The organism is Bradyrhizobium niftali, assembly GCF_004571025.1.
Lineage (GTDB): Bacteria > Pseudomonadota > Alphaproteobacteria > Rhizobiales > Xanthobacteraceae > Bradyrhizobium > Bradyrhizobium niftali.
In genome coordinates this window covers 114,089-170,965 of sequence record NZ_SPQT01000019.1, presented here as the reverse complement: position 1 = coordinate 170,965, position 56,877 = coordinate 114,089, and the positions used below count along the sequence as shown (strand labels likewise).

52 protein-coding genes and 1 pseudogene (2 of these 53 only partly in view) are annotated in these 56,877 nt (G+C 65.4%); 36 read left to right on the top strand and 17 right to left on the bottom strand.

Annotation, left to right across the window (positions count from 1 at the left end; translation table 11 throughout):
- The 9 genes from E4K65_RS29060 to E4K65_RS29020 form a co-directional block, all read left to right on the top strand.
- Positions 1-497: the final stretch of a xanthine dehydrogenase family protein molybdopterin-binding subunit gene (locus E4K65_RS29060; protein ID WP_135177043.1), read on the top strand. Its footprint begins 1,690 nt before the window's first position; the window shows 497 of its 2,187 coding nt (coding positions 1,691-2,187); its start codon lies off the left edge, out of view; its stop codon occupies positions 495-497.
- Positions 498-542: 45 nt separating this feature from the next.
- Positions 543-1,826 (top strand): NAD(P)/FAD-dependent oxidoreductase, encoded by a 1,284-nt coding sequence (locus tag E4K65_RS29055; protein WP_135177042.1) that lies wholly within the window; start codon positions 543-545, stop codon positions 1,824-1,826.
- Entirely contained in the window at positions 1,819-2,268 is a 450-nt protein-coding gene (gene soxX, locus E4K65_RS29050) for a sulfur oxidation c-type cytochrome SoxX (RefSeq protein ID WP_135177041.1), read from the top strand. The genes E4K65_RS29055 and soxX overlap by 8 nt, the downstream gene beginning before the upstream one ends.
- An 8-nt stretch (positions 2,269-2,276) precedes the next feature.
- Positions 2,277-2,744 (top strand): SoxY-related AACIE arm protein, encoded by a 468-nt coding sequence (locus E4K65_RS29045; protein ID WP_135177040.1) that lies wholly within the window; start codon positions 2,277-2,279, stop codon positions 2,742-2,744.
- Positions 2,744-3,061, top strand: a complete 318-nt coding sequence (gene soxZ, locus E4K65_RS29040; protein WP_135177039.1) for a thiosulfate oxidation carrier complex protein SoxZ — start codon at positions 2,744-2,746, stop codon at positions 3,059-3,061. Before E4K65_RS29045 ends, soxZ begins: the two co-directional genes overlap by 1 nt.
- Positions 3,058-3,837 (top strand): sulfur oxidation c-type cytochrome SoxA, encoded by a 780-nt coding sequence (gene soxA / locus E4K65_RS29035; RefSeq protein ID WP_167771244.1) that lies wholly within the window; start codon positions 3,058-3,060, stop codon positions 3,835-3,837. Before soxZ ends, soxA begins: the two co-directional genes overlap by 4 nt.
- A gap of 82 nt (positions 3,838-3,919) precedes the next feature.
- Entirely contained in the window at positions 3,920-5,245 is a 1,326-nt protein-coding gene (locus E4K65_RS29030; RefSeq protein ID WP_135177037.1) for an ABC transporter substrate-binding protein, read from the top strand.
- Complete coding sequence (locus E4K65_RS29025) at positions 5,242-6,180, top strand: carbohydrate ABC transporter permease (protein WP_135177036.1); 939 nt, start codon at positions 5,242-5,244, stop codon at positions 6,178-6,180. Before E4K65_RS29030 ends, E4K65_RS29025 begins: the two co-directional genes overlap by 4 nt.
- A complete protein-coding gene (locus tag E4K65_RS29020; protein ID WP_167771243.1) occupies positions 6,177-7,001 on the top strand; it encodes a carbohydrate ABC transporter permease in 825 nt (274 codons plus the stop codon). Before E4K65_RS29025 ends, E4K65_RS29020 begins: the two co-directional genes overlap by 4 nt.
- On the opposite strand, the gene E4K65_RS29015 is transcribed toward E4K65_RS29020, so the two are convergent.
- Positions 7,002-7,235, bottom strand: a complete 234-nt coding sequence (locus tag E4K65_RS29015; protein WP_235885764.1) for a YadA-like family protein — start codon at positions 7,233-7,235, stop codon at positions 7,002-7,004.
- Between the two features lie 187 nt (positions 7,236-7,422).
- Between E4K65_RS29015 and E4K65_RS29010 the strand changes: the two genes are divergently transcribed.
- A complete protein-coding gene (locus E4K65_RS29010) occupies positions 7,423-9,354 on the top strand; it encodes a S9 family peptidase (RefSeq protein ID WP_135177034.1) in 1,932 nt (643 codons plus the stop codon).
- Between the two features lie 56 nt (positions 9,355-9,410).
- Here E4K65_RS29010 and E4K65_RS29005 read toward each other — a convergent pair whose 3' ends face one another.
- The 3 genes from E4K65_RS29005 to E4K65_RS28995 form a co-directional block, all read right to left on the bottom strand.
- Positions 9,411-11,078 carry a regulator gene (locus E4K65_RS29005; protein WP_135177033.1) on the bottom strand — a complete coding sequence of 556 codons (1,668 nt, stop codon included), beginning with the start codon at positions 11,076-11,078 and terminating at the stop codon, positions 9,411-9,413.
- A gap of 10 nt (positions 11,079-11,088) precedes the next feature.
- Positions 11,089-11,790, bottom strand: a complete 702-nt coding sequence (locus E4K65_RS29000) for a cysteine hydrolase family protein (RefSeq protein WP_027546369.1) — start codon at positions 11,788-11,790, stop codon at positions 11,089-11,091.
- Positions 11,791-12,111: 321 nt separating this feature from the next.
- Positions 12,112-13,065: a hypothetical protein gene (locus E4K65_RS28995; protein WP_135177032.1), complete on the bottom strand. Its 954-nt coding sequence runs from the start codon at positions 13,063-13,065 to the stop codon at positions 12,112-12,114.
- A gap of 43 nt (positions 13,066-13,108) precedes the next feature.
- Here E4K65_RS28995 and E4K65_RS28990 point away from each other — a divergent pair, with 43 nt between their 5' ends.
- Complete coding sequence (locus E4K65_RS28990; RefSeq protein ID WP_283813898.1) at positions 13,109-16,708, top strand: indolepyruvate ferredoxin oxidoreductase family protein; 3,600 nt, start codon at positions 13,109-13,111, stop codon at positions 16,706-16,708.
- A 261-nt stretch (positions 16,709-16,969) separates the two neighbouring features.
- Here the strand turns inward: E4K65_RS28990 and E4K65_RS28985 are convergent, their stop codons facing one another.
- The 4 genes from E4K65_RS28985 to E4K65_RS28970 all read right to left on the bottom strand — a co-directional run bounded on the left by E4K65_RS28985 (position 16,970) and on the right by E4K65_RS28970 (position 21,920).
- Positions 16,970-18,700 carry an FAD-dependent oxidoreductase gene (locus E4K65_RS28985; RefSeq protein WP_135177030.1) on the bottom strand — a complete coding sequence of 577 codons (1,731 nt, stop codon included), beginning with the start codon at positions 18,698-18,700 and terminating at the stop codon, positions 16,970-16,972.
- A 58-nt stretch (positions 18,701-18,758) separates the two neighbouring features.
- Positions 18,759-19,778 carry a S1C family serine protease gene (locus E4K65_RS28980; RefSeq protein ID WP_135177029.1) on the bottom strand — a complete coding sequence of 340 codons (1,020 nt, stop codon included), beginning with the start codon at positions 19,776-19,778 and terminating at the stop codon, positions 18,759-18,761.
- A gap of 91 nt (positions 19,779-19,869) precedes the next feature.
- The gene (locus tag E4K65_RS28975) at positions 19,870-20,313 is read right to left on the bottom strand and encodes a hypothetical protein (RefSeq protein ID WP_135177028.1); all 444 of its coding nucleotides are present in this window, start codon (positions 20,311-20,313) and stop codon (positions 19,870-19,872) included.
- A gap of 8 nt (positions 20,314-20,321) precedes the next feature.
- Complete coding sequence (locus tag E4K65_RS28970; protein ID WP_135177027.1) at positions 20,322-21,920, bottom strand: GMC family oxidoreductase; 1,599 nt, start codon at positions 21,918-21,920, stop codon at positions 20,322-20,324.
- A gap of 201 nt (positions 21,921-22,121) precedes the next feature.
- Between E4K65_RS28970 and E4K65_RS28965 the strand changes: the two genes are divergently transcribed.
- A complete protein-coding gene (locus E4K65_RS28965) occupies positions 22,122-22,910 on the top strand; it encodes a thermonuclease family protein (RefSeq protein WP_027546376.1) in 789 nt (262 codons plus the stop codon).
- A 213-nt stretch (positions 22,911-23,123) separates the two neighbouring features.
- On the opposite strand, the gene cyoD is transcribed toward E4K65_RS28965, so the two are convergent.
- Genes cyoD through E4K65_RS28945 form a run of 4 tightly spaced genes read right to left on the bottom strand, consistent with a single transcriptional unit; the run spans position 23,124 to position 26,974 of the window.
- The gene (gene cyoD, locus E4K65_RS28960) at positions 23,124-23,513 is read right to left on the bottom strand and encodes a cytochrome o ubiquinol oxidase subunit IV (RefSeq protein WP_135177026.1); all 390 of its coding nucleotides are present in this window, start codon (positions 23,511-23,513) and stop codon (positions 23,124-23,126) included.
- The gene (locus tag E4K65_RS28955; RefSeq protein ID WP_135177025.1) at positions 23,510-24,151 is read right to left on the bottom strand and encodes a cytochrome (ubi)quinol oxidase subunit III; all 642 of its coding nucleotides are present in this window, start codon (positions 24,149-24,151) and stop codon (positions 23,510-23,512) included. Before E4K65_RS28955 ends, cyoD begins: the two co-directional genes overlap by 4 nt.
- Positions 24,151-26,151, bottom strand: coding sequence for a cytochrome o ubiquinol oxidase subunit I (cyoB, locus tag E4K65_RS28950; protein ID WP_135177024.1), 2,001 nt, complete (start codon positions 26,149-26,151; stop codon positions 24,151-24,153). Before cyoB ends, E4K65_RS28955 begins: the two co-directional genes overlap by 1 nt.
- Positions 26,141-26,974 carry a cytochrome ubiquinol oxidase subunit II family protein gene (locus E4K65_RS28945; RefSeq protein WP_135177023.1) on the bottom strand — a complete coding sequence of 278 codons (834 nt, stop codon included), beginning with the start codon at positions 26,972-26,974 and terminating at the stop codon, positions 26,141-26,143. The genes cyoB and E4K65_RS28945 overlap by 11 nt, the downstream gene beginning before the upstream one ends.
- 232 nt (positions 26,975-27,206) lie before the next feature.
- Between E4K65_RS28945 and E4K65_RS28935 the strand changes: the two genes are divergently transcribed.
- Both E4K65_RS28935 and E4K65_RS28930 read left to right on the top strand, forming a co-directional pair.
- Positions 27,207-27,386, top strand: a complete 180-nt coding sequence (locus tag E4K65_RS28935) for a hypothetical protein (RefSeq protein WP_235885763.1) — start codon at positions 27,207-27,209, stop codon at positions 27,384-27,386.
- Between the two features lies 1 nt (position 27,387).
- Positions 27,388-28,188, top strand: a complete 801-nt coding sequence (locus tag E4K65_RS28930; protein ID WP_135177022.1) for an SDR family NAD(P)-dependent oxidoreductase — start codon at positions 27,388-27,390, stop codon at positions 28,186-28,188.
- Positions 28,189-28,421: 233 nt separating this feature from the next.
- On the opposite strand, the gene E4K65_RS28925 is transcribed toward E4K65_RS28930, so the two are convergent.
- Complete coding sequence (locus E4K65_RS28925; protein WP_135177021.1) at positions 28,422-29,762, bottom strand: PQQ-dependent sugar dehydrogenase; 1,341 nt, start codon at positions 29,760-29,762, stop codon at positions 28,422-28,424.
- 236 nt (positions 29,763-29,998) lie between these two features.
- On the opposite strand from E4K65_RS28925, the gene E4K65_RS28920 reads away from it, so the two are divergent.
- The 3 genes from E4K65_RS28920 to E4K65_RS28910 all read left to right on the top strand — a co-directional run bounded on the left by E4K65_RS28920 (position 29,999) and on the right by E4K65_RS28910 (position 32,552).
- Positions 29,999-31,189: a urate hydroxylase PuuD gene (locus E4K65_RS28920; RefSeq protein ID WP_167771242.1), complete on the top strand. Its 1,191-nt coding sequence runs from the start codon at positions 29,999-30,001 to the stop codon at positions 31,187-31,189.
- Positions 31,190-31,341: 152 nt separating this feature from the next.
- Positions 31,342-32,217 (top strand): VOC family protein, encoded by an 876-nt coding sequence (locus E4K65_RS28915; RefSeq protein ID WP_135177019.1) that lies wholly within the window; start codon positions 31,342-31,344, stop codon positions 32,215-32,217.
- 59 nt (positions 32,218-32,276) lie between these two features.
- Positions 32,277-32,552: a hypothetical protein gene (locus E4K65_RS28910; protein ID WP_135177018.1), complete on the top strand. Its 276-nt coding sequence runs from the start codon at positions 32,277-32,279 to the stop codon at positions 32,550-32,552.
- Here the strand turns inward: E4K65_RS28910 and E4K65_RS28905 are convergent.
- Positions 32,549-33,601, bottom strand: a complete 1,053-nt coding sequence (locus E4K65_RS28905; RefSeq protein WP_135177017.1) for a L,D-transpeptidase family protein — start codon at positions 33,599-33,601, stop codon at positions 32,549-32,551. The two genes, E4K65_RS28910 and E4K65_RS28905, sit on opposite strands and share 4 nt — an antisense overlap.
- Before the next feature lie 181 nt (positions 33,602-33,782).
- On the opposite strand from E4K65_RS28905, the pseudogene E4K65_RS28900 reads away from it, so the two are divergent.
- A pseudogene (locus E4K65_RS28900) lies at positions 33,783-34,744 on the top strand (lytic transglycosylase domain-containing protein).
- Positions 34,745-34,780: 36 nt separating this feature from the next.
- Here the strand turns inward: E4K65_RS28900 and E4K65_RS28895 are convergent.
- On the bottom strand, positions 34,781-35,764 hold the full coding sequence (locus E4K65_RS28895; protein ID WP_135177016.1) for a Bug family tripartite tricarboxylate transporter substrate binding protein: 984 nt from the start codon (positions 35,762-35,764) through the stop codon (positions 34,781-34,783).
- A 398-nt stretch (positions 35,765-36,162) separates the two neighbouring features.
- Here E4K65_RS28895 and E4K65_RS28890 point away from each other — a divergent pair, with 398 nt between their 5' ends.
- From E4K65_RS28890 to E4K65_RS49810, 3 genes are all read left to right on the top strand, one after another.
- A complete protein-coding gene (locus tag E4K65_RS28890; RefSeq protein ID WP_135177015.1) occupies positions 36,163-36,768 on the top strand; it encodes a hypothetical protein in 606 nt (201 codons plus the stop codon).
- A complete protein-coding gene (locus E4K65_RS49555; RefSeq protein ID WP_135177014.1) occupies positions 36,765-37,034 on the top strand; it encodes an HGGxSTG domain-containing protein in 270 nt (89 codons plus the stop codon). Before E4K65_RS28890 ends, E4K65_RS49555 begins: the two co-directional genes overlap by 4 nt.
- Positions 37,035-37,305: 271 nt before the next feature.
- The gene (locus E4K65_RS49810; protein WP_135177013.1) at positions 37,306-37,563 is read left to right on the top strand and encodes a YjiS-like domain-containing protein; all 258 of its coding nucleotides are present in this window, start codon (positions 37,306-37,308) and stop codon (positions 37,561-37,563) included.
- Between the two features lie 251 nt (positions 37,564-37,814).
- On the opposite strand, the gene E4K65_RS28875 is transcribed toward E4K65_RS49810, so the two are convergent.
- Positions 37,815-39,239, bottom strand: a complete 1,425-nt coding sequence (locus E4K65_RS28875; RefSeq protein WP_167771249.1) for a TAXI family TRAP transporter solute-binding subunit — start codon at positions 39,237-39,239, stop codon at positions 37,815-37,817.
- Between the two features lie 261 nt (positions 39,240-39,500).
- Here E4K65_RS28875 and E4K65_RS28870 point away from each other — a divergent pair, with 261 nt between their 5' ends.
- The 6 genes from E4K65_RS28870 to E4K65_RS28845 all read left to right on the top strand — a co-directional run bounded on the left by E4K65_RS28870 (position 39,501) and on the right by E4K65_RS28845 (position 46,519).
- Positions 39,501-40,745 carry an MFS transporter gene (locus E4K65_RS28870; protein WP_135177012.1) on the top strand — a complete coding sequence of 415 codons (1,245 nt, stop codon included), beginning with the start codon at positions 39,501-39,503 and terminating at the stop codon, positions 40,743-40,745.
- 234 nt (positions 40,746-40,979) lie between these two features.
- Complete coding sequence (locus tag E4K65_RS28865) at positions 40,980-41,744, top strand: outer membrane protein (RefSeq protein ID WP_135177011.1); 765 nt, start codon at positions 40,980-40,982, stop codon at positions 41,742-41,744.
- Positions 41,745-41,907: 163 nt separating this feature from the next.
- Positions 41,908-43,101 (top strand): M20/M25/M40 family metallo-hydrolase, encoded by a 1,194-nt coding sequence (locus E4K65_RS28860; protein ID WP_135177010.1) that lies wholly within the window; start codon positions 41,908-41,910, stop codon positions 43,099-43,101.
- Positions 43,013-43,951, top strand: a complete 939-nt coding sequence (locus E4K65_RS28855; RefSeq protein ID WP_347340976.1) for an alpha/beta fold hydrolase — start codon at positions 43,013-43,015, stop codon at positions 43,949-43,951. The genes E4K65_RS28860 and E4K65_RS28855 overlap by 89 nt, the downstream gene beginning before the upstream one ends.
- A gap of 208 nt (positions 43,952-44,159) precedes the next feature.
- Positions 44,160-45,308, top strand: coding sequence for an amidohydrolase (locus E4K65_RS28850; protein WP_135177008.1), 1,149 nt, complete (start codon positions 44,160-44,162; stop codon positions 45,306-45,308).
- Positions 45,309-45,376: 68 nt separating this feature from the next.
- Positions 45,377-46,519 carry a caspase family protein gene (locus E4K65_RS28845; protein WP_135177007.1) on the top strand — a complete coding sequence of 381 codons (1,143 nt, stop codon included), beginning with the start codon at positions 45,377-45,379 and terminating at the stop codon, positions 46,517-46,519.
- A gap of 63 nt (positions 46,520-46,582) precedes the next feature.
- Here E4K65_RS28845 and E4K65_RS28840 read toward each other — a convergent pair whose 3' ends face one another.
- Positions 46,583-47,506, bottom strand: coding sequence for a LysR family transcriptional regulator (locus E4K65_RS28840; RefSeq protein ID WP_027546397.1), 924 nt, complete (start codon positions 47,504-47,506; stop codon positions 46,583-46,585).
- Positions 47,507-47,614: 108 nt separating this feature from the next.
- Here E4K65_RS28840 and E4K65_RS28835 point away from each other — a divergent pair, with 108 nt between their 5' ends.
- The 9 genes in view from E4K65_RS28835 to E4K65_RS28795 are tightly spaced (at most 60 nt apart) and all read left to right on the top strand, a layout consistent with a single transcriptional unit that may run on beyond the window.
- Positions 47,615-47,938, top strand: coding sequence for a Dabb family protein (locus E4K65_RS28835; RefSeq protein ID WP_027546398.1), 324 nt, complete (start codon positions 47,615-47,617; stop codon positions 47,936-47,938).
- Positions 47,935-49,014: a maleylacetate reductase gene (locus E4K65_RS28830; protein ID WP_135177006.1), complete on the top strand. Its 1,080-nt coding sequence runs from the start codon at positions 47,935-47,937 to the stop codon at positions 49,012-49,014. Before E4K65_RS28835 ends, E4K65_RS28830 begins: the two co-directional genes overlap by 4 nt.
- Before the next feature lie 4 nt (positions 49,015-49,018).
- The gene (locus tag E4K65_RS28825; protein ID WP_135177005.1) at positions 49,019-50,392 is read left to right on the top strand and encodes an amidohydrolase family protein; all 1,374 of its coding nucleotides are present in this window, start codon (positions 49,019-49,021) and stop codon (positions 50,390-50,392) included.
- Between the two features lie 21 nt (positions 50,393-50,413).
- Entirely contained in the window at positions 50,414-51,316 is a 903-nt protein-coding gene (locus E4K65_RS28820) for an NAD(P)-dependent oxidoreductase (protein WP_135177004.1), read from the top strand.
- A gap of 15 nt (positions 51,317-51,331) precedes the next feature.
- Positions 51,332-52,216 (top strand): intradiol ring-cleavage dioxygenase, encoded by an 885-nt coding sequence (locus tag E4K65_RS28815; RefSeq protein WP_135177003.1) that lies wholly within the window; start codon positions 51,332-51,334, stop codon positions 52,214-52,216.
- Between the two features lie 60 nt (positions 52,217-52,276).
- Positions 52,277-53,671, top strand: a complete 1,395-nt coding sequence (locus tag E4K65_RS28810) for an FAD-linked oxidase C-terminal domain-containing protein (RefSeq protein WP_135177002.1) — start codon at positions 52,277-52,279, stop codon at positions 53,669-53,671.
- Entirely contained in the window at positions 53,668-55,191 is a 1,524-nt protein-coding gene (locus tag E4K65_RS28805) for a sugar ABC transporter ATP-binding protein (RefSeq protein ID WP_135177001.1), read from the top strand. The genes E4K65_RS28810 and E4K65_RS28805 overlap by 4 nt, the downstream gene beginning before the upstream one ends.
- Complete coding sequence (locus E4K65_RS28800) at positions 55,184-56,134, top strand: ABC transporter permease (RefSeq protein WP_135177000.1); 951 nt, start codon at positions 55,184-55,186, stop codon at positions 56,132-56,134. Before E4K65_RS28805 ends, E4K65_RS28800 begins: the two co-directional genes overlap by 8 nt.
- Positions 56,131-56,877: the 5' portion of an ABC transporter permease gene (locus tag E4K65_RS28795; protein WP_027546406.1), read on the top strand. 231 nt of this gene lie beyond the right edge of the window; only the first 747 of its 978 coding nucleotides appear in the window; it begins with the start codon at positions 56,131-56,133; its stop codon lies off the right edge, out of view. Before E4K65_RS28800 ends, E4K65_RS28795 begins: the two co-directional genes overlap by 4 nt.

Below are 56,877 nucleotides of genomic sequence, written 5' to 3'. Positions count from 1 at the left end.
CGGTGCTCAATGCCGTGGCCGAGAAGATCGGCTGGAGCAAGCCGGCGCCGCAGGGCGTCTATCGCGGCATCGCGCAGGTCATGGGCTATGGCAGCTACGTCGCCGGCGCCGCCGAGATCTCGGTGACCGACGGCAGCAAGATCAAGGTGCATCGCATCGTCGCCTCCACCGACCCCGGCTACGTCGTCAATCCGGCGCAGGTGGAACGGCAGATCGCGGGCTCCTTCGTCTATGGCCTGTCCGCGCTGTTCTACGGTGGCTGCACCGTCAAGGACGGCAAGATCGAGCAAACCAACTTCGACACTTACAATTCGATGCGCATCAACGAGATGCCGAAGGTGGAATCGGTGATGGTGCCGAGCGGCGGGTTCTGGGGCGGCGTCGGCGAGCCGACCATCGGCGTTGCGGCGCCGGCGGTGCTCAACGCGTACTTCGCCGCGACAGGCAAGCGCATCCGCTCCGTGCCGCTACGCGACCAGAACATCACCTTCGCCTGAGAGAGGCCGCGGCGGCCACGACGGCCGCCGCGTCATTTTGCCTGGATGATCCCAATGAGTACGCGCCCGGTGACACGGCGGAATGCCGTGCTCGGCATCACCGCGGCAGCCGCAACGCTGGCGCGGCCATCGATTTCAAGGGCGCGGTCCGCGGGCCTCGTGGTCGTGGTCGGCGGCGGCTTTGGCGGTGCGGCCTGCGCGAGAGCATTGAAGCGGGCCAATGCGTCACTCGACGTCACGCTGATCGACGCGAACAGGGTGTTCACCGCCTGCCCGTTCAGCAACGAGGTGATCGCGGGTCTACGCGACATCCAACTCCAGCAATTCAGCTATGACAAGCTCGCCGCCGACGGCGTCTTTGTCGTCAGCGAGACCGCGACGAGGATCGACCCGCAGCAACAAAGCGTCACTGTCGAAGACAGCACCTCGTTCTTCTACGACCGCCTCGTGCTCTCGCCCGGCATCGACTTCCACGTCGAAGCCCTGCCCGGCTACGACGACGCGGCGTCGGAAAAGATGCCGCATGCCTGGAAAGCCGGCGCGCAGACGCTGCTGCTGCGCAGGCAGTTGGAGGCGATGGACGACGGTGGCACGGTCGCCATCGCAATCCCCGCCAATCCCTCGCGCTGTCCGCCGGCGCCCTACGAGCGCGCCAGCCTGATCGCGCATTACCTGAAGACGAAGAAGCCGCGCTCGAAGGTGCTGGTCCTCGATGCCAAGGACAATTTCTCGCAGCAGCGGCTGTTCGAGAAGGCCTGGAAGGAGCTTTACGGCGACATGATCGAACGCATCGCGCTGTCGCAAGGCGGCCGCGTGACCTCCGTTGACGCACCGACGAAGACCATCGTCACCGAGTTCGGCAACTACACGCCCGACGTCGCCAACGTCATCCCGCCGCAGCGCGCCGGCCACCTCGCCCAGATCGCGGGCGCGGCGGATGCGACCGGCTGGTGCCCGATCGATCCTGTGACCTTCGAGTCGAAGCTCGCCCCGAACATCCACGTCATCGGCGATGCCTGCCTCGGCGGCGGCATTCCCAAATCGGCGTCGGCCGCGAGCGCGCAAGGCAAGGCCTGCGCCGCCGCGATCGTCAGCCTGCTCGCAGGCCGCGCCCCGGAGGCGCCACGGCTCACCGGTGTCTGCTACACCACGGTCGCGCCCGGTTACGGCTTCTCGCTTGCCGGCAACTACCGGCCCAGAGGCGATATCTTTGCCGAGGTCGAGGGCGGCGCGACCAGCCCGGTCGACGCCCCGCGCGAGCTGCGCGCCCGCGAGGCGACCGAAGCCGAGCGCTGGTTTCAAACCATCACGGCGGACACCTTTGGCTAGATTGACCGTCCATATCGCAGCAATGATCGCTGGTCTCACATTCGCCTGTGGAGCAGGTGCAGAGGAGCTCGCACCTTACACGGTCGTCGGCGACGGCATTCCGGCTTCGCTCACCGGCACGCCCGGCGATGCCGCGCGCGGACGCGCGCTGGTGCTGGCGCGCACGACGACCTGCATCCTCTGCCATTCCGGCCCCTTCCCGGAAACGCGGTTCCAGGGCGACCTCGCGCCCGATCTGACCGGCGCCGGGAACCGGTGGTCGGTGAGCCAGTTGCGGCTTCGTCTGGTCGATGCGTCACGCTTCAACGCGCAGACCATCATGCCGTCCTATTATCGCAATGACGGCCTCGTCCGCGTCGGACGCAGTTTCGCCGGCAAGCCGATATTATCGGCGGCGGAAATCGAGGACATCGTGGCCTATCTTGCAACGCTTCGGGACTAGGACTGCTCATGCCAACCACGCGACGACAATTCCTGAGCCTTGCCGGCGGCATCACCGCCGCCGGGACGATCCCGATCGTCACGCTGCGACCGCTGGAGGCGACGCCCGCGATGCTCAACGCGGCGATCCGCAACGTCGTCGGTGAAGCCCAGATTCGCACCGGCAGGGTGAAGCTCGACATTCCGCCACTGGTCGAGAACGGCAACACCGTGCCGATGACCGTGAGCGTCGCAAGCCCGATGACGCCTGACGACTACGTCAAGAGCATCCACGTCTTCAACGAGAAGAACCCGCAGCCGAACATCGGCAATTTCCATCTCGGCCCCTCCTCCGGCCGCGCCCAGGTCTCGACGAGGATCCGGCTGGCCGACACCCAGAAGGTGGTCGCAATCGCCCGTCTCTCCGACGACACGTTCTGGCAGGTCGCCGCCGACGTCGTCGTGACGCTGGCAGCCTGCACCGAGGAGCTGAACTGATGGCCGCGCTGATCAACGTACCCGCAAAGGCCAGGCGCGGCGACGTCATCGAAATCCGCACGCTGACCTCGCACATCATGGAAACCGGCTTCCGCCACACCGCCGACGGCCGGCTCGTGCCGCGCGACATCATCACAAGCTTCACCTGCCGCTACAACGGCACCGAGATCTTTCGCGCCGATCTGTTTCCGGCGATCGCCGCGAACCCCTACCTTTCGTTCTTCACGGTCGCCAAGGAGAGCGGCAAGTTCGAGTTCGAATGGACCGGCGACAACGGCTATTCGTCCACCGCGTCGGCATCGATCACGGTCGAATGAATTTTTGGCGCGCGATAGCGGTGGCGACGCTGTTGGCGGCGGCCCCTGCCCTGCTCGCCGGCGAGATTGCGCCCGAGGCGCGCCGGTCCGGCTACGCTTTCATGGGGCCGGACACGCGTGCCATGCAGGATGACGACACGTCCAATCCGGGCATGCTGTTCGTGCTCGACGGCGAGACACTGTGGACGAAGAAGACCGGCAGCGCGGAGAAGGCCTGCGCGGATTGCCACGGCGATGCGCGAGGCAGCATGCAGGGCGTCGCGGCGCGCTATCCCGCTTTCGACAAGACACAGGGTCGCCCTGTCACACTCGATCAACGCATCAATCTCTGCCGCGCCAATCATCAGCAGGCAACGCCGCTCCCCTACGAGAGCCGCGACCTGCTGGCGCTGTCCGCCTTCGTCGCCCACCAGGCGCGCGGTGTCGCGATCACGGCTGGCGAGGATCCGCAAGTCAAGCCGTTCGTCGAACAGGGCCGCGACCTCTTCATGCAGCGCGAGGGCCAGCTCAACCTCGCCTGCACCAATTGCCACGACGACAACTTTGACAAGCATCTCGCCGGTGCGCCGATCACGCAGGGACAGCCGACCGGCTATCCGATGTATCGGCTGGAATGGCAGACGCTGGGGTCACTGGAGCGGCGCCTGCGCAGCTGCATGTCCGGCGTCCGCGCCCAGGCCTACGATTACGGCGCACCGGAGCTCGTCGCGCTCGAGCTCTTTTTGATGTCGCGGGCGCGCGGCCTGCCGATGGAAACACCGGCCGTGCGGCCTTGATTCCTTCGAATTAGGACTAGGCAGGCGCGGCACGGTCGCTAGTATCCCTCCCAAAGACGATGAGTCACAGGGAGGACTTGAAGTGGTCGACTACAGAATCTCGCGCCGTACGCTCTTGACGGGCACGGCAGCGGCTGGCGCGCTCAGCCTGACCGGATTGCCGGCGCGCGCCGAGGTCAACTGGAAGAAATATGCCGGGACCAAGCTGGAGGTGATCCTCGCCAAGGGTCCGCGCGGCGACAACCTGCAAAAGAACATCAAGGAGTTCACCGATCTCACCGGCATCCAGGTGGAATCGGAGCAGATCCCCGAGCAGCAGCAGCGCCAGAAGGTCGTGATCGAGCTCACCTCGGGCCGGCCGAGCTTCGACGTGGTGCATCTCAGCTATCACGTGCAGAAGCGGCAATTCGAGAAGGCGGGCTGGCTCGCCGACATGACGCCCTTCATGAAGGATCCGACGCTGACCGCGCCGGATCTCGTGGAGAGCGATTTCTCGGCCGCCGGCCTGCAATATGCCAAGAACGACAAGGGGCAGATGCTGTCGCTGCCGTGGTCGGTCGATTATTTCATCCTCTATTATAACAAGGAGCTGTTCCAGAAGAAGGGCGTCGCTGTCCCGAAAACCTTCGACGAGATGATCGCGGCCGCCGAGAAGCTGACCGATACCAAGGAAGGGACCTACGGTTTCGTCGGACGGGGCTTGCGCAACGCCAACATGACGTTGTGGACGAACTTCTTCCTCAATTGCGGCGGCGAATTCCTCGACGCCAAAGGCAACATCCTGACCGACGGTCCGGAAGCAATCGAGGCGACAAAAATCTACCAGACGCTGCTGACGAAGGTCGCTCCCCCCGGCGTCGTCGGCTTCAACTGGATGGAGTCGATGGCTTCGTTCACGCAAGGACGATCGGCAATGTGGATCGACGGCGTCGGCTGGGCGCCGCCGCTGGAAGATCCTGCCGCCTCGCGCGTGGTCGGCAAGGTCGGCTACACCGTCGTGCCGGCCGGACCGAAGGGGCAATATTCGGCCACCTATGGTGACGGCATCGGCATTGCCGCGGCGAGCAAGAACAAGGAAGCCGCCTATCTGCTCTGCCAGTGGGTGGTCTCGAAGAAGCAAGGCGCGCGGCTTCTGCAGGCCGGCGGCGGCGTGCCGTTCCGCAACTCGATCCTGAATGACGCCGAGGTACAGAGCGGCGTGAAGATGCCCAAGGAGTGGCTGCAATCGGTGATCGATTCCGCCAAGATCAGCAAGCTGGGCCTGCCCGTAATCATCCCGGTCGCCGAATTCCGCGATCTTGTCGGCGCCGCAGTGACCTCGACCATCACAGGTACCGACCCCGCCACGGAGCTGAAAAAGGCCCACGAGCAGTTCCGGCCGATCCTGGAGCGTAGCGAAAAGACGTGAGTGCGTTGACACAAGCTGATCCGGCCGCGGCACGGTCCGATGCCGCGCCGGAGAAAGAGTTGCGGCCTCCGTCCTACTGGCCGTTCGTGGTGCCGGCGCTGGTCGTCGTGCTCGCCATCATCATCTTCCCGTGGGTCTTCACCATCTGGATGAGCCTGAACGAGTGGAAGGTCGGCTCGCCGACCACCTTCGTCGGGATCTCCAACTATCTGCGGCTGACCAGCGATCCGCGCTTCATCGAGGCGGTGGGCCACACCATGGTCTACACCGCGCTGTCGGTGCTGCTGCCGCTGGTGCTCGGCACGTTCGCAGCCGTGGTGTTCCACCAGAAATTCGCCGGCCGCGGCTTCCTGCGCGGCGTCTTCATCATGCCGATGATGGCGACGCCCGTCGCCATCGCGCTGGTCTGGACCATGATGTTCCACCCGCAGCTCGGCGTGCTGAACTACCTCTTGTCGCTGGTCGGGATACCCGCGCAGCTCTGGGTGTTTCATCCCGCGACCGTCATCCCCTCGCTGGTGCTGGTCGAGACCTGGCAATGGACGCCGCTCGTGATGCTGATCGTGCTCGGCGGCCTCGCCGCAATCCCGACCGAGCCCTATGAAAGCGCGCAGATCGACGGCGCCAATCTCTGGCAGGTGTTCCGCTTCATCACACTGCCGCTGATCATGCCGTTCCTGTTCATCGCCGGCATGATCCGCATGATCGACGCGGTGAAGAGTTTCGACATCATCTTCGCGATCACGCAAGGAGGACCCGGCTCGGCGTCGGAGACCATCAACATCTACCTCTACAGCGTCGCCTTCACCTATTACGACCTCGGCTACGGCTCGGCGATCGCGGTGGTGTTCTTCCTGCTGATCATCCTGCTTGCGGCTGTGATGCTGTATGCCCGCCAGCGCATGGTGTGGACAGAAATCGCGAGTGGCGCATGACACCTCGTCAGATCATCGGCAAGATCGGCCTGTGGCTTTCGGTGTTCGTCATCGTGTCGCCGGCAATCCTGTTCTTCCTCTGGATGCTGTCGCTGTCGCTCAAATTCGAGATCGACAACGCCGCCTACCCGCCGGTTTTCTTCCCCGAGCGTATCGCCTGGAAGAACTATGCCGACGTGCTCGCCTCCAACCGCTTCCTGACCTATTTCGTCAACAGCCTGGTCGTCACCGGCAGTGCGACCGCGCTGGCGTTGATCGTCGGCGTCCCCGCCGGCTACGGGATCGCGCGCATGGCTGCGCATAAATCCGCGATCGTGATCCTGATCGCGCGCATCACGCCCGGCCTGTCCTATCTGATCCCGCTGTTCCTGCTGTTTCAGTGGCTCGGATTGCTCGGCACGCTGGTGCCGCAGATCATCATCCATCTCGTGGTGACGGTGCCGATCGTGATCTGGATCATGATCGGCTATTTCGAGACGACGCCGCTCGAGCTGGAGGAAGCCGCGCGGATCGACGGCGCCACGCGCTGGCAGGTGTTTCGCCACGTCGCCCTGCCGATCGCCAAGCCGGGGATCGCGGTCGCCTTCATCCTCGCCATCATCTTCTCCTGGAACAACTTCGTCTTCGGCATCGTGCTGGCCGGACGCGAGACGCGCACCCTGCCCGTCGCCGTCTACAACATGATCTCGTTCGACCAGTTGAGCTGGGGGCCGCTCGCGGCTGCCGCGCTGATCGTCACCCTTCCGGTGCTGCTGCTGACGGTGTTTGCGCAGCGGCAGATCGTGGCCGGGCTCACCGCGGGCGCCGTCAAGGGCGGGTGATCACCCGATGCCTCCAATCGTGGAGATGCGATCCTGGTGGGCTCGCCAGCCCACGCGCAGGCCCACGCGTCCGCCAGCGACCTTCTCGTCCGGCCCGTAGCCGATGCCGCCGTTGAACTGCATGTTCCGATTGAGGCGGAGCGCCGCATTGAAGGCGAGACCGTTGGCTCGCTCGAAGGTCCCGTAGTTCATCGTCATGGCGAAGGTCTCGTCCGGCAGCAGCAGCGTCGGCACGCGAAGCCGGCGGTGGTGTTGTTGGCGACGGCGTTGGCGCCTGCGTCCGGAAAGAAACGGCCGGACGACTCGCCCACATTCCACTTGGAGTTGACGCACGGTTTGCGCGCACATATGCTACGGTTCGTAGCGTTACTCAGTGTGACGAAATTCGCATCCTGCGTACGAAACGCCAGCGAGACGCCAAATGTCAGCTCGTCCCCTGATCCCGCGCCGGAAGCTGTTTGGTAATCCGACCTACGTCGGCGCCAAATTATCGCCGGATGGACAATTGCTGTCCTGGCTCGCCCCGGTCGACGGCGTTCTGAACATCTGGGTATCCCCGGTCGACAGCATTACGGCAGGCCAGCCCGTGACGCGCACCAGGGGCAGACCGATCAACTGGCAGAGTTGGAGTCCGGACGGTCGCTACATCATGTTTCTCAACGATGAGAACGGGGATGAAAATCTGCACCTGTTCGTTGTCGATCCCCGCAGTTCGGAACTCCGGGATCTCACGCCCTTCGCCAATGTCCGTGCGCTGCCGACGCACTGGTCGCACATTGTCCCCGACAAGATCGCGATCAGCCTCAACGATCGCGACGTGCGATGGCACGATACGTTCCTGCTCGACCTCGCAACCGGCGAGCGCACACTGGCTTGGGAGAATCGCCAGGAATTCCATTTCGTGGGACTCGACTGGCGGCTCAAGCCGCGCCACGCCCACAGCAACGCGCCCGACGGAGGCACACGCTTTTGGCGCATCGACGAGCAGAAGGTCACGCATTGGCGCGACGTCCCGTACGAAGCCTACACGAGCACACGGCTCTGGGCGTTCGACGCCGGATGCAACCACCTCCACATGAGCTCGAGCCTGGAGCACGACAAATCGGCGCTTCTGCGGATCAACTGGTCAACCGGTGAGGAGCGCGTCCTGTTCAAAAGCGACCGCGCCGACGTGACGGGCGCCATATTCAATGCACGGACCTTCGAGCCGGAAGCGGTCTGCATCGACCCCGGCCGGCAGGAATGGACGGCTTTGACGCCAGCGGTTGCAAGCGAGCTCGATCTGATCAAGGCGAGACTTCCTGGCCACGCGTTCCATGTCGAAAGCCAAAGCGATGACGATCGCCGGTGGATCGTGACGAGCCACACAGCGGATCAGCCCGCCACATATCACCTTCTCGACCGCGACAGGCAGACCATCACCGAGCTGTTCACGGCGCGGCCCGAACTCAAGCCTTATCGCCTGGCACCAATGCAGGCTGTGCAAGGCAAGTCGCGCGACGGCTTTACCCTCGTCTCCTACCTGACCCTGCCGGCGGAGATCGAGGCCGACCGCCCGCCTCGTCCGCTGCCGATGGTCCTCATCGTCCACGGCGGTCCATGGGGGCGCGACATCTACGGCTATCGCAGGGATCATCAGTGGCTGGCCGATCGCGGCTATGCCGTCCTTTCGGTCAACTATCGGGGATCGACGGGCTTCGGCAAGGCGTTCGTTGCCGCGAGCGAAAAGGAGCATGCGGGAAAGATGCATGACGACCTCATCGACATGGTCGATTGGGCTATTGCCGAAGGCATCGCGCAAAAGGACAAGGTCGCGATCTTCGGCGTGTCGTACGGCGGACTGGCCTCATTCGTCGCCGCGACCTTCACGCCAGAGGTGTTCTGTTGTTCGGTGCCGGTGGTCGGCATCTCCAACCTGCAAACGCTGCTGGAATCGATGCCACCCTATTGGGCCGGTTTCGCGGAGTTCATGTATCGCAGCTACGGTGATCCGCGCACTGAGGAGGGCCGCAAGCTGCTCGCCGAGCGCTCACCGATCAACAAGGTCGACAATATCAAGAAGCCCATGCTGATCTTTCATGGCGCCAACGACGTCCGGTGCAAGATCGCGGAAAGCGACACCATCGTCGCCGCGATGCAGGCCAAGAACATTCCGGTGACCTACATCGTCTACCCCGACGAGGGGCACGGCTTCCAGAAGCCGGCCAATCAGCTGTCCTACATCGCGATTGCCGAGGCGTTTTTTGCACGGCATCTGGGCGGTGCGTGCGAGCCCATTGGCGAGGACTTCGAGGGATCGAGCCACGAGGTTCGCGCGGGGGCCAATATCCTGTCCGACCTGGGCGTGGCTTGAAAATTGGCGGCCGGGCGACCTTGCGCCACCCGGCCGCGATCATTGCTGGCGACGACCTATTCCGCCGGCGCGGCGTGCATCTCCGGATGCGCGGCATAGTGCTCGGTGGTGCCAAGCTTGCTGGCCGCGAACAGGCCGGCGGCCATCACCGCATAGGCGAACGCGACCGCCGGCGTGACGCCGAAGCCGCCGCCGATGCCGACGGCCTCGCCATGCATGAAGCCGAAATAGGTCAGCACCGCGCCGACCAGCGCGAAGGCGGAGGCCTTCTCGAAGTCGCGTTCGATGATGAAGACACCGATCGCGCCGAGGATGAGGCCGCCGAGGATGGAGCCGCCGCCCATGACTTCGAGCCCGTGATAGAACACGCCCTGCTGTGGCAGCGCGGCGATCGCTGCCGCCTTGACCGCGTCGGCCTTGTCGGCGGCGAGCCCGCCGACGCTGGTCGCCGCCATCATGGTCGAGCCCAGCATCGTGTCGATCTGGAGCTTGGCCCAGGCGGCCAGATGCGGCGTCAGCGCCAGCACGATCGCGGGCGCATGCTTGACCGGCGTGGTCTGGAACGCCTGCGCGCCGATGAGCATGCCGATGTAGAGCAGGATCGGCGAGATCGCGACAACAGGCACCAGCGCAAGCAGCACCGAGATGATGCCGAACCAGGCCAGCACGACCACCATGATGCCGGTCGCGGCCGAATAGCCGATGCGGCCGCCCATCGCCTTCCAGCCGGGATGACCGATATAGACGGCGTTGATGAAGGGATTGCCCATCAGGCAGCCGATCAGGCTGACGACGCCGTCGGCGGTGAGCACGCGCGTGGTCGGGTATTCGTCACCGGCGGCTTCCGCGCTCTCGACATTGTCCATGGCCTCGACGAGATCATAGATGCCGAATGGAATGGCCGTGACCAGGATGACGCCGAGGAATTCGAAGCCGGAGAAGACGTAGCCCACCGCCGGGATCGGCACTGAGAAGCCGAAATTGGCGAACGCTGCGCCGACGCCCGCGATGCTCAATCCGCCGAGGCCGAGACCGAACAGGTTCGAACCCCAGGCGATGATCATGCCGGCCGCGATGGCGACGAGACCCGCCGGAATGCCGCGCCAATATTTCACGCCACCGAACCAGCTCACCAGGATGATGGCGAAGCAGACGAGACCAATCTGCGGCGTCATGTACATCTCGAGCGCGGGACGCATCGAGATGAAGGTGACGGAGACGCCGGCGAGCGTGCCGAGCAGCGCCGCGCGCGGCGTGATCTTGCGGATGAACGGCGCGATGAAACCGCCGATCATGAGAATAAAGCTCTGGAAGAACACCCAGACGAGGCCAGCCGACCAGCCCTTGAGCGGATCGCCGGTCTTGATCGTGATCGGCAGCATGATCACGAAGGTGACGATGAACATGTGCGGCACGCTGACGCCCGAGGGCAGCGCGCAGACATCGCTGCGGCCGGTCTTCTGTGCCAGACGATAGGCGAGGTAGGCGTAATAGAAGGTCGACAGGCACATCATCAGCCCGAGCGCGGGCAGGATGCGGCCGAACACGAGGCTGTCAGGCATCTTCAGCACGAAGCGCAACAGGCCCGTGAGCACCAGCATGTTGACGAGGATGTTGGTGCCGAAGCCGAAAAACGCGTTCCAGTCGCCCGATGTCCATAGTGCCGGCTTGAACCCGGACGTGTTCAGATCAGATTTGCCGGCCGTCCCCGTCATTGTGCTCATGGTGATGCCCCTAAGCTGATGTGGAAATCTTCATCGCCTCCAGTACTGCGGCTGAGTCCGCGACCCAGCCGAAGATGCCGCCCTGGGCCTTGATCATCTTCAGGCCCATCTCGTGAAACTCGGGAAAGTAGGATGCGCAGCCGTCCGAGATGACGACGCAGCGATAGCCGCGGTCATTGGCCTCGCGCACGGTGGTGTTGACGCACACTTCGGTGGTGACACCGCAGACCAGCAGATTCTCGATGCCGTATTTCTCCAGCACGTCGGTGAGCTCGGTGGCGTAGAAGGCGCCCTTGCCCGGCTTGTCGATCACGACTTCGCTGTCGAGCGGATAGAGCTCGGGGATGATGTCGTGACCGGCCTCGCCGCGAATGAGAATGCGCCCCATCGGGCCCGGATCGCCGATGCGCAAGGACGGCGCGCCGCGTTCGACCTTCGCCGGCGGCGCATCGGAGAGATCGGGCAGATGACCCTCGCGGGTGTGGATCACCAGCATGCCGGTGTCGCGCGCCGCCTTCAGCACCGCGCCGATCGGCTTCACCGCACGCGCAAGCTGGCTGACGTCGTTGCCGAGCGTCTCGCCGAAGCCACCCGGCTCCATGAAATCGCGCTGCATGTCGATGATGAGAAGCGCGGTGGCGGGCCAGTCGAGCCTGATCGGCTCGGGCTCGGCGCTGATGACGCCCAATGTCGGCTTGGTCGAGTTCAACATGACTCAAGGCCCCCGCGAGAACTCTCTTTGCCAGGAGTTCTGCAAACGCCGTGCCATTGTGTACAATAGCGGTGGGGCACAGCCTGCGAAGGAATTCGTTGTGCCGTCAGAAGGTTACATCAGAGATCGATGATTGCTTATTCCCTGTGCGACGGCTTTGCGACGTGCAGTTGCTTAAAGGATGAGCGGGCGGCGATGGACTCCCGGTCGTCATTCCGGGGCGACGCGACAGCGTCGAGCCCGGAATCCATCGGGCCGCAATGTGTGAGGTGAAATGGATTCCGGGTTCGCGCTTCGCGCGCCCCGAATGACGAGCTGAGACTACCGCCCCGCCCCATACAGCCGCCGATACTCGTCCTCATACGGCGCATAGGAATCCTTCAGCGTCGCCATGTTGAGCAGCATGGTGGCCACCATCGTGCCCGTCTTGTCGAACACGCGCGTCTTGACCCAGGCGCTTTCGGTGCGGCGGCTGCCGGACAGCGCGACCACTTCGCGCTCCACCTCATACGCGTCGTCGACGAAGAGCGGCCCCTTCACCAGCCTGATCTCCTGGTCGGCGAACAGGCCGACTGCCGGGCCCTTGGCCGGCAACGGATCGTCCTTGGAGCGGTACTGGAACAGCACGCTCAGCATCTCCATCGGGATGATCGGCTTGCGCCATGGGTTGTCGGCACTGGAATAATACGGCGAGTTCTCGGTGATGACGGCGAGCTTCTGCCGGAGCGAGAACGGATAGAGGTCGCCCATGGTCTGGTCGAACGCCATGCGCACAGCTTGACGCTTGCTGGTCTGCGCGATCTTCACCTCGCGCAGGATCACGGGATCGGCGAGCGGCTTCAGCTCGGTGAGGCGGGTCTCGAGCGCGGTTGCCGCGTGCGGTTCGCCGATCGAGGCCGTGCCGCGCAGCACTTCGGTGCCGTCGCGCTTGACCATCTGGATCTGGCACTGGCTCGCACCGGCTGGAGGTTTCGACAGGATCGCCTGCACCTCCTCGCCTTCGAAGCAGGCGTTGCGATAATGCGCGGAAAGACAGCCGCTCTCGAACCAGCCCTGTCCCCACAGCCGCGCGCCGAGCGGGGCGAACTGGCTGAAATGCGTCGGGCCTTCGATGGTGCCGCCCTTGAAGCCGAGCTTTTGCGCGGTGGCGTCATCATGGATCGAGGCGTGCGCATCGTAAGTTTGCGCGTGAAGCATCTGACGCGGCTGGCGCCACGGCCCGATCAAGGCCTCGGCCGTCTCGGTGATCTCGGTGTCGAATGCTTTTGCCGTCATGGTGTCCTCCGCAAGCAAGCCATGACTAGCAGGAGCGCCACGGATGCGGCCAGCGATATTGACTTCGCCGGCCCATGCTCTTGACTGCGATCTCCCGCTTCGCACAGCCGCAAGCCTCCCGCGGCGCAAAATCCCTCGCCCGACCAGGACAACAAGGACTTCCGAAATGACGCTGATGCAGGTCGAGCTGGACGATAAATACCGGCTCGAATCGAAGCGGATCTTCCTGTCCGGCACGCAGGCCCTGGTTCGACTGCCCATGTTGCAGCGCGAACGCGACCGGCTTCAGGGGCTCAACACCGGCGGCTTCATCTCGGGCTATCGCGGTTCCCCGCTCGGCATGTACGACCACGCGCTGTGGCGGGCGAAGTCGCACCTCCAGCAGCACGACATCGCCTTCGTCCCCGGCCTGAACGAGGACTTGGCTGCGACCGCGGTCTGGGGCAGCCAGCAGGTCGGCCTGTTTCCCGGCGCCAAGGTCGATGGTGTGTTCGGCATCTGGTACGGCAAGGGCCCCGGCGTCGACCGCTCGGTGGATGCGCTGAAGCACGCCAATGCGGCCGGCACCTCGCTCAATGGCGGCGTGCTGGCGCTCGCAGGCGACGACCATGGCTGCCAGTCTTCGACGCTGGCGCATCAGAGCGAGCAGGTGTTCGCTGCGGCGCTGATTCCCGTGATCAATCCGGCGACGCTGCAGGATTATCTCGACCTCGGCCTCTATGGCTTTGCGCTGTCGCGCTTCTCCGGCTGCTGGGTCGGGTTCAAGGCGATCAGCGAGACCGTGGAAAGCTCGGCGTCGATCGACAGCGATCCTGAACGCATCAAGATCGTGCTGCCAGATGATTTCGAGATGCCGCCCGGCGGCCTCAACATCCGCTGGCCCGATCCGCCGCTGGACGCCGAGAGACGCCTGTTCGGCCCGAAGATGGCTGCCGTGCAGGCCTTTGCCCGCGCCAACCAGCTCGATCGCATCGTGCTCGACTCAAAGCCCGCGCGACTCGGCATTGTCGCAACCGGCAAGGCCTATCTCGATCTGCGCCAGGCGCTCGCCGATTTGGGCATTACCGACAAGGACGCGCAGGATCTGGGCCTGCGCATCTACAAGGTCGCGCTGACCTGGCCGCTGGAGGAAAGCGGAGCCAAGCGCTTCGCCGAGGGGCTTCAGGATGTCCTGGTGGTCGAGGAGAAGCGCGGCTTCATCGAAGACCAGCTGATGCGCATTCTCTACAACATCGACGCGTCCAGGCGCCCGACCGTCACCGGAAAGCGCGACGAGCGCGGCGCGCCGCTGCTGCCGAGCGAGGGCGAGCTGACGCCGACCATCGTGGCGTCGGCGCTGGTCGCGCGGCTGCGCAAGCTCGGTCATCACAGCCCGGTGCTGGAACAGCGCCTCGCGCGGCTCGAGGCGTTCGACAATCCGGTCACCGCCAGCGCGCCGATCAAGCTCGCGCGCACGCCGTTCTTCTGCTCTGGCTGCCCGCACAATTCCTCGACGCGCGTGCCGGAAGGCAGCCGCGCCATGGCCGGCATCGGCTGCCACGGCATGGCCCTGAGCATGCCGACCCGCCGCACCGACCTGATCTCGCACATGGGCGCCGAGGGCGTGAACTGGATCGGCCAGTCGCCCTTCACCACCGAGAAGCACATCTTCCAGAACCTCGGCGACGGCACCTATACACACTCGGGCTTGCTCGCTCTTCGTGCCGCTTCAGTCGCCGGCATCAACATCACCTACAAGATCCTCTACAACGACGCCGTCGCGATGACCGGCGGCCAGCCGGCCGAAGGCGGCTTCAATGTCGCGCAGATCGCGCACCAGGTCTGGGCCGAGGGCGTCAAGCGTCTCGCGATTGTCTCGGACGATCCGAGCAAGTACCCGGAGGGCAATTACTTCCCACAGGGCGCGACGATCCATCACCGCCGCGAGCTCGATGCCGTGCAGCGCGAGCTGCGCGACATCAAGGGCCTCACGGTCGTTATCTACGACCAGACCTGCGCGGCCGAAAAGCGCCGCCGCCGCAAGCGTGGGCTCTATCCCGACCCCGCCAAGCGCGCCTTCATCAACGAGCTGGTCTGCGAAGGCTGCGGCGACTGCTCGCAGGCCTCGAACTGCGTCTCGGTGCAGCCGCTGGAGACCGAATTCGGCCGCAAGCGTCAGATCGACCAGTCGAACTGCAACAAGGACTTTTCCTGCGTCGAGGGCTTTTGCCCGAGCTTTGTCACCGTGCATGGCGGCACGCTGAAGCGGATGAAGACGTCGGCGGTCGATTCCGGACAGTTGTTCGCCGACCTGCCGCTGCCTCCTGCCCGCGAGCTCGAGGCGCCGTACAACATCCTCGTCACCGGCATCGGCGGCACCGGCGTCATCACCATTGGCGCACTGCTCGGCATGGCCGCCCATGTCGACGGCCGCGGTTGCTCGGCGCTGGACTTCACCGGCCTGTCGCAGAAGAACGGCGCGGTGATGAGCCATGTCCGCATCGCACCGAAGCCCGAGGACATTTCGGCGGTCCGCATCACCACCGGCGGCGCCGACGTCATTCTCGGCTGCGACATGATCGTCTCGGCCGGCCCCTCCGCCCTCAGCCGCGCCGAGCGGGGGGTGACGAAGGCCTACATCAATGCCGATCTGCAGCCGACCGCGAGCTTCGTGCAAAACCCCGATCTCGATTTCGAGATGGGCACGATGCAGACCGTGCTGCGCGACGCCGTCGGCGACAAGAACCTCGACATCATCGACGCCACAGGCATCGCCTCAGCCCTGATGGGCGACTCGATCGCGACCAATCCCTTCATGCTCGGCTTCGCCTTCCAGAAGGGCGCGATCCCGCTGTCGCTCGAGGCGCTGCTCCGCGCCATCGAGATCAACGGCGCCGCGATCGAGATGAACAAGCTCGCCTTCACCTGGGGGCGCCTGGCCGCCCACGACATGTCCCGAGTGCGCAGCGTGCTCCAGTTCAAGAGCCGGACCTCCGCCCCACCCAAGTCGCTCGACGATATCATCGCGACCCGCGCGGAATTCCTGACCGGCTATCAGGACAAGGCGTATGCCGACCGCTACCTCGCAGCCGTCGCCAGGGTGCGCAAGGCGGAGAGCGCGGCCTCGCCCGCGTCCACGGAGCTGACCGAGGCCGTGGCCAAGAACCTGTTCAAGCTGATGTCCTACAAGGACGAGTACGAGGTTGCGCGGCTCTATACCGACGGCAGCTTTGCCAAGAAGGTGTCGGAGAAGTTCGACGGGGACTTCACGCTGAAGTTCTACCTCGCCCCGCCGATCTTCGCGCAGCGCGACAAGACGACCGGGCATCTCCAGAAGAAGGAATTCGGCGGCTGGATGATCCACGTCTTCCGCGTGCTGGCCAGGCTCAAGTTCCTGCGCGGTGGCGCGTTCGATCCGTTCGGCCGCACCGAGGAGCGCAGGACCGAGCGGAAGCTGATCGAGGATTATCTGGCGATGATCGACCAGCGGATCACCGGGCTGAACGCGGCGCAGATTCCGCTGCTGGCACGGCTCGCGCGCGTGCCCGAGACGATCCGCGGCTTCGGCCACGTCAAGGAAGGCAATATCAAGCAGGCGATGGTCGAGACAGCGCGGCTGGAAGCGGAGCTGGAGAATAGCCGGTTTGCCGCCGCGGCGGAGTAGAGGTCAGGAAGGCGAAAGCCTGTCCTCGTCATTGCGAGGAGCCCTTGCGACGAAGCAATCCAGAGTCCCTCCGCGGAGGCAGCCTGGATTGCTTCGCTGCGCTCGCAATGACGGAGAATATGGGACGCGCGCGCCACACACGCGGCGTCATCGTCCGGCTTGACCGGGCGATCCAGTACGCCGTGACAGTTGTTATGAACCTCGCTGTCTCTGGAATACTGGATGCCCCGCCTTCGCGGGGCATGACAGCGGTGGAGACGGCTAGACCGAGGTCGTGGCGACGCTTGGTGCCAGCGCCGTCACCCCACCCTCCGCCAGATGCCGCCCCGCGATATACCCGAACGTCAGCGCCGGCCCGAGCGCGATCCCTGCGCTCGGATAGTTGCCATTCATGATCGAGCCCATGTCGTTGCCGCACGCATAGAGCCCCGCAATCGGCGTGCCGTCGCCCCGCAGCACGCGGGCCTGGGCATCGACCTTCAAGCCGATCGCCGTGCCGAGATCGGCCGGATAGATCCTTAGCGCGAAGAACGGCGCTCGAAGGATCGGCGCGACGCAGGGGTTGGGCTTGTGAGCGGCATCGCCGAGGTGACGTTGATAGATCGTGCTCCCCCGGCCGAATTCGGGATCGCGCCCCTCCTTTGCTCCGGTGTTGTAGCTCGCGACCGTCGCGGCGAGCACGGATGGCTTGATGCCGATCTTGGCCGCAAGCTGCGCGATCTCGGGAGCCTCGATCAACTCACCGCTCGCCACATAGCGCCGAACGTTGAGGGTAAACGGCTTGATGCGGCCGAGGCCATAGCGCCACAAAAACTGACGATCGCAGATCAGGTAGAACGGCCGATCGGGCTCGCCATGGCCGTCGCGCAGCATGGCGAGCACGAACTCGTGGTAGGACAGCGCCTCGTTGACGAAGCGCCGGCCCGCGGCGTTGACGGCGATCACGCCGGGCTTGGCGCGATCGGTCACCATGTGCGGAAAGACGCCACGGCTGCCGTCAGCGCGGCAGAACAGCGAGGCCGGCACCCAATAGGCCGGGCTTGTCGCCTCCGTATTGAGCGCAGCCCCGGCCGTCGCCGCGAGCCGAATCCCGTCGCCCGTGCCTGATGGACTGCTCGCCGAGACAAATCCGGCCGCAGGCGGGAAGAACCGCTTACGCAAAGCGGCATCGTGCGAAAAGCCGCCGGCCGCCAGCACCACCCCGCGGCGCGCCGCGATCGCACGGTCGCGGGAGCCGTGACGGATCACCACGCCGCTGACGCGATCGCCCTGCATCGACAAATCCTCGACATCCGCGCTGAAGAGGATCTCGACCTGCCGCGCCAGCAGCGAGGCGTAGAGCCGCGCAGCGAGCGCGTTGCCGAGATGCAGCGTCGTGCCGCGCGGGCTGCGCAGCCGCTGCAACATGTATTCCGAGATCAGCCGCGCCGCGCGCAGGGTCGAACGCAGCGACCTGCCGATCCGGCGCAGATGCGGAATGTCGAGAGGATTGACCATCATCCCGCCGAACAGCGTGAACTCCGGCAGCGGTGGCCGCAATCGCACGAAAGCCCGGCCCAGCCGCGTGCCATCGAAAGCCACGGGCTCGAGCACGCGCCCGCCTGATGTCGCGCCCAGCCGTTCCGGATAATAGTCGGGATAGGCCTTCACCGGCTGGAGGCGCACTTCCGTGTTGGCTTCGAGCCAGGCGACCGCCTCTGGTCCGCGAGCCAGAAAGGCGGCGCGCAAGCCGGCATTGGCGGGCTCGGGGACCGTACTCGACAGATACTGGACGGCGTCAGTGACGCTGTCGGACAGCCCCGCCTGCTTCATCTTCGGGTTGGCAGGGATCCAGACCATGCCGCCGGACCACGCCGTGGTGCCACCGACGAAGGCCGTCTTCTCGATCACAAGCACACTCAGGCCTTCGGCGGCCGCGACGGCCGCCGCCGTCATGCCGCCGGCACCGGCGCCGACGACAATGACGTCGTAATTCTCGTGCGCCGGCATCATGCGGCAAGTTTCCGGAGGCGAGGCATGACATCGTCATACCTCGCCCGCGGGCTCTCAGCTAGCGGGCGGGCTTCCGCTCGATCGGGTCGATGTCGATCGCCCGCAGGCGGCCGAGCCGCAGCACGTCCATGGCGAGCCGCCGGCCGATCCGGTCGCGGTCGAGCACGCGGATCAGATCGTCGACGCCGTTGATCTCTACGCCGTCGAGCCTGATCACGACGTCGCCGGGCAACAGGCCCGCCTTCGCCGCCGGCCCGTCCGCCTCGATCTGCATCAGAAGCGCGCCCATCTTGTTCTCGACGCCGGCCAGCACGGCATGCCGCCGCGGAACCGGCGCGGTCTGTCCGGCGACGCCGATATAGGCGCGCCGGACATAGCCGTGGCGGATGATCTCCGCGAGCACGAATTGCGCGGTGTTGCTGGCAACCGCGAAGCAGATGCCCTGCGCGCCATTGATGATGGCGGTGTTGATGCCGATCACCTCGGCATTCGACGACACAAGCGGCCCGCCGGAATTGCCGGGATTGAGCGCGGCATCGGTCTGGATGACGTCCTCGATGGTGCGGCCGCTGACCGAACGGATCGAGCGTCCCAGCGCCGAGACCACGCCGGCGGTCACGGTCGATTCGAATCCGAGCGGATTGCCGATCGCGATCACGAGTTGGCCGCGGCGCAGGGTCTTGGAGTTGCCGAGCGCGGCATAGGGCAAGTCGCGGACGCCGTTGGCGCGCAGCAGCGCAAGATCGGTGTCGGGATCGACGCCGAGCACGCGGGCGTCGCCGACATGGCCTTCCACATCCCGCAGCCGGATCTCTTTGGAGGCGCCGACCACGTGGCTGTTGGTGAGGACGAGCCCATCCGGCGAGATCACGATGCCCGAGCCGAGCCCGCCGCGCTCGCGGCCGTTCGGCACCTTGGGCCCGGTCTCGACGCGCACGACGGCAGGGCCGACGCGGTCGGTGACGTCGATCACGGCATTGGAATAGGCGTCCAGCAGCGGCCGGTCATCGACCGGCGCAGCCGCTGCCGTTCGCGATGACGAGGCGTCATCGACGATATCTGAAGTGAAATCCAGCATGGCAAGAGTCCTTGAGGCTCACACAGATGGTGGCCTGTTCCTGCCAGCGCAAGGGATCCGCCTGGGGCGCAGGGCTGGACTGCCCAGGTGGCTAGGGCGCCCGCCGCAGCGCGCCCCCTCTTGCCTTGACCGGGTCGAGCAGCGACCAGTCGCCGTCCGGGAGCACATACCCCCTGGGGAACGGCGCGCGCAGCTCCAGCCCGAGCGAGCGCAACACGCGGTCGTCGCGGTAGTAGCATTGCAGCACCACGCGGACGAGAGTTGCCGCGCCGCCGGAGCTGCGGAACTGCTGCACGACGCCATCGCGCGCGGCGGCTTCGAGGTCCGCCAGCGGCATGCCGGCAAGCCGCGCCAGATGATCGAGCGCAGCCACGACCGGCCTCGTGTCGCGGCCGAGGGTTGCAAGAATGTCGGCCTGGATGATCTCGTCATCGGCGCCGGGGACCCGGTATTCCTCGCTCGGTGGAATGATCATCGCGGCGATGGTGCGCAAATCCTGGCGCTGTCGCGGCGTGAGGGTGATCTGTTCGGTCATAAGAATCCTCAGTCGAACAAATTGGCGAGGCGCTGCTTCATCTGGTCGGCGATGTACAGCGCGAGGGCCTGGATGGTGGACGTCGGGTTCACGCCGCCCGAGGTGACGAAGATGCTGCCGTCGACGATGAAGAGGTTCTTCACGTCGTGCGAGCGGCCCCATTCGTTGACGACGGAGCGTTCGGGATCGGTGCCCATCCGCGCGGTGCCGAGCAGGTGCCAGCCGCCCCACGGGATCGGCGAGTTGACGCAGATGTCGGTCGCCCCCGCGGTCTCGAGCACCTCCCGGCCGCGCGCCAGCGCATGCTCCATCATCTTCCGGCTGTTCTCGCTGATCGTGTAGTCGATCTTCGGCGCGGGAATGCCGTGACTGTCCTTCAGGACGGGATCGAGCGTGACGCGATTGTGCTCTTCCGGCAGGTCCTCGCAGATCGCGGAGAAACCTAAGCGATGGCCGTTGAGCTTGCGGAACACGCGGTGATGATCGGCGCCCCAGGGCAGAATGCCCTTCTGCTCGCTGACGACGGCCTCGAACACCGGCCCTGCCCCGCGCACGAACTGGACGCCGTAGCCGCGCACGAAGCCGCGCGACAGGTCGGTGTCATACCATTCCTTGCTCCACAGGCAGGTCGGTGGCGCGCGGTTGCTATCGGTCGGCTCCTTCACATAGCCGTAGATCTGCGCATAGGGATGGAACATCAGGTTCTTGCCGACGAGACCCGACGAATTGGCAAGTCCGTTCGGAAAGCGGCCCGACGCGGAGTTCAGCAGCAGCCGCGGCGTACCGACACCGTTACAGGCGATGATGACGACATGCGCCGGCTGGAACTGCTCGACACCGTCCTTGTCGTAATAGACCACGCCCGAGGCCATGCCGCTCTCGTCGGTGGTGATCTCGCGCACCCGGCAATGGGTGCGCAGCTCGACACCGGCGCGGACCGCGTGCGGCCAATAGGTGATATCGGTCGAGGATTTGGCACCTTGCGCGCAGGCCGGCGTGCAATGGCCAAGATTGATGCAGCGCGCCCGGCCCTCATAATCCATGGTCGCAACCGTCGTGTCCGACGGCCACCAGTGCCAGCCGAGCTTGTTCATGGCCCTGCCGATGATCGCACCGGACAATCCCATCGGCTGTTGCGGCATCGGCGGATGCGTCAGCGGCGAGAGCGGATCGCCCGACAGGCCGGACGTGCCCATCATGCGATCGTTCTCGTCGAAGAACGGGGTCAGCGCGTCGTAGTCGATCGGCCAGTCGTCGGCGACGCCGTCGAGCGTCTTCACCTTGAAATCGGAGGGATGCAGCCGCGGCCAGTGCGCGGTGTACATCACCGTCGAGCCGCCGACCGCATTGTAGTTGACGACCTTGATCGGCGAATTGTCGTCGTTGATCGGATAGTCCTCGGGCCGACCGCGGACGTTCGGGCTCGACGACCACTCGCCGTAGAACTTGGCTTCCCAATCCCGGCCCGTGCTGGGATATTCCGCCGGGTTCATCCAGCCGCCCTGCTCCAGGCAGAGAATGTGCATCTTGGTCTCGGCCAGCGACCACGCCACCGCCGCGCCTGAAGCGCCGGCGCCGATGATCAGGACGTCCACGGGGTCTTTCATCGCGACCTTTTCCTCCCCCTCGCCGCTTCCCGGGCGATTCGGCCTCCGCAGTCCGCAAGGCCGGCGCAAACGATAGGGTCAGAGCGACGGCTGAGTAAAGCCGCGGGGCCGGAATGTCGCACTTCGCAGGGCGCAGACCATTGGTATCGCCACATCCGGATGCTAGGAACGAGACGAGAGAGCAATCGATAGCGAGACCGTATGTCCTTCGAGAATTCATTTGCCGCCGCCCGCGCTTTCGCGCTTGTTTTGTTTCTTGCTCTGCCCGGATTTCTGGCCTCCTCAGCGCCTGGGTTCGCACTGACCGCGACGGCGACCGTCCGGGACGCCAATTCCATCCAGCTTGGCGACGTCACCTATCGGCTCGACGGCGTCGACGCGCCCGAGCTCGACCAGGTCTGCATCGACGATCACGCCGATCCCTGGACCTGCGGCATCGAGGCCCGCGATCAGCTGGCCAAGCTGATCGGCAAACGGGCGGTACGCTGTGACGATGTCGGGCCGGAAAAGAGCTTCGGCAAACGCCACCGTGCGATCTGCACGGCCGAGGGCGACAAGGCCAGCCTGAACGAGCAATTGGTGAAGCTCGGCTTCGCCATCGCCCGCGAGCCGATCAAGGCCAACGTCAAGCCGGCGGCAGCCGAAGCCAAGACCGCCTCGTCCGGAATCTGGAAGGGCTGTTTTGTTGCACCGCAAGAATTCCGGACCGGCAAGAAGGACGGCGCACTCCTGGGCGCCGCCTGCCGGCCGGACCGCGACAAGGAAATCCGCGCCGTGCTGTTTCCGGACGAACTGACCATGCCGCCGAGTTGCGGCATCAAGGGAAAGCTTGCGGTGCGCGCCCGCGTCACCGGCAATATCGGCATCTATCATCTGCGGGGCTGCCCGAGCTATCCGGCGACCACCAAGCCGGACCGCTGGTTCTGCTCGGAGGACGACGCCCAGGCCGCCGGCTTCCGCAAGGCCTATAATTGCCGCCGGCCGAAGTGAACGCGTCGTTCACGCGGCCGTGAGCGGTACCCGGAGACAGTATTGATCCGGAATTGAACTCCATGGCGAGTTGCTGCACTTATCAACGTGCGCACGCGCTTTGCGCGAGCGCTTCCTTGGCAGACGATCCTCATTGGATTGTCTTTGCTCGGGCGTTTCCTCCCTAGACTTGGGCCGCTTGTCACAAACAAGCGGCTCTTCTTTTTTGTGCCCCTACTTCCGCATCGGCATGATCTGGTCCATCGGCGGCATGTTCTGGTTGAGATGTGCCATGATCCACACGGTGCCGCCGACCACGAGGAAGACGACCAGCAGCCCGAAGGCGAGCGCCAGCACGTTGTTGGTGTTGTCGGGGCCGGTCGTGATGTGCAGGAAGAACACCAAGTGCACGCCCATCTGCGCGATCGCGAGCACGATCAGCGCGACGGGAATGGAAGGCTGCCAGACCAGGTCGGTGCCGGCGATGAAGAACGACGTCGCCGTGAGCAGCAGCGCGAGTGCGAGGCCGACGACGTAGCCGAGGATGCGCGCGCCGACGCTATGCTGCTCTTCCTCGCCCGGCGCGAGATCGTGCCCGGCCGGAACATGGGTCTGATCGCTCATGCGCCACCCCCAAGCAAATAGACGACAGAGAACACCCCGACCCAGATGATGTCGAGGGCGTGCCAGAACAGCGCAAAGCACATCATCCGCCGCAACACGTCGGCGCGAAAGCCTTTTGCAAAAACCTGGGCCATCATGGTGAGCAGCCACAGCACGCCGGCGGAGACGTGCAGGCCATGGCAGCCGACCAGCGAGAAGAACGACGTCAGGAACGCGCTGCGCGAGGGGCCGTAGCCGCGCGCGACGAGATCGGCGAATTCGCGGAACTCGATGGCGAGGAAGATGAGCCCGAGCACGCAGGTCACGGCCATGCCGAGATAGAACCAGAACCGGTTGCGCACGTCGGCGGCGATGCTGGCCATGCCGCAGGTGAAGCTCGACAGCAGCAGGCAGACCGTCTCGATCGCGACGTTGCGCTGCTCGAAGATTTCCGAGCCCTTGGGGCCGTCGGCGGTCTGGCCGGACAGCACCGCATAGGCCGCAAAGAAGCAGGAGAACATCACGATGTCGGAGAGCAGGAAGACCCAGAAGCCGTAGGCGGTCACGATCCGCTTCGACGCCGGCCCGGGATGCTCGACGACGAGCCCGATATGATGGGGATCGGCATGCGCACGGCCGACAGTCGCGGTCATCGACATCAGAGCGCCCCCGCCATGCTGACGAGGCTGCGACGTTCCTCGAGATTGATGCGGTCGATGCGGGCGACTTCCTCAGCCGGGATGACGTATTCGTCATGGTCGCGCCAGGCGAACACGACGAAGGTCGCGAACGCGCCGATGCCGCCCAGGATCACCATCCACCAGATGTGCCAGATCAGCGCAAAGCCCATGATGGTGGCGAAGAACGCGCAGACGAAGCCGGTCGGCGAGTTCCGGGGCATTTCGATGTCGTGATACTCGGGCACCTCGTGCTCGAGCGATTGCTGCCGGGCATGGGTCTTCATGTCCCAATAGGCATCCTCGCCGCGCACATCGGGACTGAAAGCGAAGTTGAAGACCGGCGGCGGCGACGAGGTCGCCCATTCCAGCGAGCGCCCGTCCCAGGGATCGCCGGTACGGTCGCGCAGGGCCTCGCGATTCCTGATGCTGACGACGAGCTGCATGATCTGGCAGATCACCCCGATCGTCAGCACCGCCATGCCGGCCGCCGCAACCAGCATCCAGGGCCGCCACGCCGCGACGTCGTAATGCTGCAAGCGCCTGGTCATGCCGAGCATGCCGGCGACATAGAGCGGCATGAAGGTGACGTAGAAACCGAGGAAGGTGAACCAGAACGCGAGCTTGCCCCAGCGCTCGTCGAGGCGGAAGCCGAACGCCTTCGGAAACCAGTATTCGAAACCGGCGAACGCGCCGAACAACACGCCGCCGATGATGACGTTGTGGAAGTGCGCCACCAGGAACATGCTGTTGTGGAGCATGAAGTCGGCCGGCGGCACCGCGACCAGCACGCCCGTCAGGCCGCCGATGATGAAGGTGACCATGAAGCCGACCGCCCACAGCATCGGCGTCGCGAAGCGGATGCGGCCGCCATACATCGTGAACAACCAGTTGTAGATCTTCACCCCGGTCGGCACCGCGATGATCATGCTGGCGATGCCGAAGATGGCGTTGACATCGGGGCCGGCGCCCATCGTGAAGAAATGGTGCAGCCAGACCATGAAGGAGATGACGCAGATCGCCATGGTGGCCAGCACCATGGAGCGATAGCCGAACAGCGCCTTGCCGGAAAAGGTCGAAACCACCTCGGAGAAGATGCCGAAGGCCGGCAGCACCAGGATGTAGACCTCAGGATGGCCCCACGCCCAGATCAGGTTCATGAACATCATGACGTTGCCGCCGGCCTCGTTGGTGAAGAAGTGGAAGCCGAGGTAACGGTCGAGCAGCAGCATCGCGAGCGTGGCGGTGAGGATCGGAAACGCCGCGACGATCAGGAGATTGGAGGCCAGCGTGGTCCAGCAGAACATCGGCATGCGCAGATAGTTCATGCCCCTGGTGCGCAGCTTCAGTACGGTCGTGACGAGATTGATGCCGGCGACCAGCGTGCCGACGCCGGAGATCTGCAGCGACCAGGCGTAGTAGTCGACGCCGACGCCCGGCGAATAGGACAGTCCCGACAGCGGCGGAAAGGCGAGCCAGCCGGTGCGGGCGAACTCGCCGATCACGAGCGAGAGATTGACCAGCAGCGCGCCGGTCGCGGTCAGCCAGAAGCCGACCGAATTGAGCGTCGGAAACGCGACGTCGCGCACGCCGAGCTGGAGCGGAACGACCAGGTTCATCAGACCGATCACGAACGGCATCGCGACGAAGAAGATCATGATGGTGCCGTGGGCCGAAAAGATCTGGTTGTAATGCTCCGGCGGCAGATAGCCCTGCGACTGGTAGGCCACAGCCTGCTGGATCCGCATCATGATCGCGTCGCTGCCGCCGCGCAGCAGCATCACCGAGGCCAGCAGGATGTACATCACGCCGATGCGCTTGTGGTCGACGCTGGTGATCCACTCGTGCCAGAGATAGGGCAGATGCCCTTTCACCACGACCCAGATCAGCACGCCGAGGATCGCGACCAGCACCACGGCGCCGGCGATGAGCGGAATGGGCTGATCAAATGGAATGGCCGACCAATCGAGCTTACCGAGCATCGTGGCCTCCACTGTGCGGCCGGCCGGCATCGGAGAGCAGCTCCGGGCCGGGCCCTGGCGGAATGTGCTGGGTCGCGATCAGGTCGAACAGGCGGGGATCTTCGAGGCGATAGGTCGGCCTGCCCCTCTCGATGCCCTGCTGCATCAGCTTCGTGTAGCTCTCCTCGTTCAGCACGGCATCGGACTTCGCCGTGGTCGCGACCCAATCCGGAAAGGCGAGCGGCGAGATCACGTTGACGTCGAACATCATGTCGGGAAAGCCGTCGCCGGAGAAATGCGCCGACAGACCTTGCAACTTGCCCTCATTGTCGGCACGCAGGTTCAGCTTCGTCACCATGCCGTTCATGGTGTAGATCATGCTGCCGAGCTGCGGGATGAAGAACACGTTCATCACGCTCGACGACGTCAGCTGGAAATTCAGCTCGGCGCCGGCCGGCACCGTCAGCGTGTTGACGGTGGCGATGCGCTGGTCCGGATAGATGAAGAGCCATTTCCAGTCGAGCGAGACCGCCTGGATGCGGACCGGACTGCCGGTGCCCGGCACGGGCGCGGCGGGATCGAGCTGGTGCGAGCCGATCCACGCGACGCCGCCGAGCAGGATCACGGTGAGCGCCGGGATCGCCCACACCACCATCTCGACGCGCCCGGAATAGACGAAGTCGGGCTGGAAGCGCGCTTTCGTGTTGGACGCGCGAAACCAGAACGCGAACGCCAGGATCGCGATGATGGTCGGCACCACGATCGCCAGCATGATGAAGACGGAATCGACCAGGATGGTGCTGTTGGCGGTAGCCACCGGCCCTTGTGGATCGAGCAGATTCATCGGCAAGCCACTGGCGATTGGGAAACCCCAGGCGAGAGCCTAGCGCGGAAAAGCCCCCGCAACAAACGCAAGCTCGGTAGAACGGTTCCGCAACACGCCCGCTCAATCGCGCGCCGTGCCGTCCGGCGGCATGCAATTCCATGTGATGTCAATGACATCTACGCGGGACGGCCGGCCTTCTCACCTCCGCACTCCATTGCTAGTTTGCACGAAATTATCAGGATGAAACGCGATGCAGGGCCCTGAGGACGATGCCGGCCTCGCCGGCAAGGTGGCGCTCATCAGCGGCGCCGCGGGCGACGGCATCGGCAACGGCCGCGCTGCAGCAATTCTGCTGGCCCGCGCAGGTGCCGACAACGAGCCCGCTTACAAAGAGGTACTCCAGCAGTACCCGATCCCCGGAGTGAACTGACATGCGCTTGAAGGACAAGGTTGCAATCGTCGTCGGCGCCGGCCAGAGCCCCGGCGAAGGCATGGGCAACGGCCGCGCCACCGCGCTGACCTTCGCGCGCGAGGGCGCCAAGGTGTTGTGCGTCGATCATCATCTGGAATCGGCACAGGAAACCGTCGCGATGATCGCCGAGACGAACGGCACCGCCGCAGCCTTCAAGGCGGACGTGACCAAGGCCGCGGACATCAAGGCGATGGTCAAGGACGCCCAGACACGCTGGGGCCGGATCGACGTCCTGCACAACAATGTCGGCGTCAGCCTGTCCGGCGGCGATGCCGAATTGCTGGAGATCACCGAAGAGGCGTTCGACCGCGTCGTCGCCATCAATCTGAAGAGCTGCATTCTCGCTGCGAAAGAAGTGATCCCGATCATGCGCGCGCAGCACAGCGGCGCCATCATCAACATCTCCTCGATGGCCGCGATCACCACCTACCCTTATGTCGCCTACAAGGCGACGAAGTCGGCGATGATCGCCTTCACCGAACAGCTCGCCTACCAGAACGCCGAATACGGCATTCGCGCCAACGTCATCCTGCCCGGCCTGATGAACACGCCGATGGCCGTCGATACCCGCGCCCGCGAATGGCACAAGACCCGCGCCGAAGTCGAAGCCGAACGCGACAGCAAGGTGCCGCTGCGCAAGAAGATGGGAACGGGATGGGACGTCGCCAATGCCGCGCTGTTCCTGGCGTCGGACGAGGCGAATTTCATCACCGGCGTGACGCTGCCGGTGGACGGCGGGGCGAGTGTGAGACGGGGGTAGGTCGAGGCAGAGCGCAGTGCCCCTTCCCTTCTCCCCTTGTGGGAGAAGGTGGCATAGGCGGCCTTCGGCCGCCGTTCTTAAGAACGCCGAAGCGAAGCTTCGGCTATGGCGCCGGATGAGGGGTCTCTCTCTGCGAACTCAACTGGCGAAGGGACTCGCGGAGAGAACCCCTCACCCGTCTCGCCGCTACGCGTCGAGCCACCCTCTCCCACAAGGGGAGAGGGAAAGCACTATCACTGCCGCGTGCTTGTCACCCGCCAGATCGTGCCGTTGCCATCCTCCGACACCAGCAAGGATCCGTCCTTCGCCACGGCTACGCCCACCGGCCTCCCCCACACCTCCGTGTCACTCACCACAAACCCCGTGACGAAATCCTCGTACTCGCCGGTCGGCTTGCCGTCCTTCATCCTGATACGGATCACCTTGTAGCCGGTGCGCTTCGAGCGGTTCCAGGAGCCGTGCTCGGCGGCGAAGGCGTCGCCCTGGTATTCGGACGGAAACTGCGCGCCCTGATAGAAGGTCATGCCGAGCGAGGCCGAGTGCGGCTGTATCAGCACGTCGGGAATCGTCACCTTGTCCTTGAGGCCGGGCCGCGCGCCGGCATGGCGCGGGTCTTCGTTGCCGCCGATATAGAACCAAGGCCAGCCGTAGAAGGCGCCCTCCATCACGCTGGTGACGTAGTCGGGCACGAGGTCGTCGCCGAGGCCGTCGCGTTCGTTGGTCGAGCACCACGGCAGGCCGGTCTGCGGCTGGATCGCGAGGCCGACGCAATTGCGGATGCCGGTGGCGTAGATCTTCCGCTCCTTGCCATCGGGATTGAAGGCCAGCACGGTAGCACGCTCGGTTTCGCTGGCCCAGGCCGCACCGAGCGGCTGCGTTTTCGACCACGCATCCATCCCGCCCGGCGGCGTGCCCATGCCCTCGGCGACGTTGCTGAGCGAGCCGACCGAAATCAGCATGCGCTTGTTGTCAGGCGTGAAGACGATGTCGCGGGTGGAATGGCCGCCGTCATGCGGCAGGCTCGCCACGATCGTCTCGGCCTTGCCGCGCGCCTTGAGGTCACCGGCCTGATAGGGAAAGCGGACGACGCTGTCGGTGTTGGCGACATAGACCCATTGCGGATTGTCGCCGTTCGGAAGGAAGGCAATGCCGAACGGCTGCCGCAGGCCGCTGGCAAACACCTCGTTGGTCGCGACCTTGCCGCCCTCGCCGGCGCGCAGCACGCGGATGGTGCCGGCCCGCGTCTCCGCGACGAAGACGTCGCCGTTCGGCGCCACGCGCACGATGCGCGGCGCACGCAGGCCTTCCGCGAACAGCTCGATCTTGAAGCCCGCCGGCACCTGAAGCGCGGCCTCCGGCGGACGCGGCACCACCTTCGAGAAGCTTGCGACCGAGGGCGTGGCATTGGGCCGGGCGAGATCCTGCGGCCGGATCAGCCTGACCGTGCCGGGCTTGTCGGCCTGCCAATTGCCATAGGCGTCCTGGCCTTGCAGCACCGGCTCGGCCCGCGCAAATGTCGCAGAAGCGACCAGCAACCCCGCGGACATCACCGCTGTCGAAATCCGGTTCTTCACGTCGTCTTCCTCCCGGCCTGCACGTCTCGAACGTCAACGCCGATCGATCCGTAAACGTTCTGCGGCGGGTCAAACGCCTGCCGAATCCCACATCAGCTCATGCCCGCACGATGTGCATCACCCGCGCCCCATCGTACTGGAAAATGCCGTTGATCGGTGCGACACATTGTAAGGGCACGACCGCCGGTTGCGGTCATCAAAGCTGCGGCATTTGTGTCGCACCTGATGGGGTGATCATGTGGGGATCCATCATATCGGAATGGGCGAGCCTGCTGCTCCGCTGGCTGCACGTGGTGGCGGCGATCGCCTGGATCGGCAGTTCCTTCTATTTCATCGCTCTCGACCTCAGCCTCAAACCCAGGAGCGATCTGCCTGATGGCGTGCAGGGCGAAGCCTGGCAGGTCCATGGCGGCGGCTTCTACCGGATCATGAAATACCTCGTCGCGCCCACCCGGATGCCGGACGAGCTGACGTGGTTCAAATGGGAGGCCTACACCACCTGGCTGTCCGGCTTCGCGCTGATGGTGGTGGTCTATTATCTCGAGGCCGATCTGTTCCTGGTCGACAAGTCGATCCTCGACCTCACGCCATTCCAGGCCGGGCTGTTCAGCTTCCTCAGCCTGGCTCTGGCATGGGCGCTCTACGAGGTCGCCTGCCGCACCGGGCTTGCGCAGCGCGAGCTGCCGTTCGCCATCGGCGGCTACCTGTTCCTGGTCGCACTGACCTACGCTTTCACCCATGTGCTGAGCGGCCGCGGCGCGTTCAACCAGATCGCAGCGATCATCGGCACCATCATGGTCGCCAACGTCTTCACGCTGATCATCCCGAACCAGAAGAAGATCGTGGCGGCGCTGATCGCGGGACAGGCGCCCGATCCGAAGCTCGGCAAGACCAGCAAGGAGCGTTCGGTCCACAACAACTACCTGACGCTTCCCGTCGTCGTGCTGATGATCAGCAACCACTATCCCCTGCTCTACGCCACCCGCTTCAACTGGATCATTGTCGCGATCATCCTGGCGCTCGGCCCCGTGATCCGCCACTTCTTCAACGAGCGTCACGCCGGGCGGAAATCGCCGTGGTGGGTGTGGGGTGTCGCCGCCGCGGGGGTGATCGCGATCCTTTTCCTCTCCGCAGCCGGCCCGCGCGAGGTGAAGACCGGCGCACTGTCGGTGCAGCCCACGGTCGCCAATGTCGAGGAGATCGTGATGTCCCGGTGCAGCATGTGCCATGCGGCCGAACCGGTCTGGGCCGGGATCGTCACCGCGCCGAAGGGCATATTGCTCGACGCGCCCGAGCACATCCAGCGCAACATCCGCCTGATCGGCCGCGTCGCGGCCTGGTCCACCGCGATGCCGCCCGGCAACATCACCGAAATGACCAGCGAGGAGCGTGCCATCCTCGCCGCCTATATCGAGCAGGCGCGCTGACGCCATCACGCGTCGATATCGCGTTTCGCGGAATGAAATTTCCGCATGTCCCGCCGATTTGAAAATGACTTGATCGTCCATCCGGCGTAGACAGGAACAGCGGCCGCTCGTGCCGTCCAAATCCAATCTGCATCTGCCGCGGGGAAATCACAGTGGCCCTCAAGAACGTCATCGGTATCGACCACGCCGTGGTCATGGTGAAGGACCTCGACAAGGCCGCTGAGAACTACCGGCAGCTCGGCTTCACGGTGTCGCCGCGCGGCACCCACAGCGCGCATATGGGCACCGGCAACTACACCATCATGTTCGACCCGGACTACATGGAGCTGCTCGGCGTGCTGGCCGCGACCGAGCACAATGCGCCGGCCCGCGCCTTCCTGGACACGCGCGGCGAAGGCATCGAGCGCATCGCCTTCACGGCGGTCGACAGCGCCGCCGGCGCGGAGGAAATCCGCGCGCGTGGCCTGACGCCGATCGGCCCGACCGATTTCGAGCGGCCGGTGACGCTGCCTGATGGCACGGTCTCGGCGGCGAAATTCCGCACCTTCATGTGGCCGACCGCCGAAGCGCCGGGCGGCGTGCGCATCTTCGCCTGCCAGCACAAGACCCGCGAGACCGTGTGGATTCCCGAGCTGATGAAGCACGCCAATGCGGCAAAGCGGATCAGGCAGACGCTGATCGCAACGCCCGAGCCGGCGAAGGAAGCCGCGCACCTCGCGCGCCTGATCGACCGCGAGCCGCAGGCGGAGGCCGACGGCGCGGTCAGCGTGCCCTCCGGCGGCGATCGTGCCGACTTCGTCTATCTGACGCTGGACCAGCTCGGCAAACGCTATCCCGGCGTGCCGCTCGCGGGCCTCTCCGAGCGCGGCGGCGCGGCGCTGGTGCTCGTCAGCGGCGATCTCGCGGCAACCGAGAAGGCGCTGGGCGCGGCGGCGCTGCGCAGCGGGTCTGCCATCGTCGTGCCGCCGGCCAAGGCCAACGGCACCCTGCTCGCCTTCGTTGCCGGCTGGTTTGAACTAATTCTTTAACAAGCGTTTACCGGGCGGCTCTAGGCTTCCAGCCTATCCAGCCGCCCGGGGCCAGACGCATGTTCAAAGAAGGATCGCCGATCGTCTATGACGCACCGGCCGAACTGAAGAAGTGGCCGTCGCTGAAGGGCGAGAGGCAGAAGGACCGGGGTCCGCCCTATCTCGTCTACAACGGCACGCTCGCCGACTGCGTCCGCGAGCTGATGGGCAAGCCCATCAAGGGCATCTCGCTCTACGACATCCTGACGAGGCCGCAACCGGCCTTCGAACAGACCGTGCTGTCGCCCGGCGATGCCGCCGAGATCGCGATGCGCAAGGATTTTCCGAAGGATTAGTTCGCTGCGCGCCTGGCGGCCGGCCTTCCCTGCTGCTTCGACGAAGAGTCCGTCGGAGCATCGAGGAAGACGACCGGCGTGCCGCGCTTGACGCTGTCGCCCAGCGCCCGAACGTCCCAATTGGTGAGCCTGATGCAGCCGTGGGACGCGGACTTGCTCACCCTGTCGGGCTCCGCCGTCCCGTGAATGCCGTAGCCCTGCGCCGACAGGCCGATCCAGTACGAACCGACCGGATTGTTGGGCCCGGGTTTGACATCGAACGGCTTTCTGGATCTGACGCTGCTGAACCTGTACTCCGGATTGTAGTGATAAGTCGGCTTGTCATTGGTCGAGGTGATCTTGAGCGTCCCGCTCGGCGTCGGCCGATCCGGACTGCCGATTGACGCCGGATAGAACGCGACCAGGCGGCCAGTGCCGTCGAACGCCTTCAATGTCCCGTTCTTCTTGTCGACCTCGAGCCGCGCAGCACGCGGCAGCTCTCGCCGTGCCGGAACATTCGCGACGATGATGGTCTCGCCGGCCTTGTCGAAGGACTTGCCGGGATTGAGGGCCTTGAGCAGATCCGCACTCACGTGGAATTTCTCGGCGAGCCCCTCGAGAGGGCTGGTGTAGTTCAGCGCCTCCAGTGACTTCATGTCGTCGAGCTTCGCCGGCAGCGCCTTCAGGAACGGCCCTTTCACATCCGCATCGCCGATCCTGTAGTCGACGACGACAGGGCTTTCGCTCGCGGCATTCAACTTGTCCCACAGCTCCGGCGCGATACCCTTGTCGGACGCGATGCCCTTGTCGGACGCGATGCCGTTCTGCTCCGCGAATGCCTTCAGCGCCTTCTGCGCGTTCTCGCCGAATTTGCCGTCGATCTCGCCGGGAGAGAATTGCGCACGATCGAGCAGGATCTGAAGCTTCACCACGGATGCATCGACCTTGTCGGCGGCCGGCTGTCTTGCAGGGCGCGCAGCGTCATTCACGGCTGCGGCGCCAAGATTGCCCGCGACGGCCGGGACCGCAAGCCACAGCGAAATCACCGCACCGAAGATCCATCGCATCATGTTCACTCGTCCCGCTTCGCAGATGCCCGCAAACGCACGGGAAGTTTCCCTTCGGGAACACCGTAGTAGCACCGACGCAACCTGTGAGATCGCAGCTTTGCCGCAATCGGTCGATTAAGAAACACCGTATCGCCGGGCGTATCGCCGGCCGTTCATCCCACAGTTCGAGGTTGTCCACGCAATGCGATTTGTCGTCGCGGCTTGCGCCGCGTTTCTGATTCTGATGTGCGACCTCGATCCGTCGGCGTCGCGGCAAACATCAACCTCGACCACGCCATTGTTGAGAACAACCGAGCCTCCCCGCTTGTTCCAGTGGTGGAGCTCTTCCTCGCAAGCGTGCAGGCCATCGAGCTCGCCAACGCCCGCGCGGCTTATGAGGAGACGATCGAACCGCCACGCGCGGTCGAGCCCGTAGCGCAGGCCCCGGTTTCACCGACTGAACGGTTCTGCCGCGCGCTTCGCGAAGCCGCCGAGGCCAGCGGCATTCCCGTGCCGTTCTTCGCGCGCCTGCTCTGGCAGGAGAGCCGCTTTCGTTCCAACGAGGTCAGCCCGGCCGGCGCACAGGGCGTCGCGCAATTCATGCCGGAGACGGCGGCCGAGGTCGGGTTGGATGATCCCTTCGATCCCATCAAGGCGCTGCCCGCATCGGCAAGGTTCCTGCGCAAGCTGCGTGACGATTTCGGCAATCTCGGCCTCGCAGCGGCCGCCTACAACGCAGGTCCCGGCCGCATCCAGAAATGGCTCGCCAGAGAGAGCGAGCTGCCGCGCGAGACGCGCGACTATGTCCGTATCATCACCGGCACCAGGGCCGAGGACTGGACCGAGCGCGCAGAGGCTCTCGCAATCCGGATCGACCTGCCGCGCGAAGCGCCTTGCGAAGGTGTCGGCAGCCTGTCCAAGACGAAGGACGTCGCCTGGGTTCCGGTGAACCTGACACCGTCGGTCGTCACCATCATGCGCAAGGCCGAGCAGCTGGCGGCGCGACTCTCGGCGAGCCGTGCACGCAAGCGGTTCGCAATCCTGCTGCGCAAGAACGCCGGGGCCCACGGCAAGGCACGGAGCATGATCGCGGCCCGCGCCGCCGGAAAGAGTGCAAAAGCTCGTGCGATCCGCTTTGCGGCGCGCGAACGCTCCTCGAGCTAGCTCACACCGGCCACGCTCTTTAGTGCCACGGGCGCCTCACTCCGCCTTGATGTTCGCCGCCACCACGACCTCGGCGAGCTCCTTGGTCTCCTTCGCGATCTTCGCGGCGTACTCGGCCGGGCTGAGCACGCTGACGACGCCCTGCGATCCGAGCTTCTCCTCGACCGCCGGATCCTTGGCGGCGGCGACGATCTCCCGGTGCAGCGTCTCCAGGATCGGAGCGGGCACAGCCTTCGGCATGAAGAAGCCCACCCAGAACGACAGGTCGAAGCCGGGGTAGCCTGCCTCCGCAACCGTCGGCACGTCAGGCAACGACGGCAGCCGCTCGGCGGAGGACACCGCGAGCGCGCGCAGCTTTCCGGCCTTCACCAGCGGCACGGCGGAGAGCGGATCGAACACCGCCAGCACCTCCTGCGCGAGAATGCCGACCTCGGAGGCGGCACCGCCGCGATAAGGCACGTGGATCATCTTGATGCCGGCCTTCTGGCCGAGCAGCTCCATGGCGAGATGGGCGAGGTTGCCGTTGCCGCCCGAGCCGTAGGCAAGCTCGCCCGGCCGCGCCTTCGCCGCGGCAACGAGATCGGCCACGGTCTTGATGTCGGCGGTCCTGGGGTTCTCCGGATTGACCACCAGCACCAGCGGCGCCGACACCACGGTCGTGAGCGGCGCGAAGTCGCTTATCGGGTCGTAGCGAATGTCCTTGAACAGCGTCTTGTTGAGCGTGATGGTGGAGGAGTTGCAGGCCAGCATCGTGTAGCCGTCCGCATCCGCACGCGCCACGCCCTCGGCGGCGATCATGCCGTTGGCGCCGGCGCGGTTCTCGACCACAAAGGGCTGCCCGAGCTTGTTGCTCAGCCTGTCGCCGATGATCCGCGCGACGACATCGACCGGCCCGCCCGCGCTGAAGCCGACCATGACCTTGACTGGCCGCGTCGGATATTTCTGCGCGAGCGCCTCTGTCGACAGTGCGCAGGCGCACAATCCGGCGATCACTGCCAGCAGGCGAGCCGTTCGTTGCATTCCTTCTCTCCCCAGACTTCAGTGCCGCTTGTGCATGTTTGTTGGTGCGGCGCGTTCGGCGATCATGATGAGCGGCCGCACGGGATTCCGCAATCGCGTTTCCGCGCAGTCAATTCCGCGGCACGGCACGTAAGCGCCGGCTCAAAACAAAAAGTGCTAAAACAACCCCATGCACAGTAGCCGGCGCCTGAGAGAACAAGATTCGCAATGCCGTTTGACTCGTCGGGCAAAACACCTGCAGAATGGCATCATCGCAACAATCGTAAGCGTGACGGCCGGCCTGATCAGGCCGCCCCGACGTGGTTGCGCGTAAGCCCTTCATCGACATCTGAAAATTCGCATCCGCGCGCAGCAGCGAACGGTCGTTCGCGCGCGCCTGCGCCGGCAAAGGACACAGCATGACGACAGCACCGAACCGCCGCATCACCTCGCCGCTTGCGACAAACGATCGCGGCGGCCCCGCCGCGAGCCCGCGGATCAGACTCTACAAGCGCAGCATTGCGATCAGCCATCCGGACCCGCAAGCCGGCGAGCGTCTGCTGGCCGAAGCGCTCGGTGTCGCCGACCGCGACGCGCTGCACGGCATGCTGAGGCAATTGGTCAAAGCGAGCGCGATCGGGCAGAAACCTGATGAGGCCAATCTCGCCTTCATGGTCTCGATGATCAGGAGCATCGCACCGAAGGATTCCATCGAGGCCATGCTGGTGTCGCAGATGGTTTCCGTTCACGTGGCGACGATGCGCTGCGCCTGTCGCCTCGCCTGCACGGACAACCTTCCGCAGCAGGAGAGCGTCACGCGCGCATTGACCCGGCTGACCCGCACCTTCGCCGCGCAGGTCGAAGCCCTGAGCCGCCACCGCAACAGCGACGAGCGCGCAATCACGGTGCAAAACCTGTCCGTGCAGGACGGAGGACGAGCGATCGTGGGCAACGTCACGCAGCATGCGAACGTGCTTGTTGCGGAGGCGAGCCCGCGCGAGGCAACGCAAGGTGCCAACCCATGACCGGCGGCCACACCCGCAACACCGTCCCGATGCGGGCCAGTCCCCGCTGCGGCGCCCGAACTCGCGATGGCGATGCCTGCCGCGCACCGGCCGCACACGGCAAGGCGCGCTGCCGCATGCACGGCGGCGCGCTGAGGACCGGTGCGCCGAGGGGAAACCGGAATGCGCGAAAGCATGGGCTATTCGCCAGGGAGACGATCAGCGAGCAACGACAGGTCCGGATGATGCTAGATGAGGCGCGGAAGCTTCTGCGGGAGTTGCGGTGATGCCCAATAATTGAAAAAATCAGCTGTCGCCCACGCCCCGTCGTGACCGCCGACGCCCCCATTTGGCAACCGCCCCCCCATTATGTACCCGCCTCTTCTCGGTACGGGCCGCTCATTGGGATCGCTGCTACGGATAGCGCTGAGTCCATACTCACTGACAGTCGCTTGAGCACCCGCCGAGTGTGTGATACATGAATTGCTCGGGACATTGACAACCGCCCGATGAGCTCCCGCAGCCAAGTGTTGTTTCGCTCCAGTATGGAGGTGAAACATGTCTTGCGGCAGCACTACTTCCAACTCCGCTTACACCATCAACCCGCCTTCACTGCCTCTTCCCGACGTGAGAGGGTGGAAGATTCCACTTGCGTGGCTGGCTGGAATAGCGTGCGCGTGGGAACGACGGCGCCAGTACAGGGAACTTCTCGAACTCGATGATCGGCTGCTCGCCGACATGGGCCTATCGAGGACCGCTGTTGAAGAGGTGCGCAGGTCTCCGTTGTATCTCGAAGCGTGGCGCCACAGTCTATGAGGGGCCAATGTCCCGAAATGGAGTCACAAGCGCCTGACAGCGACGACTAAGTTCGTTGGATGGGCTGAGTTCTTCGCGAAACTCATCCTCGTTGGAAACGGGTTGAGGGGTTTCGTGTTGCTCTACCCACGAGCTGAAAGTTCGAACGCCAGAGTCTCGAATAGCCGGGGAGGCGCCACCCGCGCGCTGATCTTCGCGCACGGCAGCGCTGGCGCTGAGGAATCCGCAACGGCCGGTTCAAATGGCCGCCGCTATCCTCGCATCGTAGAGCCTGTTGCCGCGCCTCGAATGGTTTCGAAGCTGGTACGTTGCAACGCGGCTCGCCTCTCGGCAATGGCATTGCTCAAGAGGTCGAGCACCAGCCCAAAAGCGGCGAGTTCCTCCTCCTCGATCGCGCCGTCATCGTAGCACTCGAGCGTTTCAGCGATGATGGCGTCGGCCTCACTCTGCAGGGTCAGCAGTTCCTGGTTGGATTCCGCGGTACGCGCGCTCGAGACCATGGCCAGGATTCTCTTGCGATGGATGGTGTTGTCCTCCCTTTCGTCGCGGTTCAAATAGCGGCGCAACCAGGCGGCGGCCGAGCCTATCCCGGAGAGAAGCAGGAGCCCGAACCAGAACAGATCGCCGTACCGGTCGAGAAAGGTGCGTTCGTTGCCGTCGATGACGGCCGCCGCTCCTCGATGTACCGGCAGCTCGGTGTCCTTCTCGAGGTCCGGCTTGGTGATGTGTGCAGCGCCAGGGACCTGCTTCGCAATCGCCTGACGGACGGCAAAGAGCTGCCGGAAAAACGCCGCTACCGTGGTCTCCGACATGCTCTTTCTTGCCACGATGAGGTGGCTGACGCTGACCGTCTCGACCTTGTCACCCGGCCAGGCCGGATCCGCATTGAAGACGCTCGGCGGAATTTCCTCCGATTCATACCGGGGATGCCTCAGGGCGATCGCTTCCGATGTCTCGATCTCGAGAAACTTCGGTTCGCCGCGGGCCCGCGCCGTAGCAGCAACGGCGTCGGATGTGATCTTGCTGTCGAGTGGCCCGACTGCCATGAATGCATCGAGGGTGAGATCGCGCGCCAGCTCCCCGATCTGTTCAGTGCCAAAGTGCGTCACCGCGACCTTCTCAACGTCCACACCGGCGGCGCTCAGGATGACCCGCAGCAACGCGGCATTCACGGGGGTCCGCCCAATCACGCCGACACGGTGCCCCGCGAGATCGGCGACCTCCTTGATTTTCGGCGACCGCTTTCCTTTCGAGCCCTTGCCCGCAGGCGCGGAGGGCGCCCACAGCACAACGAAGTTCTTACGCACGACGGCGACGGTCTGCGCCTCGGCGGGCATTTCCAGATCACCGCGGCCGACGGCAAGGTCCGCCTTGCCGGCCCCAAGCAGGGCGAGAGACTCCACCGCCCCGTTGGTTTTGATCAGAGACAGCCTGACGGTTCGACTTTCGCTCCTGAAGGCATCGGCCATTGCCTCGATGACTTTGGAATCGTCGCTGCCGGGCGGTCCAACGGCGATCCGGAGAACCTCCGGCCGCAATGCGTAGTAGAGTGCCCCCGCGGCCGCGCCAAAGACAAGAAATCCAACGGCGAGAGCCAGCAGTAAGGAATTGCTCCTCCTCCGCTCTCGGCGGGCCGCGTCGCTGGTCGTCTTGCTTGTACTCTCGGTGGAAGACATTGCCGCCGCCAGCTGCAGATCCTGGTCCCCATGATACCACATCTTCCCGGGAACAACGTCCTGACGGCCGGCTTGGTTCATGGTCTCAGACAGCGGCGTCAGACCCGCTTTGATGGGCAACGTGCCTGCCGTCACGGCGCGCGGGCACCACTTTGCGCTGACGGCGCCGCCATTCCGGAATGAGGGGGTCGCGCTGCCGCCATTGGCGGCCGCCCCGCGATCATGTACCCCCATCCAAAACCTTCTCGGGACGGGACACTCATGGAGACCGCAGCCACTAACGACGCGGGAGGCGCCACCCGCGCGCTGATCTTCGCACTGGTGGCACTTGCCTGCGGGCATATGCTCTCGACCTTGCTGCGCACGATTCCCGCCATCAGCCTCGACCTGATGGCGGCGGATTTCCACGTCAAGCCGCAGGCGCTGGCGAGCCTGACCTCGGTCTATCATTTCGCCTTTGCCGCGGCGCAGATCCCGGTCGGCGCGGCGATGGATCGCTTCGGCGTGCGGCCGGTGTCGCTCGGCCTGCTGGCGGGAACCGTGTTCGGCGCGGTCGCATCGGGCTTTGCGACAGGCCCCGAGAGCTTTGCGGTCGGCCAGCTGATGCTCGGCGTCGCCACCTCGGGCATGCTGATGTGCCCGATGACGCTGGCGGCCAAGCAATTGTCGGCGGCGCGCTTCGGGCTGTGGTCGGGCGCGATCCTCTCGATCGGCAATATCGGCATGCTGCTGTCGTCGAGCCCGCTCGCCTTCGTCGTCGACACCTGGGGCTGGCGCGCCGGGTTCTGGATCTCCGCAGCTGGCGGCGTCGCAGTCGCGCTCGCGGTGTTCGCACTGGTGCCGAACCAGCCGGCCGAGCACAAGGACCATTCCTCACCGCTATCGCAGATGATCGAGGTGCTCAGGCTCGGCCTGTCGCGGCCGCTGCGTGGCCTGATCGCGCTGGCGCTGGTGTCGCTCGCGACCTCGCTGGTGCTGCGCGGCCTGTGGGGCGGACCGTGGCTCATGGACGTCAAGGGACTGTCGCGGATCGAGGCCGGCAACCAGCTCGGTGCGTTCACGCTGGCGATGATCGTGGGGCCGCTGCTCATCGGCATGATCGATCGCAGGCTCGGCCGCCGCCGCGAGCTGGTCGCCGGCTCGCATCTCGCCGGCGCGTTGCTGCTGGCGCTGATGGCGCTCGGCGCGCCGCATTTTGCGGTCTCCGCGCTGTTCGGCGTCGCCGTGATGCCGCCGCAATACGATTTGGTGCTGTTCGTGCTGATTGGGCTCGCGACCTCCGCGCAGCCGCTGCTGTTCGGCATGTCCAGGCAGCTGGTCGACGCGCAGGTTGCGGGCAAGGCGCTCGCCGCGATCAACCTCGCCTTCTTCCTCGGCGCGGCGTTGATGCAGTCGCTCACCGGCGCGGTGGCGGCGCTCGCGGGGCTGCCGGCAGTGCTGCTGTTCATGGCCGCAGCGCTCCTTTTCGGCACGCTGATCTTCCTGGCGTATACGCGGACTGCGTGAAGCAGCGAAATTCCCGATTCTTCCTGTCGCGCCAGCCTCTGTGAAAAGTCGCAACCTGCAGTGGCCGTTATTTCCACTGTGGCCAGGTGGTTACAGCCGCCGCGTGCCTCGCCGCGTACTGTGACCAGATCGCGAAGTCGGCCAACTCATCAGATGAAGTCGCTGGCCTGTGCGATGCCGACGCGCACGATACGCTTCAGGCGCCATTGCCGTTAGTTGAAGGAAGATTCTCCCATGACCACCAAGACCCTTGTCAGCGCCATCGCGCTGGCCGTTTCGACGTTCACCTCGGCCATGGCGGCGGACGTGTCGATGCCGTACAAGGCGGCGCCTGCGGCCCCGGCCTTCTCCTGGACCGGTTGCTATGTCGGCGGCAATGGCGGCGGCGGTCGCGGGGTCAACGAGCAGCAGCCCCTTGTCGGGATAACATTCAATGCCGACCACAACAGCGGCTGGCTCGCTGGTGTGCAGGGGGGCTGCGATTATCAGGTCGGCTCCCTCGTGGTCGGCCTCGAAGGCCAGTTCGATTGGGCCGACATGAAGGACACCACCCCGACACTGATTCCGGGCGGCGGCGTCGGCCTCCTGCTGACGACCCAGCTCGATCGCGTCGCCACCGCGACGGGCCGCATCGGCTACGCCTTCGATCGCGTGCTGTTCTACGCCAAGGGCGGCGCCGCCTTCGCCCACTTCAACCATCAGATGACGCAGACCGATTTCGCCGCCTTCACGGTTGATTTCAAGGGTTCGCGCGATGTGGCGGGATTCGTCGTCGGTGCCGGTATCGAGTATGCGCTGCTGCCAAACCTGTCGTTGAAGGCCGAATACAATTATTTCGACTTTGGAACGAACGGCTACACCCTGAACTGCTCCGGCAATCCCGCATGTGCCGGCACTCCCTTCTTCCCGGTCAGCGTCCGGCAGAACATGCAAACCGTCATGCTCGGCGTGAACTGGCGATTCAACACGGCCCTCGCCCCGCTCGTCGCGCGATACTGATTGGCGTGCCGAAGGCGGGCGCGTCGTGTTCGGCGCGCCGCGGCCGTGGCTTTGATGCGGTCGTCCCTGCCCCGCCCCAGCTTCATCTGACTGTCCGAGAGGCCTTGCGAAACACGGCGCAGCGAAGGATGCTGACACGTACCTTGCATCAAAGGACCATCTCATGCCTGTCGATACCAAAGCCGCCACCGATCGCCTCATGCGCTTCCTCTCTGTCGAGGGCGTCACCGGACAGGAGGCGGCGATCGGGCGTGAGCTCACGGCCGCGCTGAAGGAGAGCGGCGTGCCGGCCAAGGCGATCCGGCTCGACGACGCCAACACCCGCATTCCGGTGCCGACCGAGACCGGCAACCTCATCGTCGACCTGCCGGGCCGCGGCGCGCTGCACAACCAGCCGCGCATCATGTTCATGACCCACATGGACACCGTGCCGCTGTGCGCCGGCGCCAAGCCGAAGAAGTCAGGCCGCAAGATCGTCAACGAGGCCAAGACCGCGCTCGGCGGCGACAACCGCTGCGGCTGCGGCGTGCTGGTGACGCTGGCCGCCGAGCTCGCCACGCAGAAGCTCGATCATCCGCCGATCACGCTTTTGTTCTGCGTGCGCGAGGAGAGCGGGCTCTACGGCGCGCGCCACGTCAAGCTCGACGAGCTCGGCTCGCCGGTGATGGCCTTCAACTATGACGGCGGCTCGGCCTCCAACGTGATCATCGGCGCGGTCGGGGCCGACCGCTGGACCGTCGAGATCTTCGGCCGCGCCTCGCATGCCGGCGTTGCGCCCGAGCGCGGCATCTCCTCGACCATGATCATGGCGCTGGCGCTCGCGGACGCGAAGGCCGGCGGCTGGTTCGGCAAGGTGGTGAAGGGCAAGCAGCAAGGCACCAGCAATATCGGCCCGGTCACCGGCGGCGAGGGCCGCCCGGCGGGCGATGCCACCAACGTCGTCACCGACTACGTGCATGTGCGCGGCGAAAGCCGCAGCCATGACGGAAAGTTCTTCAAGGAGATCACCAAAGCCTACAAGGCCGCGTTCGAGAAGGCCGCCAAGAAGGTGACAAACGCGCAGGGCAAGTCCGGCAAGGTCAAGTTCAAGGCCGAGACCGACTATTATCCGTTCCGCATGAAGGACAACCTGCCGGTCGTCAAACGCGCAATCGAGGCGGTCTCCGCGGTCGGCGGCACCCCGAATGTCCGCGCCGCCAATGGCGGCCTCGATGCGAACTGGATGGTCCGCCACGGCGTTCCGACCGTGACCTTCGGCGCGGGGCAGAATGAGGCGCACACGGTCGACGAATGGATCAATCTCGACGAATACGACCGCGCCTGCGCGCTGGCGCTCCAGCTTGCAACGATGCGGTGAGCCGCGTCGCATGAGCTCTGAGAGATCGTTTGTCGCCAATGACGGCACCGTCATTGGGTATCGACAGCTCGGTTCAGGTCCCGGACTTGTGCTGCTCCATGGCGGGCTGCAGAGCGCAGCAAGCTTTGCCGACCTTGGAGCTGCGCTGGCTGACCGCTTTACTGTCATCATCCCGGACCGTCGAGGTCGGGGTCTGAGCGGCCCCTTCCGGCCCGATCACTGCATGGCGACCGAGATCCACGATCTCGGTCGGCTTCTCGCCGAGACAGGAGCCCGCAATGTGTTTGCACTCAGCTCCGGAGCGCTGGTTGCCTTGCACACCGCGCTTGTCAATCCGGCGATCTCACGCCTTGCCCTCTACGAGCCTCCGCTCGAGTTCGGCTCGGTCCAACCACGGTACTGGGCCTCGAACTACGAGGCGGCCCTGACAAAGAAAGACCTGGCCGCGGCCTTTGTTGCCGTGGTCAAAGGCACCGGCGACAACGGGATCATGACAAAGCTCCCCGCGCCTGTGCTGAGATCGTTCTTCGCCATGGTGATGCGCCTGCGTCGAGATGCAAGCGCGGGCGATCGCCCACCTCTGGCTACGCTCATCCCGCTGGTCCATTACGATATCGAACTCATCAAGGAGATGGCCGGCGACCCCGATCGCTACAGGAGCCTGGGCACGAAAACGCTGCTTCTCGGTGGCGATCGCAGCCAGGGCTATCTCAAGGCCGGGGTCGATGCTCTCACTGCGATCCTGCCGAACGCGACACGAATTGAACTCAAGGGCACCGGCCACATCGCGGCAGACAACGAAGGCGATCCGACCCGTGTCGCCGCAGAGCTGCGTCGTTTCTTCGCTTGATGTCGCTCGCAGCGACTGGAACGGGCTGGCGAAGCTGGCGTGATACCCATTGCTCGTCATTCCGGGTTCGCGCCAAGGGGCGCGCCCCGGAATGACAGGCAGAGGGGGCGCGCATTGCTGCACGCGAGGCATTCCAAGGGGCTTGATGCGCCGCGCGGATAATCGGCTAGAGTGGCCGCTAGCTGACACCATTCGAGAGAGCCGCGCCTTGACACCCGAGCTGCACCAGAAACTGACCGCGTGGCGCCGCCATTTGCATGCCCATCCCGAACTGTCCCTCCAGGAGAAGGCGACCGCGGCCTTCGTGCAGGACAGGCTCACCGAGCTCGGCATTCCCTTCGAGGCTGGCGTCGGTGGCCACGGCGTCGTCGCGACCTTGACGCGCGGATCCGCGCAAGGCCGCGTCGGCCTGCGCGCCGACATGGACGCGCTGCCGATCACCGAGGATACCGGCCTGCCCTATGCCTCGAAGACATCAGGCGTGATGCATGCCTGCGGCCATGACGGGCACACCGCCTCGCTGCTCGGCGCCGCGGCGCTGCTCGCCGCCGACACGAGCTGGAGCGGCACGGTCGATTTCATCTTCCAGCCGGCCGAGGAAGGCTATGGCGGCTCGCGCGCGATGGTCGGGGCCGGGCTGTTCGAGCGCTTTCCGATGGACCGGGTGTTCGGCTTCCACAACTGGCCGGGCCTTGCCGCCGGCACCATCGCGGTCCATGACGGCGTCGTCATGGCCTCCGGCGGGCGCGTCACCATCACCATCGAGGGCCATGCCGGGCACGCCGGCATGCCGCATCTGACGCGCGATCCGGTCATGGCGGCCGGCCATCTCATCGTCGCGCTGCAGTCGATCGTGTCGCGCAGCGTCGATCCGCTCGACACCGCCGTGCTCTCGCTCTGCACGATCGAGGGCGGCACCGCACCGAACCAGATCGCGGGACGCGTGACCATCCGCGGCACGCTGCGGTTTCATCGCGAGGCGGTCAAGGACGTCCTCCTCGCGCGGATCAGCGAGATCTGCGCCGGAATCGCCACGAGCCTTGGCGTCAAGGTCACGCCCGAGATCGTGATGGGCGTCGGCGTCGTGGTCAACACGCCTGATGAGGCGAGCCTTGCGCGCGCTGCCGCGGAGAAGGTGCGGGCCGAAGTCAGGCGCGACCTCGCGCCCAGCATGGCCGGCGAGGATTTCGCCTTCTACCTCCAGAAGCGGCCCGGCGCCTTCGTCTGGATCGGCAACGGCGAACTGCGCGACGGTGCCGAGCTGCACGGCCCGCGCTATGATTTCAACGACGCGATCCTTCCCGTGGCATCCGGCTGGATGGCCGAGGTCGCCAAGACGGCGCTGGCGTCGAACTAGGAACGCCCCGTGGCTCCCCCGGACCGGTTGCGCTAGGATAGAGGCTCGTTCGAGCCCGCGAGATCCGGATGAATCGGCGCGAATTCGTTTCGGGATTGACGGCTGCAGCCGCGTTTGCCGGCGTGACGCCGACGGCTGCAGCAGCGGAAGGCAGGCGGGTCGCGCTGGTCATCGGCAACGGCGCCTACGGCAACGTTCCCGCGCTGCTCAATCCGCCGAACGACGCGAGCGACATCGCTGCGGCGCTGAAGCGGCTAGGATTCACCGTGTCCCTGGCCACCAACGCCAGCTTCGATGAGATGCGCCGCGGCCTGATCGCATTGGGACGCGACGCCGCCGGCGCCGACATGGCAGCCCTGTATTTCGCTGGCCATGGCATGGAGATCAACGGCGAGAACTGGCTGATCCCGATCGACGCAGCGCTGAAGCGAGACACGGACGCGGCGAATGAAGCCATCAGCCTGCAAAGCGTGATGTTGCAGGTGTCCAATACCACGAGCCTCGGCCTCGTCATCCTCGACGCCTGCCGCGACAATCCTTTTGCCTTCAGGATGAACCGCTCGCTCGCCACACGGGCGGCTACGATGGGCGGGCTCGGCCGCATCGAGCCCACCGGTAACGTTCTCGTCGCCTATGCCGCGCGCGACGGCACCACGGCGCTTGACGGGGACGCGCGCAACAGCCCGTTTGCAGCGGCGCTCCTGCGCAACATCGAGGCGCCTGGTGTCGAGGTTACCTTCATGTTCCGCAATGTCCGGGACGACGTGATGGAGGCGACCCGCAACCAGCAGCAGCCGTTCGTCTATGGTTCGCTGTCACGCAAGGCGATCTACCTTGCTGGCCCGCCGCCCGCCGGTGCCGACGGTGCGGCGCTTCCGGCCGTCGTCTCCCCTGCTGCGCCGCGCGGGCCGTCGTCGACGATCGATCCCGCGCTGGTCGGCACCTGGGAAATCATGGTGCCGAATGGCCGCGGCCAGTCGCGCTGGATCTGGGAGATCATGGGCGACGGTACCTACAGATTCCACGCCGAGCCGCAGCGCTCGGCCCGTCCGCACGAAGGCACGATCACTGCCGCGAACGGCCGCTGGACGTTGCGTGCCCTCAGGGGCCTGTCAGGCTATAGCGACGGTGGCGCATACGAGATCCACGATGCGATGGCTGTGATCACCGGCAAGCTCGGCACCGGCGCCTGGAAACGCAGCACCGAATAGAGGCGCCTCGGCTGGTGCTCCCCATGCCCTCTCGGAAACAGTCGGGATTTCAGTGTCTGCCGCTTACTTCGCCGCGTCCATCCATATCCCCGGCTCCGAATGCTCGCGGATATGGGTGACGAGGAAGTCGGAAAAGGCCCTGATCTTGGCCGGCAGCCCGGCACGGTTCTGGTAGGCGATGTTCATGGTGAGCAGAGGCAGCTCCCAATCCAGCAGGACCGGGACGAGACGGCCCGCCGCGATATCGCTTTGGACGATGTAGAGCGGCTGGATGAGGATGCCGAGACCCGCCAGCGCCGCGCCGCGGATGACCTGGCCGTCATTGCTGTCGAGCGTCGGCGTGATGCGGACCGTCTGTGCGCCATTGCCTTTGCGCAGGCGCAGCGAATAGGGATCGTTCGCCAAATTGTAGACGAGCATGTTGTGGCGCGCGAGATCGGCGGGCTGCTCCAGCTCGCCTGCACTTGCGAGATAGGAGGGTGCGGCCGCCAGCACGCGGCGCATCTGGCCGATGCGGCGGACGATGATGTTCGAATCCGGCTCCTGCTCGCGCGTCCGGATCGCCACGTCGATGCCCGCCTCGATGAAGTCAGGATAGCGGTTGGCGGTGGTGATCTGCATGTTGAGCTTCGGATAGCGCGCGCGGAACGCCGGCAGCATCGGTGCGAGATAGATCACCGCAAAGGACAGCGAGCTCGTGACCCGCAGCATGCCCTGCGGCGACAGCGCGCGATCGCTGACGATGTCCTCGGCTTCCGCAAGTTCGCTCAGCACCCGGCTGGACCGCTCAAGCAGCTCCTGCCCCGCCTCCGTCAGCCACAAGCGGCGCGTGTTGCGCTCGATCAGGCGAACGGCGAGGCGCTCCTCGAGCGCGCTGAGATAGCGGCTCGCGGCCGCATTCGACATGCGCAAGGCCTCGGCCGCCTTGGACAGGCTGCCGAGTTCGGCCGTCTTGGCGAACACCTCCAATTGCAGCAGGCGATCCATTTTTCCACTTTTAGGAAAAGAGACTTACGATTATTGGCCTTTATTTCCGTATCCCGCAAGCCAAAATGGGCCCAACACAAGCAAGATGACAGGCGAGGAAACTGGGAAATGTCGGGCCCGATCAGGCACATCGTGATGTGGCGGCTGCGCGGCGAGACCGCCGAGGAGCGGTCCGCCGCCCGGGCCAAGGTCAAGACCCTGTTCGAGGGCCTGCGCGGCCGGATCGACGGCCTCACCCACATCGAAGTCGGCGTCGACGTCAGTGCTGTCGATTACGCCTGTGACGTCGTGCTGTTCTCCGAATTCACCGACCAGGCCGCGCTCGCGGCCTATGCCACCCACCCGGAGCACCTGCGCGTGCGCGAGGCGCTCGGCGACTTGCGGATCGGCCGCTTTCAGGTCGATTATCCCATCAAAGGGACCGGCGCATGATCGGTTCGTTCACCTTTGAAAACCTGCCCTGCCGCGTCGTGTTCGGCAGCGGAACCTTGGCCAGCGCCAAGGCCGAAGTGGAGCGGCTCGGCGGCAAGCGCGCACTGGTGCTGACGACGCCGCAGCAGGAGGCGCAAGGCAAAAGCCTGGGTGCAGCGCTCGGCCCGCTTTATGCCGGCATCTTTCCGGGCGCGACCATGCATACGCCGGTCGACGTCACCGAGCGGGCGCTCGTGGCGATGAAGGCGTGCGATGCCGACTGCGTCGTCTCGCTCGGCGGCGGCTCGACCACCGGCCTCGGCAAGGCGCTGGCACTGCGCACCGGCGTCAATCAGCTCTGCATCCCTACCACCTATGCCGGCTCGGAGATGACGCCGATCGTCGGCCAGACCGAGAACGGCCTGAAGACCACGGTGCGCGATGCGGCCGTGCTGCCGGAGACCGTGATCTACGATGTCGATCTCACCTTGACGCTGCCGGCGAGCCTCGCCGCGACGTCCGGCATCAACGCGATCGCGCATGCGGTGGAAGCGCTTTACGCGCGCGATACCAATCCCGTGACATCGCTGATGGCGGAAGAAGGCATTCGCGCACTCGCGCGTTCCATGCCCGCCATTGCCGCCAAGAGCGACGACCGCGAGGCCCGTACCGAGGCGCTCTACGGCGCCTGGCTGTGCGGCGTCTGCCTCGGCACGGTCGGCATGGCGCTGCATCACAAGCTCTGCCACACGCTCGGCGGCACCTTCGATCTGCCACACGCCGAGACGCACACCATCGTGCTGCCGCATGCGCTGGCCTATAACGCGCCCGCCGTGCCCGATGCGATGGCGCGCGTCTCGCGCGCGATCGGCGCCGCCGATGCGTCGCAGGGACTTTACGAGCTCGCGAAGCGGCTGGGGGCAAAGTTGGCGCTGCGCGACGTTGGCATGCCCACGAGCGGCATCGACAAGGCGGCTGATCTTGCCGTCACCAATGCCTACTGGAATCCGCGGCCGCTCGAGCGGGGCGCCATCCGCGACCTGATCGCGCGCGCCTGGGCCGGCGAGCCGCCCGTTGCCATCAAAGCGGTGGCCTGAAGCGATGCGGCGCACGCTGATCAGATCCGCCACGATCATCAGCATGGATGATGCGATTGGCGACCTCAGCACCGGCGATCTGCTGGTCGAGGGCAGCCGCATCGTCGACGTTCGGCCATCGATCGAGCTCGGCAGCGGCGCGGCCAAGACCGAGATCGTCGACGGCAAAGACCGCATCGTCATCCCCGGCCTCATCAACGCGCATATGCACACCTGGCAGACGGGCTTGCGCGGTTATGCCGCGAACTGGACGCTGCTGGAATATTTCCGCCGCATGCATGCCGGGCTCGCGACCGTGTTCCGGCCCGACGACATCTACATCGCCACGCTGGTCGGCGCGCTGAACCAGATCAATTGCGGCACCACCACGCTGGTCGACTGGTGCCACAACAATCCGACGCCCGACCATACCGATGCCGCCGTGCGCGGCCTGATCGAGAGCGGCATCCGCGCCGCCTTCTTTCACGGCTCGCCGAAACCGGAGCCGAAGCCCGGCGAGCCGCATTTCTCGGAGATCCCGCATCCGCGCCGCGAGGTCGAGCGGCTGCTCGCTGGCCCCCTCGCCGACCGCGACGGCCTCGTCACGCTCGGGCTCGCGATTCTCGGACCGCACTATTCGACGCTCGACGTCGCCATGCACGATTTCCGCCTGGCGCGGGAGCTGAAGCTGATCGCCTCGATGCACCAGGGCGGCGGGCCGGCCAAGACGCCTGATGGCTGGGAGAAGCTGATCGCGGCCGGCCTCGTCGGCGCCGGAATCAACATCGTCCATGGCAACGATCTGCCCGACGATCTCCTCGACCGGATGGTCGATCTCGGCGTGTCGTATTCGGTGACACCCGAGAACGAGATGATCCAGGGCCACGGCTTCCCGATCACCGGACGGCTGCTGAAGCGCGGTGTGCGGCCGACGATCGGCATTGATCTGGAATCCGTGCTGGCCGGCGATCTCTTCTCCGCCGCCCGCGTCGCGCTGTCGATGCAGCGGGCGCTCGACAATGCGGAATCGCGCCGGGACAGCGGCACCATTCCGGCGACCACCACCATCCCCGTGCGCGAAGCGTTGCGCTGGATCACGACGGAAGGCGCCCGCATGCTCGGCCGCGAGAGCCAGGTCGGCTCGCTGACGCCGGGCAAGCTCGCCGACCTCGTCATCATCAACGCATCCGATCTCAACCTCTTCCCGGTGCACGACCCCGTCGCGACCGTCGTGATGCAGACGGGCCTCGCCAACATCGAGTCCGTCATGATCGGCGGGGCATGGAAGAAGCGGAACGGCCGGCTGCTGGTCGAGGGGCTGGAGGCGAAGAAGGAGCTGCTGGCGCAATCCGGCCGGCGGCTGGTGCAGGACATCGAACGACAGGGACGCGCCGCCTGAAGGCGCCAATGGACAACAACCATGACTGACGCTGCAAAAAATGTCGCTTTCATCGGGATCGGCAAGATGGGCCTGCCAATGTCGGTGCTCATCGCCAAGGCCGGTTATGCCGTCACCGCGTTCGACCAGAGCGCGGCACGGGTCAACGAGGCACGCACACAGGGCATTTCGATTGCCGCCTCGCCGGCCGAGGCCGTGAGCGGCAAGGCGGCTGTTATCACGTCGCTGCCGGATGACACCGCCTTGCGCGGCGCGCTGCTCGGCCCCGCGGGGCTCATCGCCGCGATGGCGCCCGGAGCCGTCCTGATCGAGACCAGCACCGTGAGCGTCGAGGCCTCCGCCGAAGTTGCGGCCGCCACGCAAGCCCGCGGCGTCGCCTACCTGCGCGCGCCGGTCTCCGGCAATGCCAGCATCGTTCACACCGGCGCGCTGACCTGCTTCGTCTCGGGCCCGAAGGACGCCTTCGACAATGCAAGACCGCTGTTCGCAGCCTTCACCCGCGCCCAGACCTATCTCGGGCCCGGCGAGGAAGCGCGCTACGCGAAACTCGCGGTCAATCTGATGATCGCGGTGTCGGCCGCGATGATGGCGGAGAGCCTGGCGCTCGCGCGCAAGGGCGGCATTGCGTGGCAGGATATTTTGAAGGTGCTCGACGACAGCGCGGTGGCCTCGCCGATGGTGAAGTACAAGACCGCGCCGCTTCGCACACGGGATTTCGAGTCCACCTTCTCCTGCAAGCAGATGGCCAAGGACCTCGATCTCATCCTCGGCGCCGGCCACGCCGTCGGCGTGCCACTGCAGCTCGCGGCGCAAGTGCGCGAGACCTATGGCTCGCTGGTGGCGCAGGGCGACGGCGAGGCCGACTTCATCGCGACCGTCAAGCATCTCGAGCGGCTGTCCGGCCTCGGCGAACCGAAGCTCTGATCAACGGAGACACCCATGCGCAACTTCAACGAAAACACGATCACGGACGCGGTGCTGGAGCGGATCGCAGGCGCAACCGATCCGCGCATCAAGGAGGTCAGCGAGGCGCTGGTGCGCCACCTCCATGCCTTCATCCGCGAGGTCCGCCCGACCCAGAAGGAATGGGAATACGGCATCGACTTCCTGACCCGCACCGGCCACATGTGCGACGACAAGCGCCAGGAGTTCATCCTGCTGTCGGACACGCTCGGCGTCTCCATGCTGGTCGACGCGATCAACCATCCGGTGCCGGAAGGCGCAACCGAGACCACCGTGCTCGGCCCGTTCTTCGTCCAGGCCGCGCCGGAGAAGGACATCGGCGCCGACATCTCGGGTCCGATGGAAGGCGACCCGATGCTGGTCACCGGCTCGGTCTCGACCGTCGACGGACGTCCGCTCGCGGGCACCATCGTCGACGTCTGGCATTCCGACGATGACGGCTATTACGACGTGCAGCAGCTCGACGACATCGGCGATCTCGCGATGCGCGCGCGCTTCCACACCGACGCCAACGGCCGCTTCCATTTCTGGTCGATCAAGCCGGCGGCCTACCCGATTCCGCATGACGGGCCGGTCGGCGAGATGCTGGAGGTGCAGGGCCGCCATCCCTGGCGTCCCGCGCACGTGCATTTCATGATCTCGGCGCCGGGCTTCGAGCAGCTCGTGACCCATGTGTTCGTCGCCGGCGACCAATATCTCGACAGCGACGTGGTGTTCGGCGTCAAGGACAGCCTGATCCGCGAGTTCGTCCGCCACCCGGCGGGGCGTGCGCCGGATGGTCGCATGGTGGACAGCGAGTATTTTCATCTCAACTACGATTTCGGCCTGAAGCAGGTTGCGAGCAGCGCAAGAGCCGCCTAAGCCGAACCACAACGCAGCGGACCGGCAAGAGTCCGTCATCGGGGCAGACAGGGAGCAAGGATGGGACCGCGGGTCAGCACAGTAGCATTGGCCGATCGCCTCACGGGCATGATCGGTCCGCGCGCGAGCGTCGCGCGCGGCGTGCTCGATCACCACGGCCAGAGCGAGTCGCATTATCGCAACCTGCCGCCTGACATCGTCGTCTTTCCTGAAACCACGCAGGAAGTCGTCGAGATCGTGAAGCTCTGCGCTGCCGCCGGCATGCCGATCGTCCCGTTCGGCGCCGGGACCTCGCTCGAGGGCAATGCGGCCTCGGTCGCCGGCGGCGTCTGCTTCGACTTCGCGCGCATGAACAAGGTGCTGGCCGTGCACGACAGCGACATGGACGTCGTGGTGCAGCCCGGCATCACGCGAAAGCAGCTCAATGCGGAGCTGCGCGGCACCGGTCTCTTCTTCCCGATCGATCCGGGCGCCGACGCCTCGATCGGCGGCATGACATCGACGAGGGCGTCCGGCACCATGGCGGTGCGCTACGGCACCATGAAGGACAATGTCATGGCGCTGGAGGTCGTGCTGGCCGATGGGCGCGTGATCCGGACCGCCAGGCGCGCCCGCAAGTCGGCCGCCGGTTACGACCTGACACGCATGTTCGTCGGTGCGGAAGGCACGCTCGGACTCATCACCGAGATCACGCTGAAGGTGCATCCCGTGCCGCAGGCGATCTCGGCCGCGGTTTGCAGCTTCGACACCCTGCATGACGCCGTGGACACCGCGATCTCCGTGATCCAGTCCGCGATCCCCGTGGCGCGCATCGAGCTGCTCGACGACGTCATGATGCGCGGCATCAATGCCTACGCAAAGCTCGGCTATCGCGAGGCTCCGACCCTGTTCTTCGAATTCCACGGCTCCGAGGCCTCCGTCGCCGAGCAGGCCGAGGCCGCAGAGGCGATCGCCGCCGACCATGGCGGTCATGGCTTTGCCTGGGCCAAGGCGCAGGAAGACCGCAGCCGGCTCTGGCACGCCCGCGACAACACGCTCTATGCGGGCCTGGGCTTGCGGCCCGGCGCGCGCGCCGTGATCACCGATGTCTGCGTGCCGATCTCGCGGCTGGCGGAATGCCTGACCGAGACGCGGCGCGACGCGGATGAGCACAGTTTCACCGCGCCGATCGTCGGCCATGTCGGCGACGGCAATTTCCACATGCTGATCCTGATCGATCCGGCAAAGCCGGAGGAGAGCGAAGGCGCCAAGGCGCTCCAGGCGCGCATGGTCGCCCGCGCCATCGCCATGGACGGCACCTGCACCGGCGAGCACGGCATCGGGCTCGGCAAGATCGACTATCTCGCCGATGAGCTCGGCGAGGCCGTGGACGTGATGCGATCGATCAAGACCGCGCTCGACCCCAACGGCCTGATGAATCCCGGAAAGATCTTTGCGAGCGGAGCCAAGGCATGAGCGACGCGCTTCCGATCGAGGTCACCTCGCCCACGCCACTGCTCGAGCTGCGCGGCATCAGCAAGGAGTTTCCCGGCGTCAAGGCGCTCGATGACGTGTCCTTTGCCGTCTTCCCCGGCGAAGTCCACATGCTGCTCGGAGAGAACGGCGCCGGCAAGTCGAGCCTGATGAAGGTGCTGTGCGGCGCCTACAGCGCCGATGCCGGCGAATTCTACTACAAGGGCCAGAAGGTCGCGATCGGCTCGGCCGCGGATGCGCAGAAGCTCGGCATTGCCGTGATCTTCCAGGAATTCTCGCTGGTCCCCCATCTCGACATCGCCCAGAACATCTTCCTCGGCCGCGAGCCGAAGGGCCGCATCCCCGGCACCATCGATCGGCGCAAGATTCTTGCCGACGCCAAACGCGTGCTCGGCACAATCGGCTTCGACATCGACCCCTCCACTATCGTGGACAAGCTAGGGGTGGCGCAGCAGCAGATGGTCGAGATCGCCAAGGCGATCAGCCAGAACGCGCGCATCCTCGTCATGGACGAGCCGACCGCGGCGCTGTCCGACCGCGAGACCGAGCTGTTGTTCGCGCTGATCGCGCGGCTGAAGGCCGACGGCGTGTCCATCGTCTATATCTCGCACCGCATGGCGGAGGTGTTCGCGCTCGGCGATCGCATCACGGTGCTGCGCGACGGCCGCCGCATCGACGGCGTCCGTCCCGCCGACGTCACGCCGGACCAGCTCGTCCGCATGATGGTCGGCCGCACCGTGGACATGACCTATCCGCGCAATTTCGCCGACAAGCCCGGCGAGCTGCTGCTGGAGGTCAAGGGCCTGAGCTCGTCGACCGGCATCTCCGACATCAACATCGAGGTGCGCCGGGGCGAGATCGTCGGCCTGTGCGGCCTGGTCGGCTCCGGCCGCAGCGAGGTCGCGCGCGCCATCTTCGGCGCCGATCCCGTCAGCGCCGGCGAGATCATTTTCGACGGCAAGACCATTTCCGGCGAGCCTGATCTTGCCGCCCGCCGCGGCATCGCGCTGATCCCGGAGAGCCGCAAGAGCGAAGGCCTCGCACTGCTGCGGTCCGTAAGTGACAATCTGGTGGTGTCGGCGCTGCGAAAACTGTTCCCGAGCGGCCTGTTCGACCAGCGTTCGGCGCAGCGCACCTCCGACGGCCTGATCCGGCAGCTGAGGATCGCGACGCCCAGCGCGCGCCAGACCGTCGGCCTGCTCTCGGGCGGCAACCAGCAGAAGGTCGTGATCGGCAAATGGCTGGCGGCCGGCTCGAAGCTCTTCATCTTCGACGAGCCGACCCGGGGCATCGACATCGGCGCGAAGTCCGAGATCTTTGCGCTAATCGACCGCCTGGTCGCGGAAGGCGCCGCCGCCCTGATGATCTCGTCCGAACAGGTCGAGATCTGCCATGTCTGCGACCGCGCCTATGTGATGCGCGAAGGGCGCATCGCCGGGCACCTGACACGCAACGAATTGACCGAGGAGAACATCGTGCGACTGGGGATGCATCATGCGTGAAGCCGCGGTCGTTTCCGAGCCCAATCCGCTGCAACGCATTCCCGGCGTTGCCATCGTGCTGGTGCTGCTGATCGCGCTGTTCAGCGCGATCGCACCCGGCTTCCTGTCGGTCGCCAACCTCTCCAACGTGCTGGTGCAGTCGACCATCCTGACCATGCTCGCGCTGCCGATGACCCTGATCATCATGACCGAGGGGCTCGACCTGTCGATGGGCGCGGTGCTGACGCTGACCTCGCTCTGCGTCGCGATCGTGTCGCTGGCGACCAAGTCGATGCTGCTGGGCCTCGGCGCCGGCCTGCTGGTCGGCGCCGCCTTCGGCACCGTCAACGGCTGGCTGGTCGCGATCCTCGGCATCCCGCCCTTCGTTGCGACGCTCGGCACGCTTGGCATGGCGCAGGGCCTGTCGCTGATCGTCAGCGACGGCCAGAGCGTGGTCGGCATCCCCCACAGCGTGCGCGACATCTACTCGGCGACGCTGCTGGGCGTACCCTTGCCGATCGTGATGGCGCTGGTGACCTATGCGGTCTTTCACGGCCTGCTCTATCACACCCGCTTCGGCACCTACATCTTCGCGCTCGGCGGCAACCGCGAGGCGCTGCGCTATGCCGGCCTCTCGCCGAACCGGCTCTTGATCGCGGTCTATGCGATCGGCGGCGCCATGGCCGGTATCGCGGGCCTGTTGATGACCGCGCGGATGAATTCAGGCCATCCAACGGCCGGCCTCGGGCTCGAATTCGACGCCATCGCCGCCGTCGCGGTCGGCGGCACCTCGTTCGAACGCGGCAATGGCTGGCTGCTCGGCACGTTGCTCGGCGTGATCGCGGTCGGCGTGCTTCGCAATGGGCTGAACCTGATCTCGATGCCCTCCTCGGTGCAGGTCGCAAGCGTCGGCGTCCTCGTCATCGTCGCCCTGTTCCTCGACGGCCTCAGGAGCCGCGCATGACCGACATCAGCAAAGAGGCGATCGTGCCGCCCCGGTCCTTCCTGTCGCAGGACGCGATCCAGGTGTTCTACCGCCTGCTCGCGGCGCTGCTGATCTGCGCCGTGCTGGCCGTGCTCAGCGATTCCTTCCTGAGCCTCGGCAACATCCTCAATGTGCTCAGGCAGGCGAGCCTGACCTTCTTCATCGCCTCGGGCCTGACGCTCGTAGTCCTGACCGCGGGCCTTGATCTGTCCGTCGGCGCCAATGTCGCGCTGTCGGCCTGTATCGCGGGGACCGTGATCCACAAGACCGGCTCGCCCGCGCTCGGCATCCTCACAGGGCTTGCCTGCGGCGGCATCGTTGGCCTGCTCAACGGCGTCATGGTTACCGCGCTGCGCATCCCCTCCTTCATCGCCACCTATGGCATGCTCTGGGTGCTGAACGGCCTCACCTACTGGTACATGGCGGGCGAGACCCTTCACGGTTTTCCGGCAGGCTTCCGCCAGATCGGCAGCGGCTATCTGTTCGGCCTGCCGATCCCGGTTTACCTGCTGCTGGTCTTCCTCGGGATCGGAACGCTGTTTGCGCAGCGAACGATCTGGGGCCAGGAGATCTATGCAATCGGCGCCAATCCGGTCGCCGCCCGCCTCTCCGGCATCCCGGTCGCGCGCCGCCTGCTGCTGGTCTATGCCGTCTCCGGCACCATGGCCGGCCTTGCCTCGATCATCTTCCTGTCGCGGCTCAATTCGGCCGAGGCCGACATC

Excerpts from the sequence above, each read along its gene's own strand:
- E4K65_RS29055 (WP_135177042.1), top strand. The coding sequence starts at position 543 with ATGATCCCAATGAGTACGCGCCCGGTGACACGGCGGAATGCCGTGCTC.
- E4K65_RS29045 (WP_135177040.1), top strand. The coding sequence starts at position 2,277 with ATGCCAACCACGCGACGACAATTCCTGAGCCTTGCCGGCGGCATCACC.
- soxZ (WP_135177039.1), top strand. The coding sequence starts at position 2,744 with ATGGCCGCGCTGATCAACGTACCCGCAAAGGCCAGGCGCGGCGACGTC.
- soxA (WP_167771244.1), top strand. The coding sequence starts at position 3,058 with ATGAATTTTTGGCGCGCGATAGCGGTGGCGACGCTGTTGGCGGCGGCC.
- E4K65_RS29020 (WP_167771243.1), top strand. The coding sequence starts at position 6,177 with ATGACACCTCGTCAGATCATCGGCAAGATCGGCCTGTGGCTTTCGGTG.
- E4K65_RS29010 (WP_135177034.1), top strand. The coding sequence starts at position 7,423 with ATGTCAGCTCGTCCCCTGATCCCGCGCCGGAAGCTGTTTGGTAATCCG.
- E4K65_RS29005 (WP_135177033.1), bottom strand. The coding sequence starts at position 11,078 with ATGAGCACAATGACGGGGACGGCCGGCAAATCTGATCTGAACACGTCC.
- E4K65_RS29000 (WP_027546369.1), bottom strand. The coding sequence starts at position 11,790 with ATGTTGAACTCGACCAAGCCGACATTGGGCGTCATCAGCGCCGAGCCC.
- E4K65_RS28995 (WP_135177032.1), bottom strand. The coding sequence starts at position 13,065 with ATGACGGCAAAAGCATTCGACACCGAGATCACCGAGACGGCCGAGGCC.
- E4K65_RS28990 (WP_283813898.1), top strand. The coding sequence starts at position 13,109 with ATGCGGCCAGCGATATTGACTTCGCCGGCCCATGCTCTTGACTGCGAT.
- E4K65_RS28985 (WP_135177030.1), bottom strand. The coding sequence starts at position 18,700 with ATGATGCCGGCGCACGAGAATTACGACGTCATTGTCGTCGGCGCCGGT.
- E4K65_RS28980 (WP_135177029.1), bottom strand. The coding sequence starts at position 19,778 with ATGCTGGATTTCACTTCAGATATCGTCGATGACGCCTCGTCATCGCGA.
- E4K65_RS28975 (WP_135177028.1), bottom strand. The coding sequence starts at position 20,313 with ATGACCGAACAGATCACCCTCACGCCGCGACAGCGCCAGGATTTGCGC.
- E4K65_RS28970 (WP_135177027.1), bottom strand. The coding sequence starts at position 21,920 with ATGAAAGACCCCGTGGACGTCCTGATCATCGGCGCCGGCGCTTCAGGC.
- E4K65_RS28965 (WP_027546376.1), top strand. The coding sequence starts at position 22,122 with ATGTCCTTCGAGAATTCATTTGCCGCCGCCCGCGCTTTCGCGCTTGTT.
- cyoD (WP_135177026.1), bottom strand. The coding sequence starts at position 23,513 with ATGAGCGATCAGACCCATGTTCCGGCCGGGCACGATCTCGCGCCGGGC.
- E4K65_RS28955 (WP_135177025.1), bottom strand. The coding sequence starts at position 24,151 with ATGTCGATGACCGCGACTGTCGGCCGTGCGCATGCCGATCCCCATCAT.
- cyoB (WP_135177024.1), bottom strand. The coding sequence starts at position 26,151 with ATGCTCGGTAAGCTCGATTGGTCGGCCATTCCATTTGATCAGCCCATT.
- E4K65_RS28945 (WP_135177023.1), bottom strand. The coding sequence starts at position 26,974 with ATGAATCTGCTCGATCCACAAGGGCCGGTGGCTACCGCCAACAGCACC.
- E4K65_RS28935 (WP_235885763.1), top strand. The coding sequence starts at position 27,207 with ATGCAGGGCCCTGAGGACGATGCCGGCCTCGCCGGCAAGGTGGCGCTC.
- E4K65_RS28930 (WP_135177022.1), top strand. The coding sequence starts at position 27,388 with ATGCGCTTGAAGGACAAGGTTGCAATCGTCGTCGGCGCCGGCCAGAGC.
- E4K65_RS28920 (WP_167771242.1), top strand. The coding sequence starts at position 29,999 with ATGTGGGGATCCATCATATCGGAATGGGCGAGCCTGCTGCTCCGCTGG.
- E4K65_RS28910 (WP_135177018.1), top strand. The coding sequence starts at position 32,277 with ATGTTCAAAGAAGGATCGCCGATCGTCTATGACGCACCGGCCGAACTG.
- E4K65_RS28905 (WP_135177017.1), bottom strand. The coding sequence starts at position 33,601 with ATGATGCGATGGATCTTCGGTGCGGTGATTTCGCTGTGGCTTGCGGTC.
- E4K65_RS28895 (WP_135177016.1), bottom strand. The coding sequence starts at position 35,764 with ATGCAACGAACGGCTCGCCTGCTGGCAGTGATCGCCGGATTGTGCGCC.
- E4K65_RS28890 (WP_135177015.1), top strand. The coding sequence starts at position 36,163 with ATGACGACAGCACCGAACCGCCGCATCACCTCGCCGCTTGCGACAAAC.
- E4K65_RS49555 (WP_135177014.1), top strand. The coding sequence starts at position 36,765 with ATGACCGGCGGCCACACCCGCAACACCGTCCCGATGCGGGCCAGTCCC.
- E4K65_RS49810 (WP_135177013.1), top strand. The coding sequence starts at position 37,306 with ATGTCTTGCGGCAGCACTACTTCCAACTCCGCTTACACCATCAACCCG.
- E4K65_RS28875 (WP_167771249.1), bottom strand. The coding sequence starts at position 39,239 with ATGTCTTCCACCGAGAGTACAAGCAAGACGACCAGCGACGCGGCCCGC.
- E4K65_RS28870 (WP_135177012.1), top strand. The coding sequence starts at position 39,501 with ATGGAGACCGCAGCCACTAACGACGCGGGAGGCGCCACCCGCGCGCTG.
- E4K65_RS28865 (WP_135177011.1), top strand. The coding sequence starts at position 40,980 with ATGACCACCAAGACCCTTGTCAGCGCCATCGCGCTGGCCGTTTCGACG.
- E4K65_RS28860 (WP_135177010.1), top strand. The coding sequence starts at position 41,908 with ATGCCTGTCGATACCAAAGCCGCCACCGATCGCCTCATGCGCTTCCTC.
- E4K65_RS28855 (WP_347340976.1), top strand. The coding sequence starts at position 43,013 with ATGAGGCGCACACGGTCGACGAATGGATCAATCTCGACGAATACGACC.
- E4K65_RS28845 (WP_135177007.1), top strand. The coding sequence starts at position 45,377 with ATGAATCGGCGCGAATTCGTTTCGGGATTGACGGCTGCAGCCGCGTTT.
- E4K65_RS28840 (WP_027546397.1), bottom strand. The coding sequence starts at position 47,506 with ATGGATCGCCTGCTGCAATTGGAGGTGTTCGCCAAGACGGCCGAACTC.
- E4K65_RS28835 (WP_027546398.1), top strand. The coding sequence starts at position 47,615 with ATGTCGGGCCCGATCAGGCACATCGTGATGTGGCGGCTGCGCGGCGAG.
- E4K65_RS28830 (WP_135177006.1), top strand. The coding sequence starts at position 47,935 with ATGATCGGTTCGTTCACCTTTGAAAACCTGCCCTGCCGCGTCGTGTTC.
- E4K65_RS28825 (WP_135177005.1), top strand. The coding sequence starts at position 49,019 with ATGCGGCGCACGCTGATCAGATCCGCCACGATCATCAGCATGGATGAT.
- E4K65_RS28820 (WP_135177004.1), top strand. The coding sequence starts at position 50,414 with ATGACTGACGCTGCAAAAAATGTCGCTTTCATCGGGATCGGCAAGATG.
- E4K65_RS28815 (WP_135177003.1), top strand. The coding sequence starts at position 51,332 with ATGCGCAACTTCAACGAAAACACGATCACGGACGCGGTGCTGGAGCGG.
- E4K65_RS28810 (WP_135177002.1), top strand. The coding sequence starts at position 52,277 with ATGGGACCGCGGGTCAGCACAGTAGCATTGGCCGATCGCCTCACGGGC.
- E4K65_RS28805 (WP_135177001.1), top strand. The coding sequence starts at position 53,668 with ATGAGCGACGCGCTTCCGATCGAGGTCACCTCGCCCACGCCACTGCTC.
- E4K65_RS28800 (WP_135177000.1), top strand. The coding sequence starts at position 55,184 with ATGCGTGAAGCCGCGGTCGTTTCCGAGCCCAATCCGCTGCAACGCATT.